This is a genomic window from Mastigocoleus sp. MO_188.B34, assembly GCF_030065675.1.
Classification (GTDB): Bacteria; Cyanobacteriota; Cyanobacteriia; order Cyanobacteriales; family Nostocaceae; genus Mastigocoleus.
In genome coordinates this window covers 57,672-115,342 of the sequence record NZ_JASJDK010000013.1, presented here as the reverse complement: position 1 = coordinate 115,342, position 57,671 = coordinate 57,672, and the positions used below count along the sequence as shown (strand labels likewise).

At 37.9% G+C, this 57,671-nt stretch carries 50 protein-coding genes and 4 pseudogenes (1 of these 54 only partly in view); 29 read left to right on the top strand and 25 right to left on the bottom strand.

Annotated elements, in window-relative coordinates; translation table 11 throughout:
- The 5 genes from QNJ50_RS05210 to QNJ50_RS05190 all read right to left on the bottom strand — a co-directional run.
- Positions 1–476, bottom strand: partial view of a COP23 domain-containing protein gene (locus QNJ50_RS05210; RefSeq protein WP_300632898.1) — the 5' portion only. Its footprint begins 385 nt before the window's first position; only the first 476 of its 861 coding nucleotides appear in the window; its start codon is at positions 474–476; its stop codon lies beyond the left edge, outside the window.
- A 70-nt stretch (positions 477–546) separates the two neighbouring features.
- The gene (locus QNJ50_RS05205; protein ID WP_300632897.1) at positions 547–2,247 is read right to left on the bottom strand and encodes a M48 family metallopeptidase; all 1,701 of its coding nucleotides are present in this window, start codon (positions 2,245–2,247) and stop codon (positions 547–549) included.
- A gap of 246 nt (positions 2,248–2,493) precedes the next feature.
- A complete protein-coding gene (locus QNJ50_RS05200) occupies positions 2,494–4,464 on the bottom strand; it encodes a serine/threonine protein kinase (RefSeq protein ID WP_300632896.1) in 1,971 nt (656 codons plus the stop codon).
- Positions 4,465–5,383: 919 nt separating this feature from the next.
- Entirely contained in the window at positions 5,384–6,424 is a 1,041-nt protein-coding gene (locus QNJ50_RS05195; protein WP_300632895.1) for a DUF1611 domain-containing protein, read from the bottom strand.
- On the bottom strand, positions 6,408–7,460 hold the full coding sequence (locus QNJ50_RS05190) for a dipeptide epimerase (protein ID WP_300632894.1): 1,053 nt from the start codon (positions 7,458–7,460) through the stop codon (positions 6,408–6,410). The genes QNJ50_RS05195 and QNJ50_RS05190 overlap by 17 nt, the downstream gene beginning before the upstream one ends.
- A 183-nt stretch (positions 7,461–7,643) precedes the next feature.
- Here QNJ50_RS05190 and QNJ50_RS05185 point away from each other — a divergent pair, with 183 nt between their 5' ends.
- Positions 7,644–8,192 carry an NUDIX hydrolase gene (locus QNJ50_RS05185; RefSeq protein WP_300632893.1) on the top strand — a complete coding sequence of 183 codons (549 nt, stop codon included), beginning with the start codon at positions 7,644–7,646 and terminating at the stop codon, positions 8,190–8,192.
- 480 nt (positions 8,193–8,672) lie between these two features.
- Positions 8,673–9,065 (top strand): endonuclease domain-containing protein, encoded by a 393-nt coding sequence (locus QNJ50_RS05180; RefSeq protein ID WP_300632892.1) that lies wholly within the window; start codon positions 8,673–8,675, stop codon positions 9,063–9,065.
- Between the two features lie 32 nt (positions 9,066–9,097).
- Here the strand turns inward: QNJ50_RS05180 and QNJ50_RS05175 are convergent, their stop codons facing one another.
- Positions 9,098–9,280, bottom strand: a complete 183-nt coding sequence (locus QNJ50_RS05175) for a hypothetical protein (RefSeq protein WP_300632891.1) — start codon at positions 9,278–9,280, stop codon at positions 9,098–9,100.
- 108 nt (positions 9,281–9,388) lie between these two features.
- Between QNJ50_RS05175 and psaK the strand changes: the two genes are divergently transcribed.
- The 3 genes and pseudogenes from psaK to QNJ50_RS05160 all read left to right on the top strand — a co-directional run.
- Entirely contained in the window at positions 9,389–9,649 is a 261-nt protein-coding gene (psaK, locus tag QNJ50_RS05170) for a photosystem I reaction center subunit PsaK (protein ID WP_300632890.1), read from the top strand.
- Between the two features lie 283 nt (positions 9,650–9,932).
- Complete coding sequence (gene dapB / locus QNJ50_RS05165; protein WP_300632888.1) at positions 9,933–10,763, top strand: 4-hydroxy-tetrahydrodipicolinate reductase; 831 nt, start codon at positions 9,933–9,935, stop codon at positions 10,761–10,763.
- Positions 10,764–10,781: 18 nt separating this feature from the next.
- Positions 10,782–11,423 (top strand): annotated as a pseudogene (locus QNJ50_RS05160) (phosphate ABC transporter permease); the annotation flags it as partial.
- Between the two features lie 310 nt (positions 11,424–11,733).
- On the opposite strand, the gene QNJ50_RS05155 reads toward QNJ50_RS05160, so the two are convergent.
- The 5 genes from QNJ50_RS05155 to QNJ50_RS05135 all read right to left on the bottom strand — a co-directional run bounded on the left by QNJ50_RS05155 (position 11,734) and on the right by QNJ50_RS05135 (position 14,710).
- Entirely contained in the window at positions 11,734–11,886 is a 153-nt protein-coding gene (locus QNJ50_RS05155) for a hypothetical protein (RefSeq protein ID WP_300632886.1), read from the bottom strand.
- Positions 11,886–12,503, bottom strand: coding sequence for a precorrin-8X methylmutase (locus tag QNJ50_RS05150; protein ID WP_300632884.1), 618 nt, complete (start codon positions 12,501–12,503; stop codon positions 11,886–11,888). Before QNJ50_RS05150 ends, QNJ50_RS05155 begins: the two co-directional genes overlap by 1 nt.
- A 227-nt stretch (positions 12,504–12,730) precedes the next feature.
- Positions 12,731–13,552, bottom strand: a complete 822-nt coding sequence (locus QNJ50_RS05145) for a TPM domain-containing protein (RefSeq protein WP_300632882.1) — start codon at positions 13,550–13,552, stop codon at positions 12,731–12,733.
- Between the two features lie 247 nt (positions 13,553–13,799).
- Positions 13,800–14,315 carry a DUF948 domain-containing protein gene (locus QNJ50_RS05140; RefSeq protein ID WP_300632880.1) on the bottom strand — a complete coding sequence of 172 codons (516 nt, stop codon included), beginning with the start codon at positions 14,313–14,315 and terminating at the stop codon, positions 13,800–13,802.
- Positions 14,316–14,329: 14 nt separating this feature from the next.
- The gene (locus tag QNJ50_RS05135) at positions 14,330–14,710 is read right to left on the bottom strand and encodes a YtxH domain-containing protein (RefSeq protein WP_300632878.1); all 381 of its coding nucleotides are present in this window, start codon (positions 14,708–14,710) and stop codon (positions 14,330–14,332) included.
- A 301-nt stretch (positions 14,711–15,011) separates the two neighbouring features.
- On the opposite strand from QNJ50_RS05135, the gene argS reads away from it, so the two are divergent.
- Positions 15,012–16,769: an arginine--tRNA ligase gene (gene argS, locus QNJ50_RS05130; protein ID WP_300632876.1), complete on the top strand. Its 1,758-nt coding sequence runs from the start codon at positions 15,012–15,014 to the stop codon at positions 16,767–16,769.
- A gap of 464 nt (positions 16,770–17,233) precedes the next feature.
- On the opposite strand, the gene dusB is transcribed toward argS, so the two are convergent.
- The 7 genes and pseudogenes from dusB to QNJ50_RS05095 all read right to left on the bottom strand — a co-directional run bounded on the left by dusB (position 17,234) and on the right by QNJ50_RS05095 (position 23,182).
- The gene (gene dusB, locus QNJ50_RS05125; protein ID WP_300632874.1) at positions 17,234–18,289 is read right to left on the bottom strand and encodes a tRNA dihydrouridine synthase DusB; all 1,056 of its coding nucleotides are present in this window, start codon (positions 18,287–18,289) and stop codon (positions 17,234–17,236) included.
- Positions 18,290–18,955: 666 nt separating this feature from the next.
- Positions 18,956–19,189: pseudogene (locus tag QNJ50_RS05120) on the bottom strand (IS1 family transposase); the annotation flags it as partial.
- A 141-nt stretch (positions 19,190–19,330) separates the two neighbouring features.
- Positions 19,331–20,044 (bottom strand): annotated as a pseudogene (locus tag QNJ50_RS05115) (protein rep); the annotation flags it as partial.
- A 431-nt stretch (positions 20,045–20,475) separates the two neighbouring features.
- Entirely contained in the window at positions 20,476–21,390 is a 915-nt protein-coding gene (locus QNJ50_RS05110; RefSeq protein WP_300632872.1) for a hypothetical protein, read from the bottom strand.
- Positions 21,391–22,349: 959 nt separating this feature from the next.
- Complete coding sequence (locus QNJ50_RS05105; protein ID WP_300632870.1) at positions 22,350–22,502, bottom strand: hypothetical protein; 153 nt, start codon at positions 22,500–22,502, stop codon at positions 22,350–22,352.
- A gap of 21 nt (positions 22,503–22,523) precedes the next feature.
- A pseudogene (locus QNJ50_RS05100) lies at positions 22,524–22,574 on the bottom strand (hypothetical protein); the annotation flags it as partial.
- 344 nt (positions 22,575–22,918) lie between these two features.
- Positions 22,919–23,182: a hypothetical protein gene (locus QNJ50_RS05095; RefSeq protein WP_300632868.1), complete on the bottom strand. Its 264-nt coding sequence runs from the start codon at positions 23,180–23,182 to the stop codon at positions 22,919–22,921.
- Between the two features lie 407 nt (positions 23,183–23,589).
- Here QNJ50_RS05095 and QNJ50_RS05090 point away from each other — a divergent pair, with 407 nt between their 5' ends.
- From QNJ50_RS05090 to QNJ50_RS05030, 13 genes are all read left to right on the top strand, one after another.
- Positions 23,590–23,931: a hypothetical protein gene (locus QNJ50_RS05090; RefSeq protein ID WP_300632866.1), complete on the top strand. Its 342-nt coding sequence runs from the start codon at positions 23,590–23,592 to the stop codon at positions 23,929–23,931.
- Positions 23,932–24,071: 140 nt separating this feature from the next.
- The gene (locus QNJ50_RS05085) at positions 24,072–24,935 is read left to right on the top strand and encodes a type 1 glutamine amidotransferase domain-containing protein (protein ID WP_300632864.1); all 864 of its coding nucleotides are present in this window, start codon (positions 24,072–24,074) and stop codon (positions 24,933–24,935) included.
- 708 nt (positions 24,936–25,643) lie between these two features.
- Complete coding sequence (locus QNJ50_RS05080; protein WP_300632862.1) at positions 25,644–27,350, top strand: thiamine pyrophosphate-binding protein; 1,707 nt, start codon at positions 25,644–25,646, stop codon at positions 27,348–27,350.
- A gap of 306 nt (positions 27,351–27,656) precedes the next feature.
- On the top strand, positions 27,657–28,361 hold the full coding sequence (locus QNJ50_RS05075) for an EthD domain-containing protein (protein WP_300632861.1): 705 nt from the start codon (positions 27,657–27,659) through the stop codon (positions 28,359–28,361).
- 72 nt (positions 28,362–28,433) lie between these two features.
- On the top strand, positions 28,434–28,751 hold the full coding sequence (locus tag QNJ50_RS05070; protein WP_300632860.1) for a Nif11-like leader peptide family natural product precursor: 318 nt from the start codon (positions 28,434–28,436) through the stop codon (positions 28,749–28,751).
- A 287-nt stretch (positions 28,752–29,038) separates the two neighbouring features.
- The gene (locus QNJ50_RS05065) at positions 29,039–29,350 is read left to right on the top strand and encodes a hypothetical protein (protein ID WP_300632859.1); all 312 of its coding nucleotides are present in this window, start codon (positions 29,039–29,041) and stop codon (positions 29,348–29,350) included.
- A 29-nt stretch (positions 29,351–29,379) separates the two neighbouring features.
- Positions 29,380–30,918 carry a GMC family oxidoreductase N-terminal domain-containing protein gene (locus tag QNJ50_RS05060; RefSeq protein WP_300632858.1) on the top strand — a complete coding sequence of 513 codons (1,539 nt, stop codon included), beginning with the start codon at positions 29,380–29,382 and terminating at the stop codon, positions 30,916–30,918.
- A 92-nt stretch (positions 30,919–31,010) separates the two neighbouring features.
- A complete protein-coding gene (locus tag QNJ50_RS05055; protein WP_300632857.1) occupies positions 31,011–32,591 on the top strand; it encodes a GMC family oxidoreductase N-terminal domain-containing protein in 1,581 nt (526 codons plus the stop codon).
- Between the two features lie 121 nt (positions 32,592–32,712).
- Positions 32,713–33,405 carry a DJ-1/PfpI family protein gene (locus tag QNJ50_RS05050; protein WP_300632856.1) on the top strand — a complete coding sequence of 231 codons (693 nt, stop codon included), beginning with the start codon at positions 32,713–32,715 and terminating at the stop codon, positions 33,403–33,405.
- Positions 33,402–35,519, top strand: coding sequence for a glycogen debranching protein GlgX (gene glgX / locus QNJ50_RS05045; RefSeq protein ID WP_300632855.1), 2,118 nt, complete (start codon positions 33,402–33,404; stop codon positions 35,517–35,519). The genes QNJ50_RS05050 and glgX overlap by 4 nt, the downstream gene beginning before the upstream one ends.
- Before the next feature lie 144 nt (positions 35,520–35,663).
- Positions 35,664–37,808: an AGE family epimerase/isomerase gene (locus QNJ50_RS05040; protein WP_300632852.1), complete on the top strand. Its 2,145-nt coding sequence runs from the start codon at positions 35,664–35,666 to the stop codon at positions 37,806–37,808.
- A gap of 247 nt (positions 37,809–38,055) precedes the next feature.
- Positions 38,056–38,817, top strand: a complete 762-nt coding sequence (locus QNJ50_RS05035) for a hypothetical protein (RefSeq protein WP_300632849.1) — start codon at positions 38,056–38,058, stop codon at positions 38,815–38,817.
- A gap of 154 nt (positions 38,818–38,971) precedes the next feature.
- Positions 38,972–39,562, top strand: a complete 591-nt coding sequence (locus tag QNJ50_RS05030) for a hypothetical protein (protein WP_300632846.1) — start codon at positions 38,972–38,974, stop codon at positions 39,560–39,562.
- Here the strand turns inward: QNJ50_RS05030 and QNJ50_RS05025 are convergent.
- The gene (locus QNJ50_RS05025; protein WP_300632843.1) at positions 39,559–39,909 is read right to left on the bottom strand and encodes a Dethiobiotin synthetase; all 351 of its coding nucleotides are present in this window, start codon (positions 39,907–39,909) and stop codon (positions 39,559–39,561) included. The genes QNJ50_RS05030 and QNJ50_RS05025 overlap by 4 nt on opposite strands.
- Before the next feature lie 479 nt (positions 39,910–40,388).
- Here QNJ50_RS05025 and QNJ50_RS05020 point away from each other — a divergent pair, with 479 nt between their 5' ends.
- Complete coding sequence (locus QNJ50_RS05020; protein WP_300632840.1) at positions 40,389–41,414, top strand: hypothetical protein; 1,026 nt, start codon at positions 40,389–40,391, stop codon at positions 41,412–41,414.
- Between the two features lie 305 nt (positions 41,415–41,719).
- On the opposite strand, the gene QNJ50_RS05015 is transcribed toward QNJ50_RS05020, so the two are convergent.
- Complete coding sequence (locus tag QNJ50_RS05015; protein WP_300632837.1) at positions 41,720–42,313, bottom strand: hypothetical protein; 594 nt, start codon at positions 42,311–42,313, stop codon at positions 41,720–41,722.
- Between the two features lie 588 nt (positions 42,314–42,901).
- Complete coding sequence (gndA, locus tag QNJ50_RS05010) at positions 42,902–44,338, bottom strand: NADP-dependent phosphogluconate dehydrogenase (RefSeq protein WP_300632834.1); 1,437 nt, start codon at positions 44,336–44,338, stop codon at positions 42,902–42,904.
- A 340-nt stretch (positions 44,339–44,678) separates the two neighbouring features.
- On the opposite strand from gndA, the gene QNJ50_RS28550 reads away from it, so the two are divergent.
- The 5 genes from QNJ50_RS28550 to QNJ50_RS04985 all read left to right on the top strand — a co-directional run bounded on the left by QNJ50_RS28550 (position 44,679) and on the right by QNJ50_RS04985 (position 49,515).
- Positions 44,679–45,740, top strand: a complete 1,062-nt coding sequence (locus QNJ50_RS28550; protein WP_366914213.1) for a Ycf66 family protein — start codon at positions 44,679–44,681, stop codon at positions 45,738–45,740.
- A gap of 330 nt (positions 45,741–46,070) precedes the next feature.
- Positions 46,071–46,625 carry a hypothetical protein gene (locus tag QNJ50_RS05000; RefSeq protein ID WP_300632831.1) on the top strand — a complete coding sequence of 185 codons (555 nt, stop codon included), beginning with the start codon at positions 46,071–46,073 and terminating at the stop codon, positions 46,623–46,625.
- Positions 46,626–47,237: 612 nt separating this feature from the next.
- Complete coding sequence (locus QNJ50_RS04995) at positions 47,238–48,350, top strand: amidoligase family protein (RefSeq protein WP_300632828.1); 1,113 nt, start codon at positions 47,238–47,240, stop codon at positions 48,348–48,350.
- A gap of 505 nt (positions 48,351–48,855) precedes the next feature.
- The gene (locus QNJ50_RS04990; protein WP_300632825.1) at positions 48,856–49,101 is read left to right on the top strand and encodes a hypothetical protein; all 246 of its coding nucleotides are present in this window, start codon (positions 48,856–48,858) and stop codon (positions 49,099–49,101) included.
- Positions 49,102–49,296: 195 nt separating this feature from the next.
- A complete protein-coding gene (locus QNJ50_RS04985) occupies positions 49,297–49,515 on the top strand; it encodes a hypothetical protein (protein WP_300632775.1) in 219 nt (72 codons plus the stop codon).
- Between the two features lie 281 nt (positions 49,516–49,796).
- On the opposite strand, the gene QNJ50_RS04980 is transcribed toward QNJ50_RS04985, so the two are convergent.
- Positions 49,797–50,030 carry a hypothetical protein gene (locus QNJ50_RS04980; protein ID WP_300632772.1) on the bottom strand — a complete coding sequence of 78 codons (234 nt, stop codon included), beginning with the start codon at positions 50,028–50,030 and terminating at the stop codon, positions 49,797–49,799.
- A 419-nt stretch (positions 50,031–50,449) separates the two neighbouring features.
- Here QNJ50_RS04980 and QNJ50_RS04975 point away from each other — a divergent pair, with 419 nt between their 5' ends.
- Positions 50,450–51,790, top strand: coding sequence for a 16S rRNA (cytosine(967)-C(5))-methyltransferase (locus QNJ50_RS04975; protein WP_300632769.1), 1,341 nt, complete (start codon positions 50,450–50,452; stop codon positions 51,788–51,790).
- Between the two features lie 175 nt (positions 51,791–51,965).
- Positions 51,966–52,391 carry a TerB family tellurite resistance protein gene (locus QNJ50_RS04970; RefSeq protein WP_300632767.1) on the top strand — a complete coding sequence of 142 codons (426 nt, stop codon included), beginning with the start codon at positions 51,966–51,968 and terminating at the stop codon, positions 52,389–52,391.
- Between the two features lie 345 nt (positions 52,392–52,736).
- Here QNJ50_RS04970 and QNJ50_RS04965 read toward each other — a convergent pair whose 3' ends face one another.
- Positions 52,737–52,955: a hypothetical protein gene (locus QNJ50_RS04965; RefSeq protein ID WP_300632766.1), complete on the bottom strand. Its 219-nt coding sequence runs from the start codon at positions 52,953–52,955 to the stop codon at positions 52,737–52,739.
- Positions 52,956–53,540: 585 nt separating this feature from the next.
- On the opposite strand from QNJ50_RS04965, the gene QNJ50_RS04960 reads away from it, so the two are divergent.
- Together QNJ50_RS04960 and QNJ50_RS04955 are read left to right on the top strand one after the other, a co-directional pair.
- Positions 53,541–54,719, top strand: coding sequence for a metallophosphoesterase (locus QNJ50_RS04960; protein WP_300632762.1), 1,179 nt, complete (start codon positions 53,541–53,543; stop codon positions 54,717–54,719).
- Positions 54,720–54,947: 228 nt separating this feature from the next.
- Positions 54,948–55,658, top strand: coding sequence for an LOG family protein (locus QNJ50_RS04955; protein ID WP_300632759.1), 711 nt, complete (start codon positions 54,948–54,950; stop codon positions 55,656–55,658).
- Between the two features lie 226 nt (positions 55,659–55,884).
- Here the strand turns inward: QNJ50_RS04955 and QNJ50_RS04950 are convergent, their stop codons facing one another.
- Together QNJ50_RS04950 and QNJ50_RS04945 are read right to left on the bottom strand one after the other, a co-directional pair.
- Positions 55,885–56,658 (bottom strand): glucose 1-dehydrogenase, encoded by a 774-nt coding sequence (locus QNJ50_RS04950; RefSeq protein ID WP_300632756.1) that lies wholly within the window; start codon positions 56,656–56,658, stop codon positions 55,885–55,887.
- Positions 56,659–57,053: 395 nt separating this feature from the next.
- Positions 57,054–57,605 carry a pyridoxamine 5'-phosphate oxidase family protein gene (locus QNJ50_RS04945; RefSeq protein WP_300632753.1) on the bottom strand — a complete coding sequence of 184 codons (552 nt, stop codon included), beginning with the start codon at positions 57,603–57,605 and terminating at the stop codon, positions 57,054–57,056.
- Positions 57,606–57,671: the final 66 nt, after the last annotated feature.

The window sequence follows — 57,671 nt, the reverse complement described above, 5'->3', positions numbered from 1 at the left end:
GAAGATGTTCTCAGTTCTGTTAAACCATCCGGACGATAGCGCTCTAAACGTTCAGCAATCTTGTTACAACGTTTAATTGGATCCCAACCACCACCCATTTTTCTGGGTTTAGCCCAAGGGAAGTACTGTCCCGCTTGAGTCTCAGGTTGGTACATCACCGTATACTCACCACCATAACTTGCACAGCTAAAACGAGTTGCAGTAGTAATCGGTGACGACGAATTTCTTCTAGTTCGGGTTTTTGTTCTAGTTGAAGTCGAACGTCCGTTAACTGAATTATCTATATTTACATTTCGGTTGATTTGTCTTGAAGAATTACTTGAGGATGATGTTCTCGACCTGGTATTTGTTGAACCGGTAGGTACTACAACACTATCGGATGATCTATTTGATTGAGCTAAGACTACTGAATTACCGAAAAATATTGATAATCCCAAACTACCAAATAATAAAAATTGCCAGTTCTTTAGTAACATAAATCATCCTCCTACAAAAATCATCAGGCAAGGTTATAGCCGTTGTGACGAAAAATTTTGATATTTTGATTCAATCCTGATCAACTAATTTACGTTTCTTTTTGTTTTCTCTTCGGCGCTTTTTTTTATCTTTTTTCTTATCTTCAAAATCTTTAATTGTTTGTTTGGCTTTTGCTTTAATTTCTTGGTGACGTGCTACTCCTTCATAAGCATAGCGGTTATAACCACTTTCAGAAATTAGTTCTTCAAGATAGCGGACGCGTTTGTTACCCGCAGGGTGAGAAGATAACCAAGCAGGAGGAGTATTTTTTTGTTCTTTTTCCAGAGTTGACATTAAGTTCCGCAAACCATCAGCAGCATATCCGGAAGCAACTATTAAACGGGTACCCAGTCTATCAGCTTGCTTTTCCATTTTGCGGCTGTAATTGAAAGTAAGTATTTGACCGAATGTACCCCCTAAAGGCAAATACTGAGTGACATTAGAAACTAAATTACCCTGAGTTACTAGCTGAAATCCATGGGAAAGAACTACATGAGATAACTCGTGACCGATTAAACCGGCTAATTCTGCTTCAGAATTAGTTTTAGCAATTGCTCCTGCGTGAATAAATACTTTACCACCAGGCAAAGCAAAAGCGTTAAGACTTTTTTCGGGAATTACAAAAAACTCATATTTAAATTCATCGCGTCCAGCTACTTTAACAAGTTTTTGCCCAATTTCGTTAACATAATCTACAATTTCTTTATCTTCAACTAGATCTAAGCGTTTTTTAGCTCGCTTCGCTACTGACTCACCAATAGATTTTTCACCCTTAAGTAATAGCAAAGTAGAATCTAAAGCTGAAAATGGACCAAAAAGACTACCTGTGACAGCGTAACCCAATGCACCAGTAATTACATTAGCGATCGCATTTCCCCGAACTTCTCTTCTGATATGGGATTTGAAGCGTTTGAGATTTTTATCAGCAAGTTCTTTTAATTCTGGAGCTTGGGGAGCTTGGGGATTGAGGATCGCAAATTGACGCGCAGCGAGGGAAGCTTCCATCCATTTTTTTGATTCTGCTAAGGCTTGAACTCTGTATTTTACTAGATCTACTTCATCGGGGTACAAAGAGTTAGCTCGTTCTAAAACCTCTAATGCTTTCTTCTCTTTGCCATATTTTTTTAAAGATTCAGCATATTTTATATGACCGGGAATAAATTCCGGATTTTTTTCAACCAACAAATTTAGGGAAACTAATGTTTTAGTCTGTAGTTGACTGGCGATTCCAGCTTGTGCTTCGCGCCAATATACTTTACCTCCTGGAGAAAGTTGGGTCGGATCGACAATTGCTGCTTTACGTTCTTCAAGATTTTCCGTATCGGTAAAAGGTTCTTTAGCTTCCCGATACAATTTTTCTGCTGCTGAAATATTTCCAGTGAGATAAAGTCGATCGGCTTCGATCAATTTGTTTTGACGCGCAAGTTCGGAAGGACTGAGTTTTATTTCTTCTAAATCTTCTCGATTTTTACCCTTATCTTCATCAGTCTCTTGATTGTTATTTGTGGATGAGTCTGATTTTTGGGGTGTTCCCACCTTGGGATTTGATTCCTCATCTTTTTTCTCTGTTACAGTGTCATCAATTTGAGTTTTACTAGTGTCAATAATAACCGCAGGTTCTTGCGCTACTGAGGGTAAACTCGGTTGAGATAAAATAACAGCAACAAAGGTTAAAAAAGAAATTGAAACCCAATTAACAGCTAAAATTAGAGATTTCCATCTAAGTTTCATGGTGGAATTCACCTATGTAACAAGCATTGTATCCAATGTATGAGGAAACACTCTAATTAGACAGGTCACTTATAACCTGAATCACAAAAAATTAATAAAAATTAGACTGACTTTAGCATTAGACTAAATCTGAAGATTTTCTCCTAGAGATTTTTCTCTAAAGGTTTTAACTACTTAGAACACTTTTCCTTGAATTTAATTCACTTAATCATCAATTCACTAAAACATAAATTCACTAAAGTAAATTTATTTCTCAATCCAACTGGAAAAGTTTTTCAAGGACAAATCGTCTAGATCTTCAGGTGTGGATGCAGAAGAAGATGGTGGTTTTGATGGCGATGGTTCTGGCTTTTGAATAATAACCTTACTTCCGTTTGACGGATCGGTAGGCACAATCACTGGTTGAGTATAAATCTTATAAACATCTACCTTTCCTTCTAGGGCTGGTGGCAATAGAGGAGTAGATAATTGATTTGCATTCCCTTCCAAATTTGGCAGTGTCGCAGAACCTGGTAATGGTTTATTTTTACTTTCAACTGATGGTGTAGCAGAAGAATCTGGTAAGCCCTTATTATTTTCAGAGGTTGCTGAAGAATCATTTTTAGACTCATTTTTAGACTCACTTTTGGGCTTAGTTTCCTCCTCAATCGCCGGTGTTTGAGGGGACTCGGGAGGCTTATCACCATCATCTTTAGCCTTATTCTCAGGAGATGCTTTCGGCGTTTCAGTGCTACTTTTCTGAGTTTTAGTTGGTGGACTTACGGAAGGTGAAGCATTCTCAGAATCGATATCAAATCCATTAAACAAAGGACTATTAGCCGGTGTTGAAGGCTTCAATGGCGATTCGATATTTGTTGAATCTTGCCCTTCTTTACCCTCGTTCGTATCGGTTGATTGTCTGGGATCGCCACCAACAGAAAATGGTCTTCCTGGACTTACGGATTGGGAGGGGTTACTAGTAGGTAGATCGAACCGTTTTTCGTAATCACTTGGGTTAATTGGTGGTTGTGCAGGTGAAACCCTAATCTGTTCGTTGGGGTTCGTTAAAGGTGGAAAACTAAGAGGATTTGATGAATTAAAAGGATTTACTTCTACTTTTTTCTCAATTCCTTCTGGAGAAGGTTGTGGTTTAGGGTTACTACTTTGAACAGGGGAAGCAGATGGTGAAGTTTTTGGCTTACTATCAGTTTTCTCCACCTTGTTAGTGCCATTACTGCTTGCATTATTCTTAGGAAGAAGGCTTGCACCAAAAAATGTCAATCCCAAGCCTGCTCCTAATAAACCTAAAAGACCAACAACTTTAACCACCTGTGGGTAAGACAAATTTTCCAACGGCATTTGCCGTCGAACTTCCCTTTCTGTATTCGCTAGTAGGTGTTGTGGTGGTGCCGGCATTGGCGAAAGTAGTGCTTGCAAAGCTTCCCCGGCAGTTTGATACCTTTGGCTGAAATTACAGCGCACCATATTTGTCAAAACCTGAGCCATCTTATGACTGACATTCACTTCTTGCAGCCACATAACTTCCCCACTGCTGGGATCTAGGGGCAAACCACGTGGTGGTTTCCCAGTTAATGCTTGAATGCCAATCATCCCCACTGCATACACATCACTACACAGCCTGGGCTTACCATTTGCTTGTTCGCTCGGCATATAGCCGGGAGTACCAATTACCAATGTGGAATTGACTTCTCCGTCATAAGTTGTTGCTAACCCTTTAATTTCTTTTACCGCACCAAAATCGATCAGCACTATTTTGCCATCGTTACGACGACGCATAATATTCCGCAGCTTGATATCCCGGTGAATCACATTTTGTTCGTGGACAAATGTTAACACCTCGAGAATTTCCTGCAGCAACTTAGCCACTGCAGCTTCACCCATCTGCTTGCGCGATTTGATTTCTTTGGTTAAGTCATGTCCATCTATATATTCCTGTACTAAATAGAACTCATTATTTTCTTCAAAGTGACCAAATAATTGGGGTATTTGACTGTGACCTTTGCTTAGACGGTATAAAACCTTAGCTTCTTGATCAAACAGTCTTTTGGCAATTTGTAAAACTGTGGGATTGGATTTTTGAGCCTTAAGGTGTTTAACAACGCACTTTGGGCTACCAGGTAAATCAATATCTACCGCCAGATAAGTATCACCAAATCCGCCGCTTCCCAACAGTTTGAGGATTTTGTAGCGATTCCGGAGAACTGTGCCAATGTGCATCAGGTTAACCTGTCAGCAAATAGAATGCCCTTAATTTTCATATAAAAGTCCCCCATTGAAGTTCTCCCCTGACAATTTCTTAAAGTTTCAATGACATATTATGTCTTATTAACTTTGAAGTTGTCTTTGATTGGGTATGTCTATGAAAGCCTTATGTACTGGAGACTCCTGTTAATTCTACACTTTTTGGACGCAAAAAGTGTAAGGCTTCATCTTCCTTAGAACAATTACTACTTTTGATTGTTTTAATGGAGTAATCTTTGTTACTTTTTCAATCACTAGTAAATCGCAATCGATTGAATTTTCTGCCCCATTGGTTGATTTTTGTTACTTTCAAGTTTAAACTAAAAACTAGATAAAATGCTTCATAAGTCATCTTAAATAAGGATAAATTGATTATCTAACCTTAACTTTGATGGCAAGTATCTTGTAACAATAGAGTCATTGTCTACGGTATAATATTGAAGAATGTTGCCCTTCGCTTAAATAGATTTTCGGGTTTGGAAGATGAATAATTCTTTACTTTACAAGTAACAAATTGTTCTATGAGTTAATGTTTATTTTCAGCATAAACAACTAGAAACTAAAAAAAATAAATATTCTATTGCGCACAAATTTTAGTAGTCCAGACTCCATTCATATAAGCATCTTGTAGTTTAATAACCTTGAACGCGGGCGAAAAAATACAAAATTCTGATTGCTTTATTTTGACTAGGAGATTTATCGGGGTAGACCGAATTTGATAATTTTTGTGTAGACAAGTTTGGTTTTTGGCATTTGGAGTGCAAACAACACTTACGGTAGACTATCCTATCGCTACCTTACGCTTTCATGCATTGCTAGCTCCTTACAAAACTGGGGTAAGAAATTGGGAATAGCAATAAGATATTTGTTTTTACTATTACCCAGTCACCAATCCCTAATTACGCATCACCGCATCTAGTAATTTACCCGCACCAAAACGAATGGGATCTGTACAAGGTCTTCCTGTTTCTTGTTCTACTTGTGCGATGGTAGATTTTGCAGTTGATTCTTCTAAATGAGAAGTATTAAGAGCAATTCCAACGACTGCGACTTTTTTAAATGCTCCAGCAGCACTAGCCACTGTCTCATACAATTTAATTACTTCCGGTAAAGGTGGAATTGGGAAATTATCAATTACATGAGTTTGTCCAACCCGATGTACCAAAATCATGTGAGTTGCTTGTGAACCTCGGATTAAAGGTAAAGTTGCTGTAGAACCTGGATGTAGCAAAGAACCTTGTCCTTCAATGTGCAAAATATCATAGTTACTACCGAAGCGTAGTACTATCTGTTCTACAGCACCAGCAGCAAAGTCAACCCTGACCGCATCCAATGCAACTCCGTCACCTTCGAGCATTAAACCAGTTTGACCAGTCGCCAAAAATTTAGAACGCATTCCTCGCATTCGCGAAGCCCAATGTAACTCCAAAGAAGTTGACATTTTGCCAGCATTCATATCTGTACCAATAGTTAGTACTCTTTTACAAGAAAGATTGCGAGCTGCACCACTAGCAATATTTAAATTTTGTGGTTCTTTTCGTACATCCCAAATCAATTGTCCCGGCTTCAATTGTTTTTTCAAGTCCGGTATTGTCGCCAATGGGGTATGCAAACCATTAACTAGAGACATTCCTGCAGCCAAAGCTTCCTTAATTTCGTGCCAATAATCATCCGGTAAAGCTCCACCTTTAGGAGCAATACCAATGGCTAAAACCTGAGGTTTATATTGTAAAGCATCCTTAAGAGATGAAACTATTGGGACATCGCGCTTAATTCCAGTTAATTCTGTCAAAGATTTTCCCGCACAATCGCGGTCGATCGCTGCAATAATTGGGGCTTCACTGTATCGCAAGAGTGATAGACCAGTTTTTCCGCCATCACCACAAATACCCCCATGCAACAAAACTACTACCCGTTGATTAAGAGCTAGACGCACTGTATTGTACCCCCAAGCCTGGTAAGTTATTTGGTAAAATTCTGCCTTCTTGGATTGATGCTCCCTCAAAGGGATCGTCAATTAAATTAAGGTGACTATCTAAGTCGAGATAATCAGCCAATGGTGCGAGCTGTGCGGCTGCTGTATTAGCCAAAGTGCTATCAGAATAGCAACCAAACATCACTTGTAAACCATAAGCACGTGCGGTATGTACCATCCGCATCGCCTCAGTTAGTCCTCCAGATTTCATCAATTTAATATTGATCCCATCCACCAAGTTTGCCAATTTAGGAATATCTCGACTGTTAAAACAACTCTCATCGACAAATATTGGTAGAGGTGAATGTTTTCGCAGTTCGGCTAACTTATGTTCTTCCCCTTGTGCTAAAGGCTGTTCCACGTACTTAACACCCAAATTTGCAAGCCAACTACACATTTCACAGGCATTTGTCAAATTCCAACCTCCGTTAGCATCGACATACAAATCTAAATTTGGTGCTTCGTCCTTAACTGCTGTTAGCATTTTTCGGTCGGCTTCAACACCCTCCGGATTACCTAACTTAACTTTTAAAACTTTGATGTTAGTAAATTCCAACCAATCGCGGGTTCTTGATTTTGCCCCTTCGGGAGAGTTTATACCAATTGTGACAGAGGTAGGGACAATTTTTTTACAGTCTAACCCCCATATTTTCCACATAGGTAGTTCAACTTTTTTCCCTAACCAATCATATAATGCTACATCAAATGCTGCCCGTGCTGATGAGGGTAAATTGGTGGTGATGAGAACTTGTTCGATTTCCTGTCGTTGTAAAGGATGAAATTTTTCTAGTTGGGGTTTAATTTGTTGTAATGATTCGTAAATAACTTCGGTTGACTGACGTCTATCTCCTACTTTTACAGGCGAAGATTCTCCCCAACCCTCAATCCCATCTTGGGATATTTTGACCAAAACATTGTTAGTTTTAGCAGTAGTTCCCCGACTAATAGTTAAAGGGAAACGCTTATTGACTGTAAAAATTTCAACCTGTATTTTCATTTATTTAAGTAGGAGCAAATTTAATCTTAAGTTTGAGGATAAGGCATAAAAGGAAACGGTAAAGGATGACCCTGGGCAAAATTTGGGTACAAAATTTAGATAATTCCAATCAAATTTAATTATCGATGAATAATAATATTTGACAGGCTATAGTCAATCGCTGGCAAATCAAGAATCTAAAAAATGACAAATCTCAAAAAATGGCAATTATTAGAATCTAATATGGTTTTGGATCATCCCTATTGTCAGGTAAGGCGGGATGAAATCCAGTTACCAAATGGGAAAGTAATTGATGATTTTTTTGTGCACGTTAAGCCGGATGTGGCTTTAGTTTTAGCTATGACTCCGAAGCGAGAAGTAGTATTTGTCAGACAATATCGTCATGCAATGGGTGAATTTTTTATTGAATTACCTGCGGGAGGTTTCGACCCCACGCAAGAAGCTCCAGAAATTGCCGCAATGAGAGAAATGCAGGAGGAAACAGGTTACTCTGTCAACTATTTGCAAAAAATTGCAACACTCTACGACCGACCAAGTAAGGATACAAATCAAACACATTTATTTTTTGCAGAAAATGCGACCGCAACAGGTAAGCAAAATTTAGATCCAACTGAAGAAATTGAAGTGTTGTTGATCCCGGTGGATTCAGTTTTAGAGAAAATTAATTCTGGGGAGATTTCCGTGATGGGGACTGTTACGGCGTTGTTATTAGGATTAAAGTTTTTAAGCTAAATGTCTATCGCTCAAAGTTCCCCGTTTATAAATTACGCCTTATGTGAATTAGAAGCTGAAATAACCTAAATTCGTAGGAATAATCACAAACGTGATTTAAGCCGGTTCTTGAAAGCCTTGACATTGCAAGGCTGAATTTAATTCACATTAGCCGTAAATTAAGACTACTCAATAACCGAAAGGAATTTAGATCCCCCTAAATCCCCCTTGGGAAGGGGAACTTTAAGATTACTCAGTAACCCAAAAGAATCAGATCCCCCTAAATCCCCCTTGGAAAGGGGGACTTTAAGATTGCTCAGTAACCCAAAAGAATCAGATCCCCCTAAATCCCCTTGGAAAGGGGGACTTTAAAATTACTCGATCGCCAAAAATTTTAATCTGACCAATTTCAATTAAATCTCTCTCAGAGGTTAGCCCTAAAAATGGGAATGCTAAAAATAATACTTTTTGTTTGATATATCAAATGTCATGGGGTATTCCATGTCAAATGACTTTCAACCAAAGCTGAAAAAATCGAATTTTTTCTTACCTTATAATCCCAAACTGCTAGTAAGGGCAAAATACATGCGTAAACATCCTACACCAGCAGAAGAAAAATTATGGCAAGAATATTTGATAAAGTTTGAATTTCGGGTTTTAAGGCAAAGAGCAATCGACAATTTTATTGTTGATTTTTATTGTGCTGCTTTGAAACTGGCGATCGAGGTTGATGGTGATTCTCACTTTACAGAACAGGGAAAAGTTTACGACGAAGAGAGAACCAAGATATTACAAGGTTATGGATTGCGTATAATTAGATTTACCAATGATGACGTCATGAATGATTTTGATGCGGTTTGCAAGCAAATTCACGAATTTATTGAAAATTTATAAGAATTCCCAAGTCTCTTTTTCTGAACGTAGATTTAGGAAAATCTCAAAGTCCCCCTTTCCAAGGGGGATTTAGGGGGATCTAACCCATTTTGTAAACAAAATTGAGTTTCCCAAGGGGGATTGAGGGGATATACCCCACCTTGAAAGTGAAAGTAACTCACATAAAACCCCCGATCGCACCGAAAATCCAATTCAGGTTTAATGATATTAAGCATTACCAAGAAATATTAACTATTTGTGCGATATTTCATTGCAGAGTGAAATTTTTTGATAATAGTCACAGGAGTATTTTGAATCGCTACTAAATCACAGGAGAAAAGCAGTTGTTGACATCGAACTTACTTGCAGCAGCTACCGCCCCCTTGCAGTGGAGTCCAACAGTTGGCGCGATCATGATTATCTGCAACATCATCGCGATCGCTTTTGCTAAATTTAAAGTCACATACCCCAAAACAGGTCCAGAATTGCCATCATCGAACTTCTTTGGGGGTTTTGGCGTACCCGGACTATTAGCAACTACGTCCTTTGGTCACCTTTTAGGAGTAGGAGTGATTTTAGGTTTACATAATCTTGGAAATATATAAATTTTTTATAACCTGAAGATTTTGTAATTTAAATATATTTACATCAAAGCCGGAAAAGTTGTTCTCTGGCTTTTTTCTTATTTTTAGAAAAGCAAATAGGGAATGAGGAATGAGGAATGAGGAATGAGGAATGAGTAATGAGTAATGAGTAATGAGGAATGAGTTACTGCTTCTGACTTCTGACTTCTGACTTCCGACTCCTGTCTTCTGAATAATTCTGCTATATATATTTGTCAATAGGTCTAAAATGCCTAATGGTGAGCGAAAAAGTTGACTAATAATTATGACAAGTAAAACTCCGATTCCTGTTGTTGTGATTGGTGCTGCAGGCAAAATGGGTCTTGAGGTGGTTAAAGCTGTAGCACAGGCTGAAGATATGAAGTTAGTTGGTGCGATTGACAGAAACCCCGAACATCAAGATAAAGATATCGGAGAACTCGCGGGCTTGAGCGAACCTTTAGAAGTACCTGTTACCAATCAAATGGAATCGATGCTGGCTTTTGCATGCCAAGAAAAGGAGCCAGGGGTAATGGTAGACTTTACCCATCCTGATTCGGTTTATGATAATGTTCGTAGTGCGATCGCCTATGGTATTCGTCCTGTTATTGGTACAACTGGCTTAAGCACAACACAAATTCAAGAATTAGCAGATTTTGCGGAAAAAGCCAGTACTGGATGTCTGATTATTCCTAATTTTTCCATTGGCATGGTTTTACTGCAACAAGCTGCTGTTGCTGCTTCCCAGTATTTTGACCATGTAGAAATCATTGAATTGCATCATAATCAGAAAGCAGATGCTCCCAGTGGTACAGCAATTCAAACAGCCCAAAAGTTAGGGGAAATGGGTAAAACTTTTAATCCTGCAATTGTTGAAGAAACGGAAAAGCTAACTGGTGCAAGGGGAAGTCAAGCCGAGGAAGGCATTAGAATTCATAGTGTACGCTTACCAGGACTCATTGCTCATCAAGAAGTAATTTTTGGTGCTCCTGGTCAAATTTATACTTTACGTCATGACACCAGCGATCGAGCTTGCTATATGCCGGGAGTATTACTAGCAATTCGTAAGGTGCTTCAGCTAAAGTCGTTAGTATATGGATTAGAAAAGATACTTTAAAATCAGTACTTAGCCAAAATGTTAGTCCCCCTGACTCGCGAAAAATTCCATCAACTCATACCTCTAATTGCTACTGGTCCCCAGTATAAATATTACTGGGGTAAATTTCCTGATTTTTTGCAGCGACTATTAATATCAGTTGTTGCTGCTGCCATAGTTTTATTACTTAAAGTAGTTTTACAGCTTGACTTTGGACCAATTGTATTTTTTCTGGGTTTAGTGGGCGCATTATATTGGTTGTGGGGACCAGTTTTTTGGGCTAGTCTACAGAATTCTAAATGCCGACGGTACAAATATGTCGGCTTTTTTCGAGGTCGGGTGTTGGATTATTGGATAACTGAACAGTTGGTTGGCACACAAGAAACTGTTAATAACAGGGGCGATTTAGTAATTGTTGAAAATCGAGAAAAAACAATTAACTTGGAAATTGGTGACCAAAGCGGTTTTGTTGCGGAATTCAGTGCTCCGTTACGCGTTACTCATAAAATTATTAATACTGGTCAAATTGCGGAAATGTTAGTTTTTTCCAATCGCCCCGATCTGAGCCGGATTGATGAAATTAGCGATGTTTATATACCTAGTCGCGAAATTTGGGTGAGTGACTATCCGTGGATCAGGAGAGATTTTTTTACTGGAGTTAGTCGTCGTATTGGTAGAGAAGGAAGAAGAAATAACAGAAGACCGAATTATAGATATTCAGATGATAGGTATTCTGATGATAGATATTCTGATGACAGTTATTCAGATGACAGATACTCTGATGAAAGGTATCTTGATGAAAAATATTCTGATGACAGATATCCTGACGATAAGTATTTAGACGATAGATATTCTTCTAATGATAGATACTTAGAAGATAGCGACCCTGATGACAGAAATTCAGATGACCGCTACTCAGATGACAGATACAGAGAACCTCGCCGTCGTCGCCCAGCTAGGGATTATGATGATGATTGGTAATCGGTAATCGCTAATTGGTAATTGCTAATTGGTAATTAATTATTTGTTTTTCATATTTCTTTGGTTCATTCCCCAATCCCCAGTCGCCAATACCCAATCGCCATATGCCGCTTGCGGCAGCACGCAGTGCTATCCCCTGTCGCCAACCCCCTACCCCCTCCATCACCCATTTTTCCCATAAGCTTGCCAAGCTAAATCTACAAGTCCATCAACGATTGCTGCAGCAACAACAGCATTACCTTTGTCACTTTCAAGAGTAATGTGAGGAATCACAGAATTTTTCAAACTTTCTTTTGCTGCTGCTAAATTTAAAAATCCAGCAGGAGTTGCAATTACCAAAGCAGGTTTAATTTCTTCCGCTTCAATTAAATTGATGATGGTGTTGAGAGCAGTTTGAGCTTGACCAATAATAAAAATTCCTTCCACATATCGTTTGGCTAAGCTTTCCATTCCCCAAGCTGCAATAGTTTTAGACTTTTGAGGTCTGGTTAATGCTTCCACCCCACAATAAACCGGATTAACAAAGGTATTTTGAATGCTTTGGGAAATTCCCACTTTTACCATCGGAGTATCTACAACAATCGCAGTACGTGCGGCTAAAGCTGCCGCTCCTGCGTGCAAAGCACGTTCGGAAAAGCGAATTAAAGATTTATACTCAAAGTCAGCTGTGGCGTAAATCACTCTTCGCACAATCTCATATTCTGCAGGTGAAAAAACATGAGCACCGATTTCACGGTCAATTATTGTCAAACTTTGAGCATCACTTGAATGCCATTCCATCGTCTATATGCACCAATTACTCATTTTGATTGAACTTCAATCATATCCGCAGGATTCCAAAAGCCAAGCGTATTGTTAAAGTTTTCCAATTAAGTTTTTTCGGTTGATCTAATTCAATTTGATGTAGAGACGTAGCATGCTACGTCTTCATTAAAATCTCCTAATTCTAATCATGTACGGGGTTTTTCGTTAATTAATAACCCTTATTGCCTGTTTCCTGTTCCCTGTTAATTATTTTCCGCGCCAGGAGATTGGTTGAAAATTGGAGATAGGTAAGCAACTAAAACGCCAATAAGGAAACCAGAAACATTACGAACTACTGGTAACCAATCATTTGTTCGGGTAACTACCGGACCAATACCGAAAGCAACAAATAGGATCCCCCATAAAGGAGAAAATATCAAAGCCCATTGCCAAGCAAAAACTTGTCCTTCTTTACGGGGTTGAGCAGCAAAACCACATATAACCCCACCAATTACCGAGCTAATCAATGTTAAAATCCACTGTTCTCTTGGTAGCCCTGGTACTACATTACAACCCCCTTGGCTCAAACAATTTTCAACTGTTCTTACAGCCGTGAGAACTGCTTGGTCTTCCCCTTCTTCACGGACAAAGTATAAATTTCCAAAGCGGGTTTGTAATTCAATCCAAAAAGTACGTGGTAATAATTCATATACTGCATCGCCAACACTAAAGCTTAAAATGTTACCGCCACGCGCATCAGAAACAAAAAGAATACTTCTATCATCTAAACCCCAAAAATTAATTACCGCCCTACCAGGAGTACGATCGTATTGGGTCAACACTCGTAACTTCCAACCTGTATCAGCTTCAAATTTTTCTAATTCTTGAACTAAATTATTTTCCTGGACGCTATTAAGAGTTTTTGCTAGGTCTACAACTGGAGTGGGATTATCGGGTAATAATTCGGGATTATCATAGGCATATGCACCCTCTGATTGGGTAATCCATACCAAAGTGGCTATAAATATTACTGTTACCAATTTGAAAGTTTGCTGAAAAATTCGCTGCCAAAAACAGTGCTGCATGATTTTTTATACAGATGCCAATACTAGAAGTAAAGAAGGTTTTTTTTATTAAAATACGAAAAAAGTAATTCTTCTTTACAGTTTGTTACTTGAATCTAATTTATTTTACCCGAGTACAGTATCGCCTTTGTTCCCTAATTTATTTTGTTAGATAAAGGAACAAAGGCGATGATACAGATATTTAGTTGTACAAATAGGCTTAAAATCTAGATTAATTTTAATTTAGTACTGAAATTGTCAGGAAACCTTAACGTGAAACATCCTTATAATTGTCTTTGATACGGTATGTCTCATCTGTTTCACGGTTATCTTGCCTAATTGTTTCTCGTTCGCGTTCACGTAACTTGAGCATGTGGAGTGATGATGGTGGCATACGTTCGGTCATTCTTCGAGGAGATCTGTAGCGCGTAAAACTTTTAAATGCAGTTTTGACACCAACGAAAAAGCTACGGGTGCTAATTTGAACCGTTTGAGCTTGTTTCCTGGCACCGTCAATACTTCGATCTACTTGTCGGATAATGCGATCTGCGCTCTTGACACCTTCACTAACATCGTCAGCTAAATCATTGATTTCCAAGTTAGTCATGCGAATCGCATCGAGAGTCGGTGGTAGTTCTCTGGAAAGAGTGTCGAATAGTTTTTCTGCGCTTCTAGCTGCTCGTGCAAGTTCTTGCAGCGCTGGCATAGCCGCAACCAAAACAGCTATCAAACTGGTAGCGACTAAAATAAGGGATAATGCAAGCCAAAATAAAGGTTCAATCACGCTTATATTATTTATCAGCGATCCATCCTGTGTCCAAGTGAATTTGTTTCCTCTGCAACTGGAGAAGAAGAAACGGTCTGTTTATCTAAAATATCTTGTTGTGTCAATATTTGACTTTCTCTTTGGCTAGCATCAATACCAGCTGCGATCGCAAGGCGTAATCTATCCAAAGTATCATCCCAGTTAGAACGAGCGTTATGGGAAAATTTATCTGCCTGAAGTTGCACGCTCGTAGATAGATCTTCTGCTATTTCCGGTAAGGCATTGGCAGATTTCTTCAATAGTTTGCGTGTTTCCCGTCCCGTACGGGGAGCAGTTAGTAATCCAGCTAAGGTACCAATAGCAGTTCCCAGCACCAAACCGCCAATAAATACTCCAGAATGGTTTTTTGACATATTACATCGACCTCCTTCCACCCATTTTATTAGGGTTGCCCAGCTTTACAAGAACCACGAAATATTACGTACCATTATAAACGTGAAAATTTAACTGCTCTCATCTTTTATTGGTAATTGGTCATCGCTTGGGCTTATGAAACTTGAGTATTATTCCAGCACCTCCGTTGTATTTGGATTGTTATTGAAAAATAAGCAACGTATGGATGTGATCTTTTCAGGATAAAATAATCGAGCCTTTTATCATGAAGTATATTTAAAGTTTCCTTATACTATCTCCTGAAGCGATAATTTTTTATATATGAACGCTACACAAGAACAACTTAAAATTAAATTTCAACAGGCTTTAGCTTCGGCATTTGGTAAGGATTATGCTGAAGCCGATCCAATCTTAGTTCCTGCATCAAATCCTAAGTTTGGTGACTATCAAGCCAATATATCTTTACCATTAGCAAAAAAGTTAAAGCAACAACCAAGAGCGATCGCACAACAAATAGTCGAAAAGTTAGATGTGTCGGATATTTGTGAAGCCCCAGAAATTGCTGGACCAGGTTTTATTAATATTAGATTGAAAACGGTATACCTGGAAGCCCAATTACATTCGATTCAGACTGACCCTAGATTGGGAGTACCAGAAACCAAAAATCCTCAACGGGTGGTTGTCGATTTCTCTAGCCCCAATATTGCCAAAGAAATGCATGTTGGGCATTTACGTTCGACAATTATTGGAGACTCCATTGCTCGAATCTTGGAATTTAGGGGACATGATGTCCTACGATTAAATCATGTGGGTGATTGGGGTACCCAGTTTGGAATGCTAATTACCTATCTGCGGGAAGCTTACCCTGATGCTTTGACAACTGCAAATGCTTTAGATATTGGTGACTTGGTTACTTTTTACAAAAAAGCTAAGCAGCGGTTTGACGAAGATGAAGTATTCCAAGAAGCTGCACGTCAAGAAGTTGTCAGATTGCAAGCAGGTGCAGAAGATACAATTCATGCTTGGAAATTATTATGCGAGCAGTCCCGGCGAGAGTTTCAAGTTATTTACGATCTATTAGATATTAATCTCAAAGAAAGGGGGGAATCTTTTTATAATCCCTTCCTTGCGGGAGTTGTAGCAGACCTAACCGAATCGGGTTTATTAGTGGAAGACCAAGGAGCAAAGGTTGTTTTCTTGGAAGGTTTTACCAATAGGGAAGGTCAACCGTTACCTTTAATTGTTCAAAAGACTAATGGCGGTTATAACTACGCGACAACAGATTTAGCTGCTTTACGCTATCGAATTGAAGAAGATAAAGCTACCCGTTTAATTTATGTTACAGACTCTGGACAAGCAAACCATTTTGCTGGGGTATTTCAAGTCGCACGTCGCGCTGGTTGGATTCCACAAGAAGTAGAAATAGTCCATGTTCCCTTTGGTTTGGTATTGGGTGAAGATGGCAAAAAATTCAAAACTCGTTCCGGCGATACTGTAAGATTACGAGATTTATTAGATGAAGCTGTTGTTCGTTTTCGCAATACCTTAGAAGAAAAAATTAAGGAAGAAGGTAGGGAAGAAACAGAAGAATTTAAAGCCAATGTTGCAGGTGTTGCGGGTATAAGTGCAGTAAAATACGCAGACCTCAGTCAAAACCGCACCAGCAATTATATTTTCAGTTACGACAAAATGCTTTCGGATAAAGGTAATACAGCACCTTACATGCTTTATGCCTATGCCAGAATTAAAAGTATTGGTCGTAAAGGTAACATTAATTTTGAAAAATTGGGAAGCGAACAGAAAATTCAGTTACAAGAAGAAGCTGAATTAGCTTTAGCCAAGCACATTTTGCAATTAAGCGAAGCGATCGCCGATGTAGAAAAAGAATTATTTCCCAATCGCTTGTGTGAATATCTGTATCAACTTAGCGATAAATTTAATAAGTTTTACGAGCAATGTCCGGTATTAAAAGTTGAAGAACCACGAAGAACATCACGTTTAGCTTTATGTGACTTGACTGCGAGGACATTATATTTGGGCTTATCTTTGTTGGGTATTCAGGTTGTAGACAGAATGTAGCGCGAATTTGTCTTCAATAATATGACCTGCGATGCTATGCGCAAGATGCACTATCGCGCTATCCGAACAAAATCCTAAGCCAAAAGCCCAGTCATAATGACCAGGCTTTAATTGTGGGATATATTCCCGATGGCTATTTATAGAAGTCATTTATAATCGTTTTTATCTGAGTATGACTACAAACTGGTTCAGATCGATTTCGGAAAATTACTTCTAATATTTCTAGTTTTCTCAAATCAAAAACCCAGTCATAAGACCGGGCTTTGATTTTGGGGTATGTCCCCATCGTTACTTATAGGAGTCATTTATAATCGTTTTGTTCTGAATATGACTACAAACTGGTTCAGAACGATTTCGGAAAATTAGGTTTATTTCTGAGAAAGAATTTTCTCAACTTTATTCTCAAACCAGAAAATCCTGAATCACCGTGTACTTTCAGAACCTGACCCAATAAAAATAAAATTTCACACCACAACACATTCAGCTTGCATTTCTGCTCCAGATTCCTCATAACGTGCTAAATCTTCGATCGCCCGATCAATAAGATCTAAACCTTGCTGTACAGTTTCAACTACACTTAGTTTTCCACGCAGATCAGCAGCATTGAGAAAACCTTTTGCATACCAAGTCATATGTTTGCGCGCCTGACGTACGCCGCGATCGCCTTTATATTCGTACAAAGCTTGTAAATGTTCTCGAGCACATTCAAGGCGTTGAACTGGTGTAGGTGGTGCTAACTTTTCGCCAGTTTTGAGAAAATAATCAATTTCACCCACCAAAAAGGGATAACCTAAGGTTCCGCGAGAACACATCACCCCGTCAGCACCAGTTTCCTCCAAACATTTTACTGCTGCTTCCACAGAAAAAATATCGCCGTTACCAATTACTGGAATCTCAAGTATTTCCTTAACACGAGCAATCCATTCCCAACGAGCATTCCCGTTATAACCTTGGGAGCGGGTACGTCCATGTACCGTAATCATTTTTGCTCCCGCATCTTCCATCCGTTTGGCAAAATCGAGAATATTTATTTCTTTATCATTCCAACCGATACGAGTTTTAACTGTTACTGGGACTTCTACAGCTTTAACTACTTCCCGTACAATAGCTTCAGCCACTTCTGGCTGTCTAAGCAGAGAAGAACCACCGCCATTCTTAGTGATTTTATTAACTGGGCAACCCATATTAATATCAACTGTATCGGCACCCTCATCAACTGCTTTCACTGCAGCTTCCGCCAAAAAGTCTGGACGACAATCAAATAACTGAATACTGATTGGTCTTTCTCCAGGATCCACCTCCATAATTTTGGGTAATTCTTTAACGTAATGTAAGCCCGTAGCATTGACCATTTCGGTATACATCATAGATTGTGGCGCATAGCGACGTACCAAACGGCGAAATACCAGATCAGTTACACCAGATAAAGGTGATTGCAAAACTCGACTTTTGACTTCAAATGAGTCAATTTTTAAAGGTTGGGAAAGTCTAGCTTTTAGTTCGGGAGATAGGGCTAACATACGAAAAATGAAAATTAGAATTCAGGAGTCAGGAGTCAGGAGTAAGAAGTAACAAGTAAGGAGTAAGAGTAAGGTTGGGAGGTGTGACTTTTATATTTTAGAAGTTCCTACGGATTAGTAAAGCCTAATTCCAAAAACAATCTATTATCAATAAAAAGTTTTAATCAATTTTATTTCTCGATTTCAAGTTAAGTTAAATTTTTTCTACCCACTCTACTCTTCAGAGTGGGTTTTTTGTTTTTCCAAAAAATACTCAATCAACATATAGCTTTCTCATTACCCAAAAGGAAAGGGCACTGACGTGCCTTGCTCGGTGAATTCAACAACATATGGCTTTCTCTTTACCCGAAAGCATGTGCGCTAACGCGCCAAACATTGTGAAGTGAATAATGCAAATAATCATGAATTTAAAGTTAAATTTCAACAAATCTGTTGTCGTGACCATTCTTTCTGCCTCTCTAATCTTTGCTGCAATTGACAGGGATTGCCGCCCTTATTTTATGACCATTGCTAATACTGCTCTTACCTTTTACTTAAAGTCCAATAATAAGGAATGTCGTCAAGATAAAAAATAAGATAGGAAATCTCTTTATTTATCCCTCTTATTTTTAAAAAATAAGATAGGAAATCTCTTTATTTATCCCTCTTATTTTAAATATTCCGATTTCTTATCCAATTTATGATGGTGTTATGATTTACTCCTATTTGTCGTTCGATTGCGCGATAGCTCATACCATTTAAATACATTGAAATGCATTTTTGCTTGATTTCGTAGGAGTATCCCCTGGAAGAATAATATTCTACGAATTGGCGACCGCACACACTGCAAATGTAGTTTTGTTTACCACGTCTATAACCATTTTTGCAAATTTTTTTGGATGCACAATAACGACACTTCATCCCTTGATTATGCACCTTCAGATTATAATTTTTTAAATTTTGATTCTTGAAATTTTGATGTTTTTCTTCTGATGATTGTATGTATAGTCTAAAGCCACTCTCAGAGACGCAGGCTCTAAAAGATAAAGTTTCTTCATTAACTTCTTTTGTTTCACGATTTGAGTCAATTAAGTCTTGGTTGCTCTCTTCTAATAAACGCATATATTTTCTCAAGACACCCCCAACAGCAATGGCTCTAGTTTTGTGCAACTGGCGAGTTAACTCCAAAAGCCATTTTTTATTGCTGATCAAATCTGATTCTTTAACCTGATACTTAAGAATTTCTGGGACAAGCCTGATGGGATCGCAATCTTGTGCGATCGCGCTTATATGAACAATTGGTTGGTAATCAACCCTCAAACAGCGTTGCCATATTTTCATCCATTCCGTATGGGAAAAATAACCATGATTAAAATATGATGGCGCAACCATCGCTAGAACATGCAAATGAGGATGTGCTGATATCTTGTCTTGTCCCCTGGTCACTTCTACTGACTTAATCCAACCAACTGCTGACCATGCTTTCAACTCTGTCAACCGCTTGAAAGCTTTGTTCATCCAATCCAAAGTTTCCCTTAATTCAAAGATTAAGCAGTTTTTAACTGTCAGAGTCATAAATAGCCAACGATGATTAGGATATTCTCCTATCACTTGGGGAAGAATTTTGTAAGCCTTTGCTTTCCACATCAAACTTCGCCGCCATTGACAAATTGGGCAATGACGAACTCGACAAAATCGAGCATCTGATAACTGTAGTTGGTGAATACCCTTTGATTCTTCCAAAACTAATCTAAATTTCAACCACTCAGAACACATTTTTATCCGCCAAGCATAGCGTTGAAATTTATGTTCAGAAGCTTCAGCATAAAGACTGGAAACTTTATCAGCATTCACTCTGTGTTTATCCCAAGTTTGACCTGTCTCAGATATCTCGGATAATAACAGCAGTTGATTTTTACTTTTTTGACATTTGCTTTGAGCAGACATCTTAATCTTATTCCTTGAAGTTCTTAATTTTTCTCCTAAGGAATTTTATCCGCATCTAAAAACAAATTTTCACTAATAGCAACAGACACCTTGTTTAGGACATCATTATTTTGAGTTTAAAGGGAGCAGGAAACAGGGAACAGAAAAACGTCTTAAAAATAATGGCGACGGCTATATTAAATTAGTTTTAAAGAGAGAAATACTGACATAAATTTCTATCTTCTAATTATTTATACAAAAGTAGAAACTCCAATCATTGACTATGAAGAGGACTTATTCTGAGCTTTCTTTCTTGCTTTCATCGCCACAACGAGTAATCCTGCAAATAAAATAGATCCTAAAACGTTTTCAGGTTCGGGAACTTTGACGTTAGATTTTGTATTTTTGAAAGCTAATAAAGTAACATTACTATCTTTTTTGAACGATCTATTTACAGAACCTTCCACAAAAGAACTTTTAGATGCTTCACTTCCATTTCCACCATCAATTGGACCAAAACTAGAAAGACCAGAATTGCTAGTAAAGCTGATATTGCCGCTACTGGTATTATTAATAAAATTATTTTGACCTGTAGCGTCAATGCTCGCAGCTAGGGTAAATGAGTCTAGTATATTATTCTGACCAATCTGGGTTGGATCGAATTGTGGTGAGTTGAGGAAGTTTAACCTTTGATCTGCAGAGGTACCAGTTGTATCTAAGAGATAAAAAGAAATATCCCCAGCTGCGCTAGCATACTCAACTCCTGGTTGATCTACAGAAGCATTTAAATCCAAGAAAGCACTAAAATTAAAAGATAAAGTGTCGTTACGATTGACGTCAAAATTAGCAAAGTATCTCGGTGATGTTGTCGCTGAAGCTGTATAACTAGGACCATCACCAAATACCAAACTTTCCGCGACATTAGATATTTCTAAAGGAGAAGGTTCGGCAATCGTACTAGAAAAGTTATCAAAATCTGATACGCTATCATCTGTTCTGGATTCAGCGAAGCCATCAGCATCATTTACAGCTTCCAGTGCTGATGTTTCTTGTTGACTGAAATCTGTAAAAAATAGATCTCCATAGGAACCAGCTAAAGTTGCGGCTAAACCAGGAGAACTTGCTAATACCCAAGTAGTCACAAATGGGGTAACTCGCAAACCAATTTTTTTGACTAATACTGAATATGACTTCATCTAAAACCTCTGTGATAATGTTATCGATAACTTGGTTAATTAGTTTTTATTCCAAAGGACTTATGTAAGACCTTTTTTACTATTGGTTTGAAGAGAATAAAATTTTTCTATCTAAATATTTATCTACAACATTTAGGAGATATAGAAAATGTTCAAATTTTAAGAGGTTAATATTCTACTCCAATGTTTTTTAAGTCTTTAATTTGAGTTAGTAGTCGATATTAAATTACTATAAGTTTCTCATAAATTTACAAACTCATTTAAATAAATGTTTTTCATTGACTACAAAGATCAATTTTCCTGATTGAAGCCTCCACAAAATACAAAAATGCTACATGTAATGTCGCCTGAAATACTGATTAAAAAACAACTATTGTCAATTTAAAACTTCACTGAGAATGGAGATAAATTGAGAAAAACTTCAAAAATATTCTCTTCATAAGAATATACTTTTATACCAATCCAAACCCTCAAAAAGCTATAAAATAGTTTGCTAGTAAACATCTCAAGAGAGATGCATCAGTTATTCAGAGTCGATTACGTATAAATTTATTAAGCAACCTAGAGGAGGAAAAATAATAGTGAATTTATTTATCTCCTTAGTTAAATATCTACCTCAGTCAAAATACTAAAACATTAACATTAAAGTATGTATGAATTTTTGATGAATTTATTGAGGTCGATGCTTTATTTTGCAGAATTAATCAATGTGTATCAAATAGTTTCTTGTAAACCAAATAAATATTTTGTTTTACAAATATAAGTTAATAAATAATATTGAATGCTAAGTTTGTATAGATTTATTTTTAATCAGGACTTACGCAAGTGTCACAATTGGTGGTTGGTGCGTGACGCTATAAGTCTGATTCTTACGTTCAGGTATTTTTACAGCGTCACACACCCTACAGGAAAAATATGCCAGTTGCGTAAGTCCTATTTAATATTGAGCGGACATGTGGTTAATATGTTGCTTGCAAACGACTTAAAAGGTAATCTCCAGCAAGAATGGGGGGATATATGGGAGGATGCTCTTTTTTACAGCTTTCCAAACAAGTAACTGTTGTATCGTCGTTGGGATGACAGAAAAAAGCTAAAGAGTAGCGTGATTGCATTATTCTTTTGTCATCAGGAACTATGACTCGATGCTTTGTGGAGCAGAATACATGATTTGTCCAACTTTGGATTAAATCCCCTGTATTGACTATAACTGTATCGGGGATACTTGGAGCACAAATCCGTTTACCGAAATCACACCATTAGAACCAGAAGAACTAGTTTTGATTTCCAAACCACCAAGGGAATCTTGAAATAATAAGGTAATGCTTCCATAGTCTGACTGTTCACCTGATTTTTAATATTCTGATTTCTTAGAATTCTTCCATTCGCCATTCCCACTGTTATGCAATATCCGTTTCATTAATCCCTTGAGCAATTAGTAAAGCTGATTGAGTATTTTCTATCGCATTTGACCAATCTTTACCATTTTCATATAAATTACCAATAGTCCCTTATCTGTTATGGCGCAAACTCACTCTCCAATGTCTTTTAATTCACGATCTATTAATCTCGAAGATTGAGTTGTGTCAGATTCTGGTTGTGTTGGTTGTTGTGGTTGAATAAAATTTACCAGGGTCATAAGCATAGGCAAAGCAAACGCCAAAACAAGAGTGATCGCAGCCCATTGAAATATCGCAGGTCGTTTGCGCCCTTTAGTCGGATAGCCGCAACTAAGGCAAATTTCCTCCTGATCGCTGTTTAAAGTACCGCAAACATTACAAGGTTCTAATGCCATTTCTTACTTCCTAATTCTTATTTCCTAAAAGTACCTTTAATCACACAATTATTCTGCATACACTTATCACTATGCTTTAGCATATACTTATCTTGACAGAGGAGCGAGAGATGTTGCTAACGCAAAATGGGAGTTTGATTCTAGCAAAACATTACCTTGTCGTAGAAATAAGCCTTCTTCACGTCGTAATATTGAGAGGGTTGGTCTTACCCCTGGAAACGTCAAGGATTTTCTCACAGTCAATGCTATGAATGTTATGCGGGTAAAAGTGGTCGAAATGGTAGGGATGGTATCAGAGGTAAAAGTGGTCGCTATGGCAAAATAACTCTCATACCGAGATTGGATATCCCTCAAGAAAAACTAGCTACTACCAGCCAATATCTAAGATTTTAGATCGAAATATTCAATTGGTAAAAAATATTTGGGTTCAGAAACAGGATTTATCTGCACTTTTAAATCCGACTTCTGATGTGTCTAGTACTTATACTTATTTGCAAGCAACAGTTCGTCCTCAATACCGCGTTACTTGGAATGCAAAATCAACTCCAGAAGATTTAGGTGTTAACAACACCAAAGTGGGAGCAGCAATTGAACTAGAGCAAAACAAAGCTAAAATTAATTTCCAAATTCCAGGTACTTTGGAGTATGGTATTTCCCAGAATAAAGACATAAAAGTTTTGACAGTCACAGGAGGTTTTTCTCCATCCCGTTTAGATTTTCTTAATGATCTTTTACGTAATATTGACTAGATAAAAACTAGTTAAGGAGATTACACTTGGTAAGTGCCTTGAGAAAAATTTACGTAAGAATCATAAATACTTGATAAATACTTGAATTTGAGTTCGGTTTCAAAGGAATTTGTCTTTGTTTGTTTAGCAAAAATAAAATAATGAAGAATATTCTTTTTGTGTTGTCAGAGTGGGGCTATTGGGGCGAAGAATTAATAGGACCACTAGAAGCCTGTGATGGTGCAGGATATAACGTCACCTTCTTGACTCCTACTGGGAAAAAACCAACTCCCTTAACCGTTAGCATGCAACCTGGTTATATAGATCCTCCTTTAGGTCGCTCGGTTACTTCCGAAGAATACGCACAAAAGACTCGCCAAGTAGATAGTTCCGATCGGTTAAATAATCCTAAGAATTTAGAAACTTGGTTTCCTTTGAGGGCTTATCCTAGTTCTCCCACCTATCTGCGAGATATGGAGACATACTACGATAAAGTAGACTGGATCGTAGCTAATGAATTAGTCAATTATGATGCTTTAGTCATTGTTGGCGGTAGCGGTGCTTTGGTTGATTTAGCCAATAATTCCAGATTACACGAACTGGTTATAGGCTTTTACAAACTTAATAAACCTATTGCTGCTGAGTGTTACGGAGTATCTTGTTTAGCTTTCGCAAGAGATATTCGAGAGAAAAAAAGCTTGATCTGGGGCAAATATGTCACCGGTCATCCTATTGATTATGACTACCTTGACGGTACTGGATTTGAAGGTAATCATGCAAACGATGATTCTAACAAAGGATTTGGAGATGGTTATATTAACTTCGGTCCTCCTTTTTATCCTTTAGAGTACATTCTTCGCGATGCCGTTGGTCCAGATGGTCGTTATTTAGGTGGTGTTGGTCATAAAACTTCTGTAATTGTTGATTATCCCTTTATTACCAGTCGTTCTACAGCTTCTTCTGCTGAGTGCGGTCAAAAATTAGTAGAAGTGCTGGAAAAAGAATTGACCCGCTACGGGTGGTAATAGATTATTTGACTACTTTTTTTAATACATAGGTATAGTCAAACAATGGGATAATTTTCTAAAAGAATTACTTGTACCTTAATAACTTTAGTCGGACTTATGTACGGGAAAATCTTATGAAGGTTACATCCATTGTGATCGCATTTGAATTCCTTGGGCGATCCTAGTGCTTTACCACGCAAATTTTAGTAGGTTCTTCCGCATTCGCCATGCTTGTATCGGGAAACCTATAGAGAATTGTTAGCAAACTGTTCTTCAAAGAAAATATGTTGCATATTAAAAAAATCAGAATTTTAGTGTTGGTATGACTAACACTAACAAAATTGATGTGGCAAAGTACTAGTACCGCTGCGCGGAAGTCATCAGCATAGCGTATCCGTAGGACATAACAGACCGCGCCCACGGCGTTAATGAAGTGGGTGGGGCGTTAGCACAGCAAAAGTACTGTTTTCTCTGCCTTTGACTTTTTATAAATGGGTGCGTTATTTCCGCCGCACTGTACTAGTTAATTTCTCTAAATTCTTAAATCAAAATTAGAAATTACAACTAATGTGAATTAAATTCAGCCTTGTAATATCAAGCCTTTCAAGAACCGGCTTAAATCATGTTTGTGATTATTCTCACGACTTTATGTTATTTCAGCTTCTAATTCACGCCTTATGTGAATTACATATTCATATGTAAGTTCGAAGTAAAAAAACAAAAAATATGAATAAAAAAACTGGACGTTTTGCCATTCTGGAACAATTTTTAGCAGATGGTATAGATCGCATGTTTGGCTGTCCTGGGACATCAGAAGAAGGATTCCTAGATGCTCTGTGGGATTACCCAGATCTGAAGTATATCTTGACTTTACAAGAATCTGTTGCGGTGATGGCAGCAGATGGTTATGCGCGAGCAACTAGAAAACCTGCTTTAGTGCAAATCCACAGTACTCCTGGTTTAGGAAATGCGATCGGGGCGTTATATCAGGCGAAGCGCGGTCATTCACCTTTGGTGGTCATTGGTGGCGATGCGGGAATCAAATATAAAGCAATGGATGCACAGATGGCGGGAGATCTGGTTGCTTTTGCCGAACCTGTGACAAAATGGTCAACGATGGTAATGGATCCATCTTCCCTTCTTAGAGTAATACGCAGAGCAATCAAGATTGCCAGTACTCCTCCCATGGGACCGGTATATGTTTGCGTACCAATGGATATTTTAGATGCTCCTGCAGTTGAGGAAGTCAGACCCACTTCGTTTCCTTCCACTAAGGTTGTAGCAGATGAAGGTACTCTCAAAAATGTAGCTGCAATCTTAGCGAATGCAGAAAAGCCAATGATTTTTATTGGTGATGGAATAGCTTTTTCTGGCGCACAGCAGGAGTTAACTGAAATTGCCGAAATTTTGGGAGCAGAAGTCTGGTCTGCAGATGCTGGTGAATTAAATATGAGCTATGCTCATCCCCTTTACCAGGGTTCTACAGGGCATATGTTTGGTTATCAAAGTCAACCCATAACCTCGAAAGGAGATGTCAACTTAATTTCTGGGACTTATATGTTACCAGAAGTTTTTCCCATCTTAGGTAACATTTTTAAACCGGATGCCAAAATAATTCATATCGATTTAGATAGCTACGAAATTGCTAAAAATCATCCAGTAGATATTGGTCTGGTTTGCGATCCGAAATTGACTTTGGGTAAGTTAAAAACAATCCTAAACGATGTGATGACCCCCGAACAAAAGGAAGCAGCTAAGGTTAGAACTGTTGAAATTACCCAAGCAAAACAATCTAAACTGGAAAGCCAATTAGAAGCCGACCGGGCGGTTCGAGATTCTGTACCCTTGTATTTCTCTCGTTTTGTGGAAGAACTCGCAACTCAACTACCAAATGATGCGATCGTCTTCGATGAAGCATTAACAAATTCTCCTCCTATCTCTCGCTATCTAAAACTAACAGAACCAGGACAATATTTTCTTACTCGCGGTGGTTCTTTAGGTGTGGGGATTCCTGGAGCTATGGGAGCAAAACTGGCTAATCCCGATAAGACAGTAATTGGAATCACTGGTGACGGTGGTGCGATGTTTACTATTCAGGCTCTATGGTCTGCTGCTCGCCATAATATAGATGCTAAATTTATCATCTGCAATAACCGTTCTTACAAGCTTTTGCAAGTGAATGTACTAGCTTATTGGCGAGAGCGGGGTATACCAGAACATGATTATCCTTTAAGTTTCGATTTGTCCAAGCCAGAAATTTCTTTTGACCAAATGGCGCGATCGATGGGTGTTGAGGCTGTTAGGGTTGAAAAACCGGAAGAAATAGCTCCAGCAATTCAAAAAGCATTAGCACACAAAGGTCCATTTCTTATAGATGTGGTTTTAGAAGCTGATGTTCACCCAGAAATGATTGGTTTGAGATGCGGTCAGTAGAAGATTTAGCAAGAAGAATTAAACGAGAAGGATTGAACGAACAAAATAGAACAAAAATAAAAACTTAATTCCCGATCGCAATAAATCTAGTTACTGGATAAAAACTATTAATCGCGTCCATTTTGACTCTAACGTTTTACAAACGAATGAGATAGTACAAGTTTCTCAAAATCAGACATGAAGGAAAGAGTTTTTATTTTTGACTTCTGAATTCTGATTTCTGACTTCTGATTCCTGCTCGCTTTAGCGCGGTCTGTTCTGACTCCTGACTCCCACTCTAGATATTCACTACCCTTAGGATTATTTATGATTCACCAGTTGATTTTTGCTCATCCAAAACCAGGTATGAGCGAACAAGACTTTCAGGATTATTGGGTAAATGTACATGCTGTGGAGTATGCAAGCAAAATTCCTCAAATTAGACGTTATCTTATTGATTTACGAATTCCTTTTGGAATTGAAGCTACAAATAAAGATCCCCTTTTTAGTGGTGTTGCTGAAATTTGGTTAAAAAATGAAGAAGAACAAATTGCTTCACTTCAGTCCAAAGAGTTTTTGGAAGGAGCCCGCAGAGATGAACCTAACTGGGCTGCATTCTGGCGTACAGTTGGATTAGATACTAATGCTCACCTTCTATTTGAAGAAAAATCCGTATCTAAGAATTTTCATGGAATCAAGATTTTAATAATGGTAAAAAGAAAAGCTGGAATCTCATTAGAACAATTTCGTGAATCCATGCTAGATAATCATGCTTCCAAAGTGATGAAGATTCCAGGTATTCGCCGTTATCTTCAAGGTCATGTTCGCGATAGCTTTTATACTATTGGTGAATCTATCCTTGATTGTGTTTCCCAACTTTGGTTTGATGATATGGAATCTCTTGAGATAGCCTGTAGTTCGCCAGAGTATAAAGAGTTGTTTATATTCAACACGGATCGTCTTTTTGAGTCTAAATATATTCACACAATGGTCGTAAAAGAAAAATGGGTTATTGGACCAGAAAGTCGCTAATTATTGTTTCAAAATAAATACTCTGTCAAATCTATCATTCAATAATTCATCATTCAATATATAAATTGCCGAATGTCTAAGCAAAATGTCATCGATTTTTTTCGAGCTATTAGTGTAAATTCAAAGCTGCAGGAAAAATTTAATGCTAGAAATTTAGCAGAGTTAATTTTTCATGCCAATAATTTAGGCTATGAATTTACTCGGGAAGATTTAGCTTCTGTAATTGGTCGTATCGAAGAAACAGTAATCCTGAAAAAAATTAAAGAGAAAACAATTGGTAGTAGAAGTAAACTATGGCCAAAAATGTGGGGTAAATATCATTTTCAGTATGTGATTGAAGTTCTTATGAGCTACTTTTCAGAAGAAGAATTGAAAGAATTAATTAGATGATATCTTATATTAATAGGATTGTTATCTGATGTATATAGTTCATATTTCAATTGTAAATGTCAAATTTGGATAGTTTAAATTGAGTAATTTGATTGGTGTTCCAGAATCATATACTTGACAGTTAATGGTTAATCATAAATTTATACTGAATTATGATTTATGATTATTGTACAGATGCTATATATTTTTCCACATCAATCGTAATAATGACGCGTATATAAGATTTTTTGTTATTAATTTTAATCCCCAATAATGAGTTAGATTCTATTAATAAGGAAATAATTTTAATGTCAAGAAAAGCTGTTTTTGACTTTTTAAATGCTGTGGCTAAAGATTATTACCTACAACATGAATTAAGTCGCAAATCTAAAGATGAAGTTATGAAAAATGCCAAAATAATGAACTATGATTTTACCCCTCAGGATTTTGATGATGTTATTTGGGAAAGTGAAATATTTTTGGCGAATAAACATAAAGAAAAATTTGATTTAACTTTTAGTTTATGGGAAACAATGTGGGGAAAATACTATTTTCAATACTTAATTGATAACGTCATTGGTAGCTTATCAGACCAAGAGATGAAGCAAATTATAGGGTAATAAGATAAAAATATAGGAAAATCAAAAATATGAAATTTGAACAAACATTCGATTACATTGTAGTCGGTGCTGGGTCTGCAGGATGCACGATCGCTAATCGCCTCAGTGAAGACCCTAATGTTTCAGTACTTTTATTAGAAGTGGGAGCAGCAGATACTAATTCTGCAATTCATAAAACTGACATACAATCCATGACCTCTCTATGGGGTTCCAAACTTGATTGGGGCTATTCTACAGAGCAAGAACAGTATTTAAATAAACGTCAAATTGCGATCGCTCAAGGTAAGGTTCTCGGAGGTAGCAGTTCCCTAAATGCGATGATGTACGTCCGAGGAAATCGTCGTGACTACGATAGTTGGAGTCGTCTTGGTAACGAAGGTTGGAGTTACGAAGAGGTATTACCCTATTTTAAAAAATCTGAAGATTATGAAGGTGGTGCTTCAGAATTTCATGGAGTAGGAGGTCCCCTTAGTGTTATTGACTATAGGAATCCTGCACCAGTTTCCCAGGCTTTTGTTAATGCAGCAATTGAACTGGGCTACAAAGGAAATAATTGGGATTTTAATGGGAGTCAGCAAGAAGATGGAGCAGGTTTTTATCAGTCCACTAGAACAAGTAATAACCAACGCTGTAGTACTGCTGTTGCTTTCTTGAATCCGATCCTGGAGCGATCTAATTTTACCGTCCAAACCAAGGCTTTAGTTACTCGTTTGCTAATCTCTAAAAATCAAGTTGTTGGAGTTGAGTATAGCCAGGATGGTACTCTCCACCAAGTGAAAGCTGAATCTGAAGTGATTGTTAGCTGTGGAAGCTTTGACTCACCCAGGTTATTAATGCTTTCCGGAATTGGTGATGCTAATCATTTGAAGTCCCTAAATATTCCGGTAGTGCTGGATTTACCGGGAGTAGGATTAAATTTACAAGACCACTTATTACTGGGAGTAGGCTACAAATGTAAACAGGAACAACCTAGTCCCAACCTACTTGCTGAAGCTGGACTATTTACCAGAAGTGGTAATAACTTGGATGATTCCCCTGACTTACAATTCTTTTTTGGTCCAGTACAATTCCTCGAACCTGAATACTTATGGGACGGTCCAGGTTTTACTTTTGCACCAATTCTGATTGCTCCCCAAAGTAGAGGTACGGTTACTTTGCGTTCCAACAATCCTGAGGATTTAGCCATCATCCACACCAATTATCTGGAAAAGGATGCAGATATAAAAGTATTAGTTAAAGGGATTCAACTATCGCGCGAGCTAGTCCATACCCATGCTTTCGATGATTTTCGTGGAGAAGAACTTGCTCCGGGGGCTGATATTACCAATGAATCTGGTTTGCGTGAATATATTCGTAAGGTTGCTTCTACAGTTTGGCACCCCGTTGGAACCTGTAAAATGGGTCGCGATCGCAATGCAGTAGTGGATCCACAACTCAAAGTTCATGGAATTGCAGGACTAAGAGTTGCAGATGCCTCAATTATGCCTACGATTACCAGGGGTAATACTAATGCAGCCACAATTATGATTGGTGAAAAGGCGGCTGACATGATTATTGCTTCTCGGTAAATGAGCAAAAGTAAATAGGCGAAAGTAAATAAGCCAACTCTTTGCTTATTTTTTGTTTGAGTGAAATTTATTTGAATCAAAATAGTGTAACAATGACAGATAATTTTGATTTTATTATTGTTGGTTCCGGTGCAGCAGGTTCGACTATTGCCTATCGCCTCAGTGAAATTAGTAACCTAAAAGTATTGGTAATTGAAGCCGGCGGTACCAAAATTCCCGAACAGGTACAAATTCCTTATCGTTGGAATGAACTTTTGCTCACAGATATCGATTGGGCTTATATGAGTGAAGCTCAGTCCGGTCTGGATAGCAGGCAAATTTATTCTGCTGCTGGTAAGCTCATCGGTGGAACCTCCAATATCTATCATATGATCCATACCAGGGGAAGGGCTGCAGATTACAATAACTGGGCTTATAACGGCTGTAAAGGTTGGTCATTTAAAGATGTACTTCCTTACTTCCAAAAACTGGAAAATCAAGAAGATGATACTAATCCAACTGCAGGTAAAGGTGGACCAATCAATGTCATCAATGCAAAAGATAACGGTAATCCAGTTTCACAAACTTTTATTGATGCTTGCGTTGAATTAGGATATCCACATATTGAAGATTTCAACGCCAGTGATTTTGGTGTTGGTTGGCATCATTTAGATATAAAAGATGGTCAAAGATGTGGAGTTAGGACAGCTTATCTGGAACCAGCCTTAAGTCGTCCCAATGTCACATTAAGTGCAAATTCCCTAGTAACCAAACTTCTGTTGGAAAACAATCGTTGTGTGGGAGTTGAATATCAACAGGACGGCGTTATTAAGACCGCAAGAGCAGATCGAGAAGTTATCTTATCTGCTGGTGCAATTCAATCACCAAAATTACTCATGCTTTCGGGTATTGGTAATCCAGAGCATCTCCAACAATTTGATATTCCTGTTGTAGTGGATCTTCCTGGTGTCGGTGAAAATTTTCACGATCACCCACTTGTCATTGGACCCATGGGTTTAATGTCACAGCCAGGAGCAGACCCCAAAGAAAATATGACAGAAGTTGCTCTCTTCTGGGGTTCTGAAGATGGCTTACCCATCCCTGATCTAGAAATCTGTCTCGTACATCGTGCTCCGTTTGGCGATTCATTTTTTTCCAACGTTATCAAACGGGTTCAGACTAACCAGCCTATCGCCTCAGTGGAACAGTTAGTTGACCCCAGAGTTATTTTGGCTCTTCCTGGCTTAGTTAGACCTCTTTCACGGGGGTGGGTTCGTTTAGCAAACAACGATCCGACAGCAAATCCTCTGATTAATGCCAATTACGGTCAAGAAAAAGTTGATATCGATCGCATTGTCACTATGGTCAAAATGACCCGTGAGATATACAAAACCAAAGCATTTGCTGAGTTAGGTTTAATTGAAGTTAAGCCGGGTTCTGATTATGACAGCGATGATAGCCTCAGAGATTGGATTGTAAACAATATTGGTTCTTACTATCATTTTGTCGGTTCTTGCAAAATGGGTGTGGACAATATGGCTGTTGTAGATCCAAGCCTTAAAGTCTACGGTGTTGAAGGTCTGCGAGTAGCTGATGGCTCGGTTATACCTTCAATTCCATCAGCTAATCCCCATACTTGTATCGTAATGATAGGTGAGAAAGTCGCAGACTTAATTAAACAAGATTTGGGTTAAAGCAAAAATTTGTCTCGAAATTTCAGGAATTTACTGCTTTGGAATTTTTGATTGTACTACTCCACAAGTAAATACCAGGTAATGCTCAAGCATCCAATCTGAATCATTGAAAAGGACATAAATGATGTTAACTTCCCATTTATATAATCCAGGTCCCAACCATAGTTTTTCTAGAGATGTTATCAAAAGTGATGACCCTGGAAATAAACTTAAGGGACAAAAAATTGGCATTCTTTTTGAAAGTGACTTTTACGAACATGAAATTTGGTACTATCATTACCGATTTGCTGAAGAAGGAGCAGATACCCATCTTTTAACTCGTTTATGGGGTCAACCATCTTTAACTTTCACCGGACATGAATACAAAGCACCGATTGAATGTCAGGAAAGTTTTGAAAACATGGACGATCGAACTCTAGAAAGTTTTTCAGCAATTATCGTCCCTTCAGCGATGGTTTCTGACCGTTTGAGATACACAGAAGACATCAATAAACTTCCTCCAGCCACAGAATTTCTTCAGCGAGCATTTGCGAAAGAAAATATTCTTAAAGGTATTATCTGTCATGGAATGTGGCTAGTTTCTCCCGTTCCAGAATTAGTCAAAGGTCGCCCTGTTACCTGTCACAACAATTTGCACGGTGATGTTGTGAATATGGGTGCAATATATACAGATCGTGATGTGGTGGTAGATGGTGATTTAGTGACAGGTAGAACGGGAGCCCATTGTCACCTCTTTGCTAAGCAGATAGTTGACATTCTCTCAGGAAACTCTGTCAAAGCAAAAGAATTATGCGTTGGAGGTAATGTCAAATGATTGCAATCCCAAAATATCAAGATACAACACCTGGACGTAAAAATATTACTTACCAAGTCGATCGGGGGAAAGCCCATCCTTTAGGTGCAACTGTCGATCGCAATGGGGTAAACTTTTCACTTTTTTCCGAACATGCTACAGCGGTAGAGTTATTACTATTCGATAAATGTGATGCTCTAGAACCATTTCAGATTATTAAATTAGACCCCAAAATTCATAAAACTTTCCTATTTTGGCATGTTTATATCAAAGGGTTAAAAGCTGGTATGCATTATGCTTATCGAGTTGATGGTCCTAACGATATCAATTCGGGACATCGTTTCGATCGCGAGAAAGTTTTAATCGACCCCTATGCTAAAGGTAATACGAAAAATCTGTGGCGACGGGGCGATGCTTGCGTACCAGGAGATAATCTTGCGACCTCAATGCGTAGCGCCATTATCGATACTTCTGACTATGATTGGGAAGGCGATCGACCTTTGAATCGCCCGATGAATGAAACAATTATCTATGAGATGCACGTGGGTGGTTTGACAAGTTCCTCGACCTCCAAGGTTAAGCATCCCGGAACTTTTGCTGCTGTCATTGAAAAAATTCCCTATCTGCAAAAATTAGGAGTTACAGCAGTTGAACTACTTCCCATCTTTGAGTTTGACAATACAGAAGTGCTGCGAGAAGTAGATGGTCAACCCCTGAAAAATTATTGGGGCTACAGTACCATGAGTTACTTTGCTCCCCATCCTAGCTATTGTGTAAACCCAGAAGAAGGGAAGCACGTACGAGAGTTTCGCGATATGGTCAAAGCTCTACACAAAGCAGGTATAGAAGTAATTTTAGATGTAGTTTTTAACCATACTGATGAAGGTAATCATCAAGGACCAACTTTTTCTTTTAAAGGTATTGATAACAATATCTATTACTATCTAGTATCTGGAAACAAGCAATACTACTACGACTATACAGGCTGCGGAAACACCTTTAATTGTAACCATCCCATTGGTGAAAAATTTATCATTGACTGTTTGCGGTACTGGGTTGAAGAGATGCACGTTGATGGCTTTCGTTTTGATGAAGGTTCGGTTCTTACCAGAGGTGAAGATGGTAGACCAATGGAACATCCTCCGGTGATTTGGGCAATTGAGTTAAATGATATTTTAGCGGACAGTAAAGTAATAGCTGAAGCCTGGGATGCTGCCGGACTATACCAAATTGGTCATTTTCCCGGTTATCGCTGGGCAGAATGGAATGGTCGCTATCGGGATGATGTGAGACGATTTGTGAAGGGAGATGCAGGTGTTATTAATAATCTGGCTTCTCGTATTACTGGTAGCGCCGATCTCTATCAATATCGCGGTCATTTACCAATCAATAGCGTTAATTTTATTGATGCTCATGACGGATTTACGCTCAATGATTTGGTTTCCTACAATGACAAACATAACGAAGCGAATGGAGAAGGCAACCGCGATGGTATCAATGACAACCTAAGTTGGAACTGTGGTGCGGAAGGAGAAACCAACGATCAGTGGATTAATGATTTACGAGAACGCCAAATTAAAAATTTTGCGACTATTTTGATGTTGTCTCAGGGCGTCCCCATGATGGTTATGGGAGATGAAGTTCGGCGTACCCAAAAAGGTAACAACAATAGTTACTGTCAAGATAACAAAATTAGTTGGTTTGATTGGAATCAGGTAGAGCAAAATCAAGATTTCTTCCGTTTTTGGCAACTCATCATTAATTTCCGCAAACAACATAGTGCTATTCATCGCCCTCGTTATTTCACTGGAATTACCAATCAACGTGGATTATCAGATATTTCTTGGCATGGTTGTCAACTGAATAGTCCTGGTTGGGACGATCCAACAGCAAGAGCTCTGGCTTTTACCCTCGGTGGTCGCGATCGCGAAGTAGATATTCATGTAATGATGAACATGTACTGGGAAAAACTTAACTTTGAAATTCCCCCAGTTAAAGGTAGAAAATGGTACAGAGTTATCGATACTTCTCTGGCTTCTCCTCGGGATATCAGTGAACCAGGTCAGGAAATCATTATTACCTCAAATAATTATTTAGTCGCAGATCGCAGTATTGCAGTGCTGATTTCGAGTTAGGGGATTGGCGTTAGCGGCTAGCGTTTTAGTCATCTACCAATTTTCTCGTTTTTCCCAATTCTTTGTCGATCTAGATCTCCAATTCTCACTTCATTTGTCTTGCACTCAGTTGAATTTCAAAAACAAAACTTCACAAATAAATCCATGACTAAAAGAATAGAATTTCCTTTTTCTGACCTAATTGCTGGGTATGTGACCCAGTATGATGCAAATAAAGATACTTTTGGCTTAAAAACTTCCGATGGTAGAGAATTCTTAGTTTATATCACTCCTACCGTCTACGCAGAGTTAGTACGTAACTTGGGAGAAGCTTATCACGATGCTACTGGGCAAATAAGAGAAATGCTCAGTCCCAATCGTTATTTATTTGTTTACGGTATCTTTTATCCCGATGGTGCTAATGACGAATATAAGTTTGAAGCCAAGCATATTGTCTTCCTCGGTCGCAGTGATAGTGAATATCGCTTTGAAGCCCAAGACTGGTGGATTAATCAAATTAAACAACTCGCTGACTTTTACCTCGAAGCTGAGTTTGGCGTCAAAGAAGGCGAAGAAATTGATTATTCCAAATATCGCACCGAATTAACTCTTACTGGGCAAAAACAAAAATCAGGACGACAAGAAACCGATACTATTTCTCGTCTAGTCTATGGCTTTGCTTCAGCTTATCTAATGACAGGAGAAGATCGTTATTTAGAAGCAGCCCGCAAAGGAACGGATTATCTCCGGGAGCATATGCGCTTCCAAGACAAAAGCGAAGGTATTTGCTATTGGTATCATGGTGTAGATATCCAAGAAGATGGTACGGAGCATAAGCTGTTTACTTCCGAATTTGGGGATGACTACCATGCAATTCCTTGTTACGAGCAAATTTACGCCCTAGCAGGTCCCACCCAAACCTATCGGATTACTGGCGATCCTCGTATCATGAACGATGTTAAGGGGACAATTTCTTTATTCGATCGCTTCTTTAAAGATAAAAGTGATAAGGGTGGCTATTTTTCTCACATAGACCCAATTACCTTGAGTCCCTATAGCGATTCCTTAGGACAAAATAAAGCTAAAAAAAATTGGAATTCTGTCGGCGACCATGCTCCAGCTTACCTGATCAATCTTTGGTTAGCTACAGGTAAAAAAGAGTATTCTGATTTCCTCGAATATACTTTTGATACTATTACCGCTCATTTTCCCGACTACGATGAAAGTCCCTTCGTACAAGAAAAGTTTTTTGCAGATTGGACAAAAGACCAAACTTGGGGATGGCAGCAAAATCGCGCAGTTGTCGGTCACAACCTCAAAATTGCCTGGAACTTAACTCGGATGTATAGCCTCAGAGCTAAAGCAAATTATAAAAACTTAGCTGAAAAAATTGGTGGGATTATACCTAATGTTGGTAGCGATCGCCAGCGTGGTGGTTGGTATGACGTTATGGAGCGAGTCTTAGCCCCTGGTGAAAAATTCCATCGTTTAGTCTGGCACGATCGCAAAGCCTGGTGGCAACAGGAACAGGGTATTCTAGCCTACTACATAATGGCTGGTGTGTATAAAGATAATCCTGACTTTTTGCGCTTTGGTAGGGAAGGAAGTTCTTTCTACAATGCTTGGTTCCTCGATACTATCTCAGGAGGTGTATATTTCAACGTTCTAGCCAATGGACAGCCTTACGCTTTAGGTACAGAAAGGGAAAAAGGCAGTCATTCAATGGCTGGATATCACTCCTTTGAATTGTGCTACTTGGCAGCAGTTTACACTAACTTGCTGATCAAGAAAGAACCAATGGATTTCTTCTTTAAACCCATGCCCGGTGCTTTCCCAGATAATATTCTCAGAGTAGCTCCAGATATTTTACCTCCTGGTAGCATTCGCATTAGTCAAGTATGGATTAACGGTCATGCTTACGATAATTTCGATGCCAAGAATCTCACCGTTACCTTACCAAGTGACCAAAAAGACATTAAGGTTAGAGTTTGTATTACACCTACTGACCTTAATTTTGATGCAGATTTAATGGAAGTGACTGATGGAGTAGCTAAATTAAATCTATCTGGTTCTCTAGAACCAAGCACTCTTAAATATCTTAAAGAAAAGCTAGAGAAAAACTATGGTTTGAAAGGGGTGGTTTTAAATATGGAAGACTTAGATTCCATTTCATCGGAAGCCCTAAGATATTTACTTTTCTACAAACAGAAAGCAGGTTCTGATTTTAGCATCACCGTATCTGGAGCAAAAGGTAAGGTGAAGCAAGGCATTCAAGATAGTGAGTTGAATCAAGAAATTGACTTAGTTTAAAAACTAATTTTCTTTAAGGTAATTTAAGTTAACTAAGAAGGGGTTATTTGTTATTACCCCTTCTTATTATTTCTCTATATTTAATTGACTAGATTAATACATTTTGGCTACTTAAATTTCTAGATTATAGTAACTGTAAATCAGTATTTTTTTAATAAAGTTGAAAATATAAAGTTTATAATATACGGATTTAATATAAAAAATAAATATTTTATTTCAATAACTATTAAATGATTTATATTTAGTGATGTTTCCCAATTTAAATGTAATAGCTTCATCAGTTACAACCAGTGAAGTTTCTCATAATGATTTAGTAACAATTCTATCAACTCTAACAATAACTTTGGGTTTTGCAGCAATTCATATTTGGTCAAAACCTCTTCATAAACTCCTTTATCGCTCAGAATATCTTGCGGCATCGTTCAGTGGAGGGATGGCAATATCCTATGTATTTATGAACTTATTGCCAGAATTAGAAACCGCTGAAGAATTGATGGGACATTCAATTCATATTGTCGTTCTTATTGGTTTCCTAATTTTTTATAGTTTACAAAGTTTAGTTTGGAAAACAAATAATAAACAACAATCTCAATATCTCTTCATTTTTGGAGTTGAGTTATTTTTTTATTGTTTATATAATGGCTTGTTAATTTATACCATCCCAGAACGTGCTAGTAGTCTTATAACTTCTAACTTTCCTTATTTGATCGCCATCGGTTTTCATTTACTTCATAACAATCATCAGTTATCTAAAAAATATGGCGAGCTTTTTAGTTGGAGTCGCTATTTTTTGATTGGGACAATTACTATTACTTTTTGTCTAGATATTGTAGTCGAGCAAGAAAATAAATTAATCTCCGACCTGCTCATTGCTTTTTTGGCAGGATCAATTATGTTTAACGTTTTTTATGAAGAATTACCTGCTCCAAAAACTTCTCGCTTGCATTGGTTTTTAGCAGGAGTTACGGTCTATATTCTCCTTTGGAGTAGTAGTTTAATGTTTGCTTAATCTATAAATCTTGTACTTGAACATAAATAAATCTTGCTAACCAGGGAAAACTATGATTGTATTCCCGCAATTGGCTATTCGGGATTGAAATTAGCAATTCTAAATTAGCTAATTAAGAACGACAGGATACTACATCATTAGTCTGAAAAAGCAAATGCGAAATAAATCCCTGCTCAGTTTTTTTAGTTTCTCTTTGTCCTTATTAATATTTAATTCCCAAGCTCATGCTTTACCAGGGGAAGCGGTAGAAAAAGTTAGTACCTGGATTAAAGCACATCCTACTCTACAACCAAGGAGTGGAGAACGATTATTTGTAAAAAAAAGCGATACAGCAGCCCAAAGATTTAGTTTTCTTTCTTCTGTATTAGCTCCCGGCAAAGTTGGAGTACCCACTAATCGGAGTAAAATTCGTAGCGAACGAATTACTATGTATGACGCCATTAATGGTATGTCATTCCAACGTTTAAAAGAATCTTTGCGAGTAATTTACGGCTTAGATATCTATCAAGACTACAATCGCTCTGATAAAGTTTATGAATATCCCAACCAAAGCGTAATTAACTCAGCTCGCTTTGCCAAAACTCCAATCCGGGAAGCTTTACAAGGAGAACTCAGGATCGGCGATCGCTTTGCTTATTGGGTAGAAGTTGCTCAACCCAAAAATGGCAAAGCTTACTTCGGAAAAATTACAGTTTTGCTGAAAAGTGATTTGGAAAAACTGAAAACTGAGTTGCAGAGTCGTTAATATTCAATTTGTTGCCAAATACCAGAAAATATATTTTCGCAGCCACTGCCAATTCTTAATAAATCTTCCTTGAGCAGTGGTGGCCAATTAATACCTGCTTTGTAGCCTGCTGCAAATAGTTTCTGGGGACTGACTGTCAATTTATACAAGCTATATGCAAGTTCTCTATCTAAAGTTTTAGAATCTTTCAAATTTTCGTGCAGTACCTTTAGAGCTAACAAAATAGATGTAACTTGACCTGGAACAGGTGGTTTACCTTGTTGCATCCGTGCAATTAAGGCATCAGCATTATCTTCAAGGCTGACTGTTTGAGAAATCAGTAATTTGCGCGCTGTTTCGTAATTCATGTTACCAGGCTACCGCACTTTGTTCTTATTGTCGTCACATTATATATTCGGTTTTAAGTAATGGAAAAAACAAATAACCCATTATCAATAGGACTTACGCAAAATCTACATTACGTTCCGCTCGTAATGACAAATTGTAGTTGCGTAAGTCCTGAGATTTTCTAATTCGTGATTGAATTATGCTTTCGTCTTAATTTAAAGGTAAATTAATGAAGAGTGGATTCAGATTATATAAATTAAAAATCACTACGAAATAAGATTTATATCATCTATTATCCAATTTATACATATATATATTTTGAATCACAAGATAATTTACTATTACTCATAAATAACAAAAAAACAGCTTAATCGTATACTCTAACACAGAGTAATTATTCATTGATTAAAAGTATTTTAATGCTGCATAAAAGTTATTTTTAAATCTATTTTTTAGCAGTAGAATCTATGAAAAATATACATATCAAAAAATAAACAATATGATGAATAATAAAGAAAAAGCACAACAGGTAAAATCAAATTGGTGGCGATGGCCATTTGAAGCCTTATTCCCTGATAAAAAATTTGACGGACAGTTACAAAATCCTGGTAGTGAAGAATTTTTTGATTTTGATGATGTCATAGTTGATACAAATCCGATCGCAACAATTAGTCAAGAAATTACTTACTATCCAGAAAACGATCGAGGAGAACTATTTGCAATATTTATTCCTGGACTCGGTCAAGTAGCAAAAGAGTCTTCAAGAAGAAGTCGCAGATATGCAGTAACTCTCAAAACAGGAGTTGCTAACTTGAATAATTCTTCTTTTATTAGAACAAATCCCATTTCTCGGTTCATTAATTCACTTCTTGACTGGGTTGATGCTGCGATTCATCGTATAGGCTTATCAGGTAGTCCGGCAATTAACAATACTACAAGCCTGATTTTGAGTGCCATAGAAAACGAGACACCTGTAAATTTTTCCGGCGATAGCCATGGGACTATCCTATTAGCTCGAGGGATTCATCGTGCTAGAAGAAAATTTATTGGTCGGTATGCAAAATTTTGGAATCTTAAGCAGCGACAAATTGGGTCTGAAAAATGGGAGAAAGTTACGAATAAGGTAATAAATGTCTTCGCTTTTGGGAACGGTTACAAAGATTGGGCAAAAGGACCAAAATATATCATGGTTTCGATTGAAGGGGATATAGTCCCAGAAACCTTGGGTATTACACCACAAAAAGCAGTCAAATATAAACGAGATGACATAAATTTCCTAATTTTTCCCCGCATATTTCCCCAAGGTAGTTTTGAAGCACATAATATGATGTTCACTACAGAGCTTCTTCGTCAAACTTTCCTCAAAAATAGTATGGAGATCGGTGATTTTAATACCTTGTATGAAAAACTAAAAAATCAAACATTAGAAATTGCAAATCCAGATGAGGTACCATGGCCTAGTGACATGAAAGATTATGTCTGGAACGAAGAAAGCCTTAGTTCAATTCAAATAGCGAGTGACTAACAAGCCAAACATCGTTTAGTTTTGTTTATTTTTTAGTTCGTAGCCCACACAAAAAAAAGTCACACAACAACATTATTTACTCAAACCCCAGCCAATACTAGAAGTTCAGGATCCGGCGCTGCGCCTGCTATTTAATATAAAGCAGATACAGCACCTATAACAGCCCTTGGTTGAGATTGTTCTTAATGTTTAAATCCGAGCACTGGGTTTTCTTAACCGTTCTAAAACAGTTCTTGTCATACTACAATAGATGCGTATCTTAAAGCTGCTAATTCACTTGACATCACACAGAAACAGCAGTAAAATCAATTACCAGTCTGAAGAAAAGTAAGTTTTTCCCCAGAATAGTCATTGCTATTGGCTTTAGGTTCCTTTGCTGCATTGCTAGGGTATCCTTTGCCATTAAATTTCAATTCTATTTTCTCTGAAAATAGTATGTGGTTTGCATGTTGTACAGTTATGTCTCTCCAACCTCTTGTCTTACTGTCATTTATTGTGATTGGTATTTTCACTAGGCTGGTTACAGAGATTAATTTGAATTTTTTGTTTCCAACTCCTTGATGTACGAGCATTGTGCAACCACCCGAGCCACAAAAGCGTACTCCACTCAGTAGGGTTAAAGCATCTTTAATGTTGTCTCCATTTAGATCTATATATTCTGTTGTAAAAGGAGAATCTTCTGGTGAAGCTTTGTGACTTTCTAAGTACTTTTTGACAGATTCCTTGATGTAAGCAGGCTTGTCATGTTTTTTAACGATTTTGGCATAAGCTGTGGACTTGGCAGACTGTAAGCGAGATGTAATAAAGTTTGAAGACTTCGAAGATAAAGCTTTTGGCTCGATACAACCAGTTAAACCAATAGATGCAAGAAGCCCTAGGGATATAATACTGTGTTTCATGGTATTGTCACTCTTCGGAGTTTCCAAAAATGGGCATAAAAAAATCAGCCGATTGATATATGAAATCGCCTCCCAACTTATTTCTTAATTCTTTCTATTAAGATACTAGATTACTAACTAGTCTAAAATTATACGTAATAACAGCAAAAAAGTTAACTTTAGGTACAAGAAATTTAACTTTTGATTAAAAAATATATTTAGTATCAAGCCAATATAGTACTGGTAGACTATTAGCAGGCTTTTTGATGAGTTTTTATAATGCCGTTAACAAGTTTTTTGAGAATTTTTAGAATTCAGCACTCAGAATTCACCATACAGGTGTAGTGGTAAAAATCTTTACAGATGCGGTCTATCGCTTTGACTTTATCCCGGTTAATTGTTATTTGCTAAAAACTATAAATTTTATTTAACCCCCGTTTTTTAGATCTTTACAAACGGGGGTTATTGTTCGTTAACATCCCCCAAGTAATGGGGGATATTATTTTTCCATTTTAGGTTCGTGGCTAACTTTTGATAGTTAACTATTGAACCAATTACAATGGCTTGGAAGTGCTCGAACAACAGTCATCGATTGTACTTAAGCCAATCTTACTTTGCTGCAGTAGCTTCGGCGATGGGTACCCACTCGGTATGGAAAGTTCCTTCTTTATCTGTACGCAAGTAAGTATGTGCACCGAAGTAATCGCGTTGAGCCTGGGTGAGGTTCTGAGGTAGGCGCTCGCGTCGATAGCTATCGAAGTAATCTAAGGAAGCACTAAATGCAGGAACAGGAATTCCTAGTTTAGCCGCAGTGGAAACCACTTCGCGCCAAGCATTTTGTCTGTCAAGAATTGTTTGCTTAAACTCAGGAGCTAACAATAGGTTTGCAAGTGAGGAATTCTCGTCAAAAGCTTTCTTAATCTTATTCAAGAACCCAGCCCGAATAATACAACCTCCTTTCCAGATCCGTGCCATTTCGCCCAGGTTCAAGTTGTAGCTATATTCTTGAGAAGCTTTAGCAAGTAAAGCCATCCCTTGAGCGTAGGAGCAAATCTTCGAGCAGTAAAGAGCATCCCGTACCATCTTGATGAATTCTTTGGTCTGCCCTTGATACTTACCATTAGGACCAGAAAGTTCTTTAGACGCTGCAACTCGCTCTTGTTTGTAGGATGACATAATCCGAGCATTTACTGCTGCACCGATGGTAGGAATTGCAACACCCAGTTCTAAAGCGTTTACTGCGGTCCAACGACCAGTTCCTTTTTGTCCAGCAGCATCAAGAATTAGATCTACTAATGGTAAACCAGTACCTTCATCAATGTAGGGGAAGATATCGGCTGTAATTTCAATTAAGAACGAATTCAATTCGTCTGTAGTGTTCCACTCAGCAAAAACTTCGTGTAATTGCTTGTGATCCAAGCCGCCAAGATTTTTGAGCAGGTCATATGCTTCTGCAATTAATTGCATATCACCATATTCGATACCATTGTGCACCATCTTGACATAATGTCCTGCACCACCAGGACCACAGTAAGCAACACAAGGACCATCGTCCACCTGAGCGGCGATTTTGGTCAAAATGGGTGAAAGGTACTCATAGGAGCTTTCCGTGCCTCCAGGCATCAATGAGGGACCGTTCAGGGCTCCTTCTTCACCACCACTGACACCCATGCCAATAAATCTAAAACCTTGGGGCTCCAGTTCGCGGGTGCGTCTTTCAGTATCTTCATACAAAGAGTTACCACCATCGATGATAATGTCACCCTCATCTAACAATGGTTTTAACTGTTCAATAACTGCGTCTACTGGTCTACCAGCTTTTACCATTACCAGAATTTTGCGGGGACGTTCTAAGGAGCCGACAAATTCTTTTAAATCAAACGCGGCTTTTACATTTCTTCCTCCAGCACGAGAAGCCATGAAAGCATCTGTTTTCTCACGAGAGCGATTGTAAACAGCGATGGGGAAACCATTACGCTCTACGTTTAGAGCAATATTTTCTCCCATAACAGCTAATCCAATCACACCAAAGCTTTGTTGTGTCATAAATTTTTTGGCTAACTCTTGCATATCCTTTCATTTTTTAGGGTAGTCCGAGAAATTCAGTTCGCTCATAAAGAAGACATTAAGACTTGAGAGAAATTGCCAAAAAATAGGATTTTTACAAATAAAAATTTTTAATTTGTTTCTTCTTTTATAATCCGCTTGCAAAATATGTCAAATTGAAATATCTAACATAGGGATGGGGAATGGCGAATAAGGGATCAAAATATAGATGGCGAATAGTCAATAATTTGTCAATAATGTAACAACTTCGCGATCTATTAATTAATACCCTTCAGTCCAATGCCCCAGTCGTAAGACATAATTAAGGAGTAACCAGAAAATGCTGGCACATTTCCTGGCATTGGCGGTCGCTATTGGTAGCATCGCCCTGTATCTAGTGGCTTTCTTTATTCCAGAAATCCACCGCAAGAAAGATTTTATCTGGAGTGGTGTAGGACTGTTTTACGCATTAATGCTCTGGGTGTTTTCGGGTCGTATTACTGGCGGTTTATTTTTGGGTCACTTGGCTAGTGTGGCTCTTCTCGGTTGGTTTGGTTGGCAAACTTTGGAATTACGCCGCCAGTTGACACCAGAAGGACAAAAAACTCCCGTTCCTTCAATGGGAGCGCTACAAACTAACATTCAAGAACAATTTGAAAAACTCTCGATATCAGAAAAGTTAACTCAGTTAGTAAGCACAATTACTAATACATTTTCTGCCAAGAAAGCTGAAATTCAGCAAAAGCAAAATGTTACTGCAAGTGGGACTGAATCAACAACTTTAGATAAGGCGGCTATTGATGCAATCGCTGATGCTGAAAATACAACCGAATCTCCTAAAGTGACAGAAGTTGCTGAAGTTAAAGTTGAGCCTCCTTTAGAACAGATTGCTACCGCAGCTGAAGAAAAAGTAGAAGTTACTAGTTCCGAGACCAATGTAGGCTTTACAACATCTGAAAAAACAGAAAAAACTACTACTGAAAAAGTAGAACCGGAAACAAACGAGGTAACAAACGAACTAAAAGCTCCTAATAATATTGGGTTTACAATCGTAACTCCTGATACAGAGGAAATTGAACCACCAGAACCTCCAGTAAATACAAACACTTTAGAGGAGTCTGTAGAAACTACAATTTATGAACCCCATGTAGAAAAAGAAGTCGAAAATGCAAAGTTAGAAAATATCGAAGCAAAAAAAGAGTCAGAGGTTATTGATACAACTGAATTTACTATTGCAACTCCTGGTGGCAAAGAAGTTAGTAATTCAGAAGTTAAGGTGACTAAAGATACTCCAAGTTGGTTGGAACAAATAGACGACGACATAGAAGAAGCTACTTTTATTCAGATCGATCCTGAAGATAAATCGCCTGAAAAAAGGCGACCCGATTATCCGACCTTCTAAAAACTTGCTTCTTAAATACTTTGCTGTAAATATCAATCATTTATCAGGAATTTATTTTTCCTGGTTGATAGATTAAAAAACTGGATTAATATGCAAATTACCCGGTTTCTTCGAGAAATCGGGTTTATTTGTTGTAATCTTTTAAATCTGAATGTTCTGAATTGGAATTTTCGGAAAAATATAACAATATAACTGTATTAAACAGTAAAGATGTATTCCTGGACTTAGTAGAGGTTTAGTATCCCTCCAACAAGCTCAAAATTGAGTTCAACTAGTCTTTAGTACTCGAATATAAACTGGCTCCAACCAAAATCAAGAAGGTATTTAAGTATGAAATATAACTTAAAGTTTTTATTACTATCAGTCAGTGTTTTTATTACTTCGATTGCAGCTTCAGTCGATACGGTTTTAGCTCAATCAGTCACTCAAATTGATAGATCTTCCCAGTGGAACATTCAAAACCAAAGTAACTACAACCTAATTGCTAGGAGAAATAGAAAAAAAGAGATTAATGCATTCTTTAGAAGTGATTATGATTATTGGGATGCACGGGTTCTTGCAGATTATTGGGGACAATCCATAGACGATTCCAAAGCACGCATCGGTAGAAAAATTATGGCAGGAGGAAGAGCTGTTGCAATTCTGGAACAATTTCTAGTGGATGCAAGAGTTCAAGCTTTAGTGTCAGTAAGTTCTTCTTTAAACCGCAATCGCAATCCTCATAAATTTTACACCGAATCTAAATATGATTATGACGATGCAGTAGATCTTGCTAAGTTTTGGGGCGATCGCACACCACTTGATGCCAAGCTTCGCATCGAACGTAATCTAATTATGGGTAATGATGAAATCATTGAAGAAGCATTACGATTTGCTCGTCAATAATTAACCTATAAATTGATAGTGTGGGCGTTGTGGTTTGACTGTGTATAAATTTGTAACATTATACCAGGTTCCAGGCAAAATAGCTAGGTACAATAAATTTGATAAATAAATTTTTTAAGCTTAATATTTTGTCAAAATAGGAGATATCAGTTAAACCTAGCACCACAATTTTTGATCTGGTTAACTGGGTTTAATACACCCCTGATTCAGTATTTTAAATCCCACATAGTTCAAGAATCACGTAGATTGCAAAAAATAGCAAGGGTTAAGATAATAAGTAAAATAAAAGACTTCCAATTAATTCAATAATACATTTAGTAGGTGCTCAAGGGTAAAAATGTAACGAGCGCCAACACAATTAACGCTGTGAGGTCATCTACTATTGGGATTCCTTAAGGAATACTGAATACACAAACTATTGTTTTTACCTGCTGATATCCATAAGTTAGATGAAGCCATTATACGGTTGAGATAACATAACTTCTCCTGGTCGCTCTGACAAAATTGTTTGTGGAGGTGAAAGTACTTGTAGGGTATTTACAGTGCAAAATTTCTGCAAAGAAAACTGTAGTTTTGCTGACCTCGCTGTCTATTAGGGTGTATTTTGAATCTATGTCTGAGTTGAACTGGAAAATTGGTCTTGAAATAGAATTAATGGCACCAATGGGGCTAAGTAGACAAGACTTAGCAGAGTCCATTGCCAAAAAATATAATGGTTCGGTGCATCGTATTTTTTATCCCCAATCCGAACCAAGTCAGGTTCCAGGAACGCAAGTATTTCAAAATCTTACTTTAGGGTTTGAGGTTTTTGACCCACAAGGAAATTTAATTGCTCGCTGTGTTGATGATTTGACTTTACAGGATGACTTAGACAAAGCTCAAAAACCACAGCCGGGATGGTATAGGATTGTGAGTGATGATACGAGATTACTTCAACTTGTTAGTTGTCAGTCTGATGCCTTGTATTCACTAAATCAAGTCCTCAAACCCATAGCAGCTTTGTTTGGTACCGATACCGAGACTGGACCAGAGGGAATGGTTCGAGTAGCTGATAATACAGGTAACCCAATCGCGATCGCTGCACCACTTCCAGGAGAACGAGAACGTCCTTGTGAGTTAATAACCCCACCCATCGAAAAAAACCATTTTCAGCGCTTGGAAGCACTTTTAGAAATAGCACGTTTCCTTAGATTCACAATTCCCTCTGAGGGGGCAACTCATATACACTTTGATGGTAAAGCTTTGTGTTCTGCAAGAGTTTTTGCAAATTTGGTTAATATACTGTGGACTTACGGAGAGATATTAAAACATTTAGTAGGAACTAATCCCCAATGTAGAAGGCTGGGACTTTGGGATTATGAATTATTGGAAATGGTAAATGAATCTGACTTTAGAGAGTTGACTTGGGAAGAGGCTCAAACCAGACTCACTAAACTTCAGTTAACAAAATATTGTGACTTTAACCTGAAGAATTTAATTCACCATATTCCCGAAAAACACACTTTCGAAGTGCGTATATTTCCTGTCTGGCTCGAATCCAAACCGATTTTAGAATCAGCGATGTTGATTGAAGCTGTACTCAATTATGCTATGTCAATGGAGAAAATCTCACCAGCAACACTCCTGCAATGGGATTTGGTTACTGTAAAAGAATTTTTATTATCTTTACCTATGTCTGAAGAATTGCGTATCTCCTGGTTATCTCGTGCGGCAAAAATATCTTAGGCTTTGGTAGAAAATAAGTACTTGGGAAAAATTCATTAGACATTTTTTTGAGGTCGGGAACAGGGAACAGGTAACATAACTCGATAGTAAATGTATAAGTAATTTTGCTTACCTACTTAATATCAAGTCTGCTTAATTAGTTACTATATAACCCCATTGAAAAGACGGCGGTTATTACCTACTACCCCTTTTACTTATTAATCATTACTGTGCGCAATACCTACAGTACGCTTACGCTAGGTCGCGCCCCGCAATACCTACGGTACGCTGACGCTAGCTACGCTAACATTACTCATTACTTAGCCCCCACAGATATGATAACTGTTAAGCCGGACATGATATAACTACCGACCCCTATTCAAGTATCTACACGAAAACTTCATATATTTTATTTATCTCCCATCGTATTATATTTTGATAGGAAGGGGTTAGGCGTTTGAAATCTAGCTAATTGAAAGCAATATGTAATCCGAGTAGTTACTTTTCAAATTTGAGGCTGATTTTTATGCAAGAACTTCCCAAAGAAAATTTCGACAAATCAAATTTCGACAAATCTTTAATGCAACCTCTCACTGATGAGGAAATGCAAGCTGTAAATGGTGGAGAAACATTATTTTTTTGTCCTGTTGGTCTACCTGGCTTTACAGGATCTAAGATTTTCCCGACCCCCGATACAGTTTCCAGCCCTGAAGGATTTCCCAGTCCTGCAATCATTCCAGGTGGTCCTTTAGACTGTGGTGTTATTTTTTAGAAATCATAGATTGCAAAAGCTACAAATTAATCAATTAAAGTTTACGATCGTAAAGTTTGCAATAACCAGAGGTGTGGTCAATGATTTTCTGGGATAGTATATTCAAACAGAAAGGGACTAAGCGTTTGAAATCAGATTAGTTGATTACATTTTGAGAAATATGCCGCTTACTTCTGTAATTTAAGGATATTTTTTATGCAAGAATTTCCCCAGGACGGTTTTGCAGACTTTTTTTCTGAAACCCTTACAGATGATGAGATTCAAAATATTAACGGTGGCTCGTTGGTTTTCTTAGATGATGACGAACGGGTAGTTGGTTGGACAGATATGATACTTCCAGGTGAATTTGGTCCTGTTGTTTTAAGTCCCGTACCTCCAGGAACAAAACCAGGAGATCCATATCCCAAGTCTTAATTTTGGAATTTTAAAACTATCGCAAATATCAAACATTAAAATATTCCACAGTAATAACTGTGTTGAAGCACTGCTGGGCTTTCACAGTGTAGTGAGATACAACAAAATGGAGTACCTAATTGATTTGCACTCACTAAAGCTGTTAACCTTTGAGACTTTACATTATAATTAACCGCTACGATGGGATATTTTTGTTTGGCAGACTTTCAAAGCTTATTTATTCAAAACTTATTTATTCAAAGCCGACTTATTTAAGTGTTTTGAGTATAAATCTCTATTAGCTAAAGGCTTAGCTGAGTTCTAATCTGTTCGATAAAATTACCCAAAGTTTCTGGTAAGTTAGCGATCTCTTTGATTAGATCTTCGGGTGTAAAGCCAAAAGCATTTAAAAGAATAATGATTACAAAAACAGCAACTGCTGTACTGAGAAAAGTTTTGAATACATTAATTAAAGCTCTAAAGATAAACCAAGCAGAAATTAATGCAGCAGTTAATAAAATTAAATTTGTTGGCATGATTTTGCCTCAGTAAATTTAAATAAAAGTAGAAAATAATACTATCCGAACTTATTTAATTTTGGAAATAATTTATTTTATTGTTTTGATGTTGTTATTGTTACATGGAATTAAATTAAATCACAAGCATAAGAGTTATATAATTCTCCAGGAAAATTAGCGATTTGTAACACTCCGAAGCTGACACCAAGATAATCTGAATCCAAAGCTATTCCTAGCGGACTTCCTTACTAAAATCTACACTTTATTTTTATCTACACCGTATCTTGCTCTGATATCGGAAATTTAGTGCGTTCTTAAATAAAAAGTGTGTTTCTTGGGTTAAAGTTGATTTAATTTAGCAGATAACCCATACAATAATTTCCCAAATAGTTTTACTGTAACGAAACCCACACTTTTATATTCAAAATTTGAATCACATGCTTAACGCCCGTCAATTAGCATTTTTTGCCCTAAAAGAAGTTCACAAAGGGGCTTATGCTGATGTTGCTTTAGATAGAGTATTAAAAAAAGCCAGTTTAAGCGACAATGACCGGCGTCTAATGACAGAATTAGTTTACGGTAGCGTTAGAAGACAACGAACTTTAGATGCTCTAATTGATCAATTAGCTACCAAAAAATCTCATAAACAACCTCCAGATCTGCGTATAATTTTACATTTAGGTTTGTATCAGTTGCGCTATCAAGCAAAAATTCCCACTTCAGCCGCAGTAAATACAACCGTTGCTTTAGCTAAGGATAATGGTTTTAAGGGGTTATCAGGGTTTGTAAATGGCTTACTGCGTCAATATGCCAGACTTGCAGAAAAAGAAGATCCTTTGCAACTACCACAGGAAACAATTGGACGTTTAGGAACTTTACATAGTTTTCCTGATTGGATTGTGAAAGTATGGACAGAACAGTTTGGCGATCTAGAAACAGAGCAATTATGCAGATGGATGAACCAAACACCAACCATTGATATCCGCATCAATCCACTGAAAACTAGTTTAGAAGAAGTTAAAGCTGCTTTTCAATCCGTAGGCGTTTTATCTCAACCCCTTATAGATATACCACAGGCATTACGATTAATGGGTCGTACGGGATCGATTCAAAAATTACCTGGTTTTCAAGAAGGTTGGTGGACAATCCAAGATGCTAGCGCTCAGTTAGTCAGTCATTTGTTAGATCCCCAACCGGGAGAAGTAATTGTAGATGCTTGTGCTGCACCAGGAGGAAAAACTACTCATATCGCTGAATTGATGGGCGATCGCGGCAAAATTTGGGCGTGCGATCGCACTGCTTCTCGATTACGCAAACTTCAGGAAAATGTCCGGCGTCTGGGTTTTAAATCTATTGAGACAATAACTGCAGATAGTCGTAATTTAACCCAGTTAGAAAATTCCGCTGATCGAGTTTTATTGGATGTACCCTGTTCGGGTTTAGGTACTTTACACCGTCACGCTGATGCTCGTTGGCGACAAACTCCCATTTCTGTGAATGAATTGTCACAACTTCAACAAGAATTACTATCCGGTGTGACAACACTTGTGAAAGATGGAGGAGTATTAGTTTATGCGACTTGTACCCTTCATCCACAGGAGAATGAAAACATTATTGAGACTTTCCTCGCAAAAAATCCAAACTGGAAAATTGAATATTCACGCTTGGAAGAACTGGGAACTAGGTACAATAAATCACAGGGATACTTGAAAGTATTGCCACACGAAAACAATATGGATGGGTTCTTTATGACATGTCTAAGAAAAAGTAATAGTTAGGTAAGTGGTAATTGGTAATTGGTAATTGGTAATTGGTAATTGGTAATGGCTAATGAGTATTTTTTCTTAATTCCCAATTTCCAATCCCTAGTCGCCAATCCCTAATCCCCATAATCCTAAACCCCATTGTGCCGTTCAATCTCAAATGGAAACATTACTACCATAGGAGGTAGTCATGGCTGCTAATTCCACCAACGTCAAACAACTAGTTAAAATTCTGATGGGAGCTGCCTGGATTGATGGCATAATTCAGCCACAAGAGAGGCAATATATTCGCAAAATAGCTCAAGAACAAGGAATAGAATCTGACCCAGAAATCAAACCGTGGCTGTATGAATTAGTTACTGTTAAGCCAGCAGAATGCTACCAGTGGATCAAAGAGTATTTAGGTGACTCCCCCACTGCTGAAGATTATCAAAATCTACTTCAAGCGATCAGTGGTTTAATTTACAGTGATGGGGAAGTTGCAATAGAAGAAGCAAAGTTTTTGGCGAAATTGCAACAATTATCTGACAGTAGTAGTTCAAGTGAAACTGGTTTTAATGCGATTCTCAAACAAATTCAAAAACTATACCGTAGTTGGGTAGAAGTTCATCACTGAATTTGGTTTTTTAATTTGGGGCTCAGTAAATTGTATTTACTTTGCCCCTAATGACCTATTTAGCACATATCCGATATCTTTCCCCTTTCCAAATCTGCACTCAGTGTTATGTTTGCATCAAGGCAATAAAAATAACCTATAAAAGAAAGGGTCATTGCATGTTTTGAAATTAGTTTTGTTCTAATAAGCACAATCTTATAGCGACAAACTTATGACAAACTTATAGTGACAAAACTCACAATTTGTTCTCAATCAAAACTTTTTTTTTTCAAAATTTGGTTTTAAAACTTGGTCTTAAGGTTCAGATCTTAAAGCTTAGGATCTCAACACTCCATATCTTAGAATTTAAGATTTTGGTTCGCTGGTGCTGCTTTTATCATCTGCTTCAACTTTAGGTACAAAGTCTGGACGGTCTTTACTTTCCCAACCTGCAGGACGTTTGGAATTGTACCAAGCAATTGAGCCAATACCCACAGCAGCAATAAAACCAACTATGTATACAGCAGTAAAAGCAAGGGGAAAGTTATGTCCAGTATTTGCTGCGACTTCCATCAATAAATGCATTTGAGATTTTCTCCTAGAAAAACTTAAAAGTAATTAATAATGCTATAAAAATAGCCTACCATTTACTGAGAACACTCTCGGAATAGTAATCCTATCCGTTGCTAATATTTCTTGCACTATTAGAGTTATCCCCAGTAAATTCTCCTCAATGGGGACAAAAAGTAGGGTGTGTTAGGCGCTCGACAATACCTAATTCCTAGGTCACCTCTCAAAAAGCGCCGTAACGCACCATCGAGTAATCCCAAGCAAGCTTCAAATTTCGGGTAAAGAGAAATATTTTGGGTTTATCCCATTAATTTTGACACTTTTAATTATTTATCTTTGAGTTGACTGAGTGAGTTCATCTAGATCTTTCATCCTCAGCAATTAAATTAACTTTGTTGGGGATCTTTTATCGATCACATCCTATTCTCATGTAACTCAAACTCGGTAGATTGGTGAAACAAAATATCTGGTGCGGTCTACATACTTAAAAAAATTCTCCTTTCGGTAACTATTTTCCTAAACTTTGTATTCTGCGATCGACGAAAACTATACTTGATTGAGCTATAGTTAGCTGTGTCGTTCAACTTTACTCAGAAAATCATGCGTTGTTGGCGGTGGTTTGGTTTTTTCTTAATTGTGGGTTTTGTTTTCAGCATTAGTGTTGCATGTACCCACTCAGCCGATAAATCTACTACAGCAACCGAAGCTAAAACAGCCGTAGTTTCAGCAGAAACGAAAATATCCCCACAGGTAAAACCTTTACCTCCCGAAACAACCGCAATCCTTAAAACTGCTCAAGCTAAAAATTTATATAATCCTCCCCGTGGTGATGTCCGCTTCGTAGTAATTAGTGACTTGAACAGTGCTTATGGTTCCACAGACTACGATCCAGAAGTCGATAAAGGAGTAAACCTAGTACCTTTCTGGCAACCGGATGTGGTAATTTCTGGTGGTGATATGGTTGCAGGTCAAAAATCTTCTTTAACTCCCACTCAAATTAGAGCCATGTGGTCGGCTTTTGACAAACATGTCGGAGCTCCACTACGTCGTGCTAAAATACCATTCGGTTTTACCATCGGTAACCATGACGCTTCTGGTGCTGTAGGCGTGAACGGAAATTTTCTATTTCAGCGAGAGCGAGATTTAGCTAGTGAATATTGGAACAATCCAAAACACGATCCAGGAGTAAAGTTTGTCGATCGCTACGAATTTCCTTTTTACTATACCTTTGAAAGTAAAGATATATTTTTCTTGGTTTGGGATGCTTCATCTCACCGCATTCCAGCCGAAAAAATGGCTTGGGTAGAGAAAACTTTAGCAAGTCCCAGAGCGCAAAAAGCCAAAATGCGAATCATCGTCGGACATTTACCTTTATATGGAGTTGCTGTTGGTCGCGATCAACCTGTAGAAGTAATGGCTGATGCGGAAAAACTCCGGGCTATGTTGGAGAAATATAAGGTTCATACATATATTAGCGGTCATCACCACGCTTATTACCCTGGTCATAGAGGTAATTTGCAGTTACTTCACACAGGTATTTTGGGTTCTGGTCCCCGACCGTTAATTAATGGTAAGTTTCCACCGACTAAAACTATTTCTGTGGTAGATATTAACTTCGACTCACCCGAGTTAACAACTTATACAACCTACAACATTAGAACACTTAAAGTAATTGAAAATAATCAACTCCCTCGGTTTCTTACGGGTCATAATGGTATGGTTTTACGTCGTGACATTGAATTAAAGGATTTAACTCCCCAAGAAAAAAATCTTGTATAAAAACCTTAGACAAAAAACGCTGTCAAGCTTGAATCAGTTATCAGTTTATGGTTAACACCACGCGCTTACGGGCTACAGTTAACAGTTTTTTATTGCTTTTCCCATTATGCCGCAAGGTGGTGGGACGCAGTGCTTATGGCTCTTAGCAGAAGCATGACGCCAGTCATACGCCACGCTTCCGCTAACGCCAGTCCCTAATCCCAAATCGCCAATTCCTAATCCCCAACCATGAACGAAGAATCACCATGTCCAGATAACGTTAATCTCGGAGACCAAGCAAGAACTCATCAAACTATTCAAGAAGCAGTTCTTGGTCTTTGGGATGTTGTTAATAACCTTAGTAGCATCCAACCTCCAAAAAGCGATCGTTACCGAGTTACAATTTTTGGTTCCGCTAGACTCAAACCAGATACTCCTCTTTATAACGGGATAAAAAATCTGGCAAGCGAACTGACAAAAATGAAATGCGATATCATCACCGGTGGAGGTCCCGGTCTAATGCAAGCAGCTAATGAAGGTAGTGTCAGTGCTGACCCAGAAGACGAGACGCGATCGGTAGGAATTCGAGTTCATCTTGATTACGAACAAACTACTAATCCCTTCGTGGAAAAAGTTTACCATCACCGTACTTTCTTTTCCCGGTTACATCATTTTGTCTTGGTTTCCGATGCTTTTGTCATAGTACCTGGAGGAATTGGTACAACTTTAGAAACCCTAATGATTTGGCAATTATTACAGGTTCGCCAATTACAGGATAAACCACTAATTGCGATCGGTGAGATGTGGTCGGAGTTAGTTGCTTGGGCTGAGAAAAATATGATAGATATTGAGTCCCCTATGGCTTCACCAAAAGATATGAAAATACTCCATTGTGTGGATAGTTGCGATGAAGCGATCGCACTTTTAAAGAAAGCACATGAGTCTTGGAATTCCGATTAAGTAAGCTCAAAAGATATAGAGAGAGGCGTTGCAGAACTGAGATGAATTTTTAAAATTTGTAGTAGAGTGTAGCCTCTAAATACACCAATTTTCCAGATTTTTGAAAGGTCTGTTCCCCCCATAGCGGATCCGTAGGTAGCGCAGCTATAGCATAGCGTGGCGTTAGCCATAAATTGGGGACTAGGGGGCAAATTATTCCTCAACCAAGCTAAAAATTATTATCTGTTCACGTTGCGGTATAACCACCATCTACGAATAACACGGTACCGGTAACATAAGAAGATGCATCGGAAGCCAGAAAAACAACTGGTCCAACTAATTCTTCTAATTTTCCACGCCTACCCATCGGTGTAAAGGTCATTATTTGCTGTTGTTTTTCCGACCGTTCGTGTTCTATATCTGCTCCATCCATGATATTTTCTAAGTATCCAGGAGCTATAGCGTTCACTCGAATGTTTTTCGAAGCCCATTCAACCGCCATCACGCGGGTGAGTTGATTGATTCCACCTTTCGCAGCACTATAAGCTACAAGTCCCTTAATACCAATAACCGATGCAATTGAAGAAATATTGATTATAGAGCCTCCCAAACCCTGTTTTATCATCTCGATCGCTGCAAGTTGAGAACAGTTGAAACATCCTTGGAGGTTAACATCTATAATTCGTTTCCATTCATCCTCTGAAACAGTTTCAGCTGGCTTGATAATGTCAATTCCAGCATTATTAACTAACACATCAATACGCCCTAACTCTGCGACCGCAAACTTAAACAAGTCTTCACAACTAGAACGTAAAGCAACGTCAACATAGGTCGATATTGCAATTTTATCTCCAACTACTATTTCTTGAGCAGTTTGATTAGCTTCCTCTCTTAAGCGGTCGCATACAACTATCCTTGCTCCTAATTCAGCCAATCTCTTCGCAAGGATTTTACCCAACCCTCTACCACTTCCAGTAATGATTGCAACCTTATCTTTAAGGTCAAATAAATTTTGACTCATAATCATCATAAATTAGATTGAGAACAAATCTGCGTTAATGATAAATTAATAAAATATTAATCTTTTGTTAATTTTTGCTCGACTTGGAATTCATCGTAAATCCGATCAATCCACTCTCATCTCTAAAAAAGGATAATCAATCCAGATGTAGTATTGTTATATCCTCGACAAAAAGAGAGTCCAAGAAGGTGTTTATAAATGAAAAATAAAAAATGATAACTTTAATGGATTGTCCCACACCATTTGATATTAATGGGTTATAGAAAATTTTCAATTATTCCAACAATCAAACCCTTATTTTGCCGTAACCCACCGTTATTTAGAATTTTTGTATGAACATCCTCTTAGAGGCGAAATTAAAGACCTGAATCCATAACACCATACAAACAAAAACCCTATGACTTGTTCAGTGGTGTCGGCAAACCATCAATACTGATAAGATTTTTCCGTTGATGATATTCTTGAATACCTTCTTCTCCTTTTTTATCTGCCCACTTAATTAAATTCTCCCGTTGTCCTCGATACTCATACATGGGAACTCCAAAACCGCAAGAAGTCTGTATCCGCTCAATATCAGCTACGATAATTTGGCGGGTTCCTGGTATTTGTGAAAACAATAAATGTAAACATTCCCACTCAGAGTTACCTGGTAAAATAGTACTTCCCGAGCCATAAAGACGTAAAATAGACGGTTTTTCTCCAAAAGAGCAAAACATGAAGGTTATACGTCCATTTTCTTGTAGATGGGCTGATGTTTCGTTTCCACTTCCAGTCAAGTCTAGATAAGCTACCCGCTTTGGTGAAAGTATCCGAAAGCTATCAAGTCCTTTGGGAGAAAGATTAACGTGACCAGAAGAACTTAAAGGTGCGGTACCAACAAAGAAAATATGTTGACTTGCAATAAATTCTTGTAAGTCTTCTGTAATTGAATCAAAAATTTTGGCCATAAAGAGAGAGATTTTATGATACTTTTTACGAACGTGCTTAATTAGTGCTATGCCTCAGACGTAGCA

Bases quoted from the DNA above. Each gene is read 5' to 3' on its own strand.
- QNJ50_RS05205 (WP_300632897.1), bottom strand. From the start codon at position 2,247: ATGAAACTTAGATGGAAATCTCTAATTTTAGCTGTTAATTGGGTTTCA.
- QNJ50_RS05200 (WP_300632896.1), bottom strand. From the start codon at position 4,464: ATGCACATTGGCACAGTTCTCCGGAATCGCTACAAAATCCTCAAACTG.
- QNJ50_RS05190 (WP_300632894.1), bottom strand. From the start codon at position 7,460: ATGAAAATACAGGTTGAAATTTTTACAGTCAATAAGCGTTTCCCTTTA.
- QNJ50_RS05185 (WP_300632893.1), top strand. From the start codon at position 7,644: ATGACAAATCTCAAAAAATGGCAATTATTAGAATCTAATATGGTTTTG.
- QNJ50_RS05180 (WP_300632892.1), top strand. From the start codon at position 8,673: ATGTCAAATGACTTTCAACCAAAGCTGAAAAAATCGAATTTTTTCTTA.
- QNJ50_RS05175 (WP_300632891.1), bottom strand. From the start codon at position 9,280: ATGCTTAATATCATTAAACCTGAATTGGATTTTCGGTGCGATCGGGGG.
- dapB (WP_300632888.1), top strand. From the start codon at position 9,933: ATGACAAGTAAAACTCCGATTCCTGTTGTTGTGATTGGTGCTGCAGGC.
- QNJ50_RS05155 (WP_300632886.1), bottom strand. From the start codon at position 11,886: ATGGAGGGGGTAGGGGGTTGGCGACAGGGGATAGCACTGCGTGCTGCC.
- QNJ50_RS05150 (WP_300632884.1), bottom strand. From the start codon at position 12,503: ATGGAATGGCATTCAAGTGATGCTCAAAGTTTGACAATAATTGACCGT.
- QNJ50_RS05145 (WP_300632882.1), bottom strand. From the start codon at position 13,552: ATGCAGCACTGTTTTTGGCAGCGAATTTTTCAGCAAACTTTCAAATTG.
- QNJ50_RS05135 (WP_300632878.1), bottom strand. From the start codon at position 14,710: ATGTCAAAAAACCATTCTGGAGTATTTATTGGCGGTTTGGTGCTGGGA.
- argS (WP_300632876.1), top strand. From the start codon at position 15,012: ATGAACGCTACACAAGAACAACTTAAAATTAAATTTCAACAGGCTTTA.
- dusB (WP_300632874.1), bottom strand. From the start codon at position 18,289: ATGTTAGCCCTATCTCCCGAACTAAAAGCTAGACTTTCCCAACCTTTA.
- QNJ50_RS05110 (WP_300632872.1), bottom strand. From the start codon at position 21,390: ATGAAGTCATATTCAGTATTAGTCAAAAAAATTGGTTTGCGAGTTACC.
- QNJ50_RS05105 (WP_300632870.1), bottom strand. From the start codon at position 22,502: ATGCAATCACGCTACTCTTTAGCTTTTTTCTGTCATCCCAACGACGAT.
- QNJ50_RS05095 (WP_300632868.1), bottom strand. From the start codon at position 23,182: ATGGCATTAGAACCTTGTAATGTTTGCGGTACTTTAAACAGCGATCAG.
- QNJ50_RS05085 (WP_300632864.1), top strand. From the start codon at position 24,072: ATGAAGAATATTCTTTTTGTGTTGTCAGAGTGGGGCTATTGGGGCGAA.
- QNJ50_RS05080 (WP_300632862.1), top strand. From the start codon at position 25,644: ATGAATAAAAAAACTGGACGTTTTGCCATTCTGGAACAATTTTTAGCA.
- QNJ50_RS05075 (WP_300632861.1), top strand. From the start codon at position 27,657: ATGATTCACCAGTTGATTTTTGCTCATCCAAAACCAGGTATGAGCGAA.
- QNJ50_RS05070 (WP_300632860.1), top strand. From the start codon at position 28,434: ATGTCTAAGCAAAATGTCATCGATTTTTTTCGAGCTATTAGTGTAAAT.
- QNJ50_RS05065 (WP_300632859.1), top strand. From the start codon at position 29,039: ATGTCAAGAAAAGCTGTTTTTGACTTTTTAAATGCTGTGGCTAAAGAT.
- QNJ50_RS05060 (WP_300632858.1), top strand. From the start codon at position 29,380: ATGAAATTTGAACAAACATTCGATTACATTGTAGTCGGTGCTGGGTCT.
- QNJ50_RS05055 (WP_300632857.1), top strand. From the start codon at position 31,011: ATGACAGATAATTTTGATTTTATTATTGTTGGTTCCGGTGCAGCAGGT.
- QNJ50_RS05050 (WP_300632856.1), top strand. From the start codon at position 32,713: ATGATGTTAACTTCCCATTTATATAATCCAGGTCCCAACCATAGTTTT.
- glgX (WP_300632855.1), top strand. From the start codon at position 33,402: ATGATTGCAATCCCAAAATATCAAGATACAACACCTGGACGTAAAAAT.
- QNJ50_RS05040 (WP_300632852.1), top strand. From the start codon at position 35,664: ATGACTAAAAGAATAGAATTTCCTTTTTCTGACCTAATTGCTGGGTAT.
- QNJ50_RS05035 (WP_300632849.1), top strand. From the start codon at position 38,056: ATGTTTCCCAATTTAAATGTAATAGCTTCATCAGTTACAACCAGTGAA.
- QNJ50_RS05030 (WP_300632846.1), top strand. From the start codon at position 38,972: ATGCGAAATAAATCCCTGCTCAGTTTTTTTAGTTTCTCTTTGTCCTTA.
- QNJ50_RS05025 (WP_300632843.1), bottom strand. From the start codon at position 39,909: ATGAATTACGAAACAGCGCGCAAATTACTGATTTCTCAAACAGTCAGC.
- QNJ50_RS05020 (WP_300632840.1), top strand. From the start codon at position 40,389: ATGATGAATAATAAAGAAAAAGCACAACAGGTAAAATCAAATTGGTGG.
- QNJ50_RS05015 (WP_300632837.1), bottom strand. From the start codon at position 42,313: ATGAAACACAGTATTATATCCCTAGGGCTTCTTGCATCTATTGGTTTA.
- gndA (WP_300632834.1), bottom strand. From the start codon at position 44,338: ATGACACAACAAAGCTTTGGTGTGATTGGATTAGCTGTTATGGGAGAA.
- QNJ50_RS28550 (WP_366914213.1), top strand. From the start codon at position 44,679: ATGCTGGCACATTTCCTGGCATTGGCGGTCGCTATTGGTAGCATCGCC.
- QNJ50_RS05000 (WP_300632831.1), top strand. From the start codon at position 46,071: ATGAAATATAACTTAAAGTTTTTATTACTATCAGTCAGTGTTTTTATT.
- QNJ50_RS04995 (WP_300632828.1), top strand. From the start codon at position 47,238: ATGTCTGAGTTGAACTGGAAAATTGGTCTTGAAATAGAATTAATGGCA.
- QNJ50_RS04990 (WP_300632825.1), top strand. From the start codon at position 48,856: ATGCAAGAACTTCCCAAAGAAAATTTCGACAAATCAAATTTCGACAAA.
- QNJ50_RS04985 (WP_300632775.1), top strand. From the start codon at position 49,297: ATGCAAGAATTTCCCCAGGACGGTTTTGCAGACTTTTTTTCTGAAACC.
- QNJ50_RS04980 (WP_300632772.1), bottom strand. From the start codon at position 50,030: ATGCCAACAAATTTAATTTTATTAACTGCTGCATTAATTTCTGCTTGG.
- QNJ50_RS04975 (WP_300632769.1), top strand. From the start codon at position 50,450: ATGCTTAACGCCCGTCAATTAGCATTTTTTGCCCTAAAAGAAGTTCAC.
- QNJ50_RS04970 (WP_300632767.1), top strand. From the start codon at position 51,966: ATGGCTGCTAATTCCACCAACGTCAAACAACTAGTTAAAATTCTGATG.
- QNJ50_RS04965 (WP_300632766.1), bottom strand. From the start codon at position 52,955: ATGCATTTATTGATGGAAGTCGCAGCAAATACTGGACATAACTTTCCC.
- QNJ50_RS04960 (WP_300632762.1), top strand. From the start codon at position 53,541: ATGCGTTGTTGGCGGTGGTTTGGTTTTTTCTTAATTGTGGGTTTTGTT.
- QNJ50_RS04955 (WP_300632759.1), top strand. From the start codon at position 54,948: ATGAACGAAGAATCACCATGTCCAGATAACGTTAATCTCGGAGACCAA.
- QNJ50_RS04950 (WP_300632756.1), bottom strand. From the start codon at position 56,658: ATGAGTCAAAATTTATTTGACCTTAAAGATAAGGTTGCAATCATTACT.
- QNJ50_RS04945 (WP_300632753.1), bottom strand. From the start codon at position 57,605: ATGGCCAAAATTTTTGATTCAATTACAGAAGACTTACAAGAATTTATT.